The following is a 57,671-nucleotide window of genomic DNA, read 5'->3' as shown; positions in this document are numbered from 1 at the left end:
TCATAAAATAGAAGAGGCATCATGTTGCAAGACTTCTAACGTAGTAGAAAAAAATTCTTGTTGTTAATAGGAGATGGAAAATAAAATGAAACGTTTATCTTTTCTAGATCGATATTTAACACTATGGATTTTTCTAGCTATGGCTGTTGGGATTGGTTTAGGGTTTGTGTTTCCTAGTGTAGTAGACGGATTAAATACATTACAAGTTGGAACAACGTCTATCCCGCTTGCTGTTGGTTTAATTGTCATGATGTATCCACCATTAGCGAAAGTTCGTTACGAGGAAATGGGCCGAGTATTTAAAGACGTAAAAGTATTGGTTTTATCTTTAGTACAAAACTGGATTATTGGACCTGTACTTATGTTTGTTTTAGCAATTATTTTTCTTCCTGATAAGCCAGAGTACATGGTCGGGCTCATTATGATTGGTTTAGCACGTTGTATTGCAATGGTAATTGTTTGGAACGACCTTGCAGATGGGGATAAAGAGTATGCGGCAGGTTTAGTAGCTTTTAACTCTGTATTCCAAATGTTATTCTTCTCCGTTTATGCATACGTGTTTGTAACTGTCATTCCGGAATGGTTAGGAATTGAAGGGGCTATCGTCGATATTACAATGGGAGAAGTAGCGAAATCGGTATTTATCTACCTAGGGATTCCTTTTATAGCAGGTATGTTAACACGTTTTGTACTCGTTAAGTTAAAAGGAAGACAATGGTATGAAAAGGTGTTTATACCGAAGATTAGTCCACTTACATTAGTTGCATTATTATTTACAATCATCGTTATGTTCTCATTAAAAGGGGAAATGATTGTTAGCGTACCATTAGATGTAGTAAGAATAGCAATTCCATTACTCATTTATTTTATTGTCATGTTTTTTGTTTCTTTCTTTATGGGAAGAAAAATTGGTGCAAACTATCCGGTGACAACAACGTTAGCATTTACAGCAGGTAGTAATAACTTTGAATTAGCGATTGCTGTAGCAGTTGGTGTGTTTGGTATTCATTCGGGCGCAGCATTTGCAGCTGTTATTGGTCCGTTAGTGGAAGTACCTGTAATGATTGCACTTGTAAATGTCGCTTTTTGGTTTAAGCGTAAATATTTTAATGATCAACCAATATAATTAAAAACAAAGGCGGAAAACAACATGGAAAACAAAAAGACAATCTATTTCTTATGCACAGGAAATTCATGCCGAAGCCAAATGGCAGAAGCGTGGGGCAAACAATATGTAGGGGATAAGTGGAATGTATATTCTGCAGGTATTGAAGCACACGGAGTAAATCCAAATGCTATTAAAGCGATGAGAGAAGTAAATATCGACATAACAAACCAAACATCGGATATAATTGATGCAAACATTTTAAATAACGCTGACTTAGTCGTTACCCTTTGTAGTCATGCAGATTCTGTTTGTCCGTCGACACCTCCGCACGTAAATCGTGTTCACTGGGGATTCGATGATCCAGCAGGAAAAGAGTGGTCTGAATTTCAACGTGTTCGCGATGAAATTGGAGAACGTATAAAGCGATTTTCTGATACAGGGGAGTAAAATAAAGAGTCAATCTTCTATCGTATAGGAGATTGGCTCTTTTTTATTAGTCATGACTGCATTGGTTCGCATAAATTACCGAAAAATAGAGGATATTCTATTGGATTGATAAAGTTAGAAATGTATTTAATCATGTAGGTGTTCACAAATAATAAAGTCATTTAAAAGATCATAAAGTTGTTTAGAATTAGAGATGGTATGATGAATAATCACACTATCTTTTCTTTTTTATGTATAATTAAATAAAGGGATTTTTGGATATTGAAATAAAGGGTAGTATATTAACGCAAGGGGGAGAATGATGGATAAGTTGTTACAAGAAATCATAAATTGGTTAAAGATGAGAGATGAACAAATTGTTATCGGTATTTCAGGACATGGTGCAGCTGGAAAAACGACGTTTACTAATAGACTCGTAAAGCTACTAAATCAAAATGAAGTAAATTATATTAATACAGATCCTTACATTGTTAGTTCGGATATCCGCAAGCATGCAGTGATTCACTATACATATCAAAATGAAAATCATCGTTATAAAATGACAGCTTGTCATCCAGCGGCGCATCATTTGGCAGCTTTAGAAAGAGATATTCATATGGTTAGAGCTGGGCTAGATTTTTATACGATAGATACGCATTATATGAAAAGTAAGTTGATTTCTTCGGAAAATAAAGTAACGATTGTGGAAGGAATGAGCGCCGCATTTATTAATCCTGATTTATTTGATTTGAAAATTTATTTTTATACAGATGGCGAAACGGAACTAATAAGAAGATCAAGCCGGGATATAGCTGAAAGGGGAGCCGATATAAATTATTTAAGGCAGTCTCATGAAGAACGCCGGATTCAATATGAAGTATTTATGCATTCGTATAGTCAGCGTTTTGATATCATTATCAAAACCTCTGATGAAACAATATGTATAGAAAAAAATACATTTGAGTTTTATAAAGTTTAAATGAAAATCCTCAATTTGTTAATTGCATTATAACGGTTATTTTTTCTTATTTAGTACTTGTATTAAACAAATGTATTATTTAATCATAATACATTCACTATGAAATAACTAGATTTTTAAAAAGATTTAGTAGCCTTCTTTCATCTACATAGATAGAAGGCTATTGTAATTTTGGCGACAAAATTACATAACTTTATTATTACTCCACAGTAGGATAGAATTCTTTATTTGAATACATTAGGTGTATCTTAAAAATCCTCACTTTAAAAGGTTTTTATTCGGAAGTACAAGAATGAATTTTTGCATGAAAGGGGAATAGGGTGAAACGTATAATAAGAAATGTAGTAATAAATTATTTTAAAGAAATTCATTCACTAATAGTGGAAGAAGAATTACATAAGAACAGTTGGCATACCGATCTACACTATAAAATTATCGTAAATGGAAATCGGTATTCCGCACGGTTTATAAATAGCGATCGAACAATCAATTCAGCTTTTGGGATGTTATCAAATGAACAATTGAAAGAGCAAGTACGATTTACGTATTATTTACGAGAGCATGGAATCCCATTTATGCAGATTAAGGAGAATCAGGCGGGAGGGTCATTTACATTTGTTACTTGGAATGATGAACAGTACCGGTTTGTATTGTCTACTTGGATTGAAGGGGAGCATGTTACTCATTGTACAGAAACAATGGCAGAGATTTTTGGAAAGGAAGCAAGAAATATACATGATATTTCTAGTACATTTCAAAGCTCGACTTTTCAAAAGAAATCGCATTTAGATGGATATGGTGAGTTTATAAAGCTATTAGAAAATAAAGGTGGTACATGTAAGGAATTGCGGGGGTATATAGAGCTCGCTAAGTGTCATATAGAATGTGCACATACGAATAGTTTGGAGTTTATTGTACAAACTGATTTAAATCCTTTGAATGTTTTATGGGGATTAAGTCAAAAGGTAAAAGGAATTGTGGATTTTGAATCTATTAGTTATGTTGACCGCGTTGAAGGGTTAGCCTTTTTAGTAAAGTGGTATTCTCGAACAGAAGGAATACATTCGCATGAAGTATGTTCAAGTGTTGCTAGTTCATTTTTAGAAGGATATAAGGCTAATAATATTTTAACCTCAAACGATTATAAAAGACTGTCTTCATTATTATGGTTATCTGGTAGTTTGAATTGGAATTTTGTGAAGAAAACGCTAAATGTATTAGAAGATGCGGGGCAGCTAGAGGAACATTTTGAAGTTTATAGAGTGAGAGGAGAAAGACTATCTTCATTGTTAATTTGTAGATAACATTTATTGTCCTAATTTACGATTCAAAAAAGAAACAATATGGGGTGTCCGAAAATGAAAATACAAATTGTATTGTTTGATGGCTTCGGAGAACTTGTCTCTTTCGCGCCGTTTGAAGTACTGAAAAGAGCAATAGAAGAAGGGGCTCCGTTTACAGTTGAACTCGTATCAAGTGAACGAAAACAAGAAGTTACTACCTCGTTTGGAGTTACGGTTACACTACATGATTTTTTACGAATGGATAATCGCCCAGATTTGTTAATTGTACCTGGTGGTGGCTGGAATCATAAAGCTGAACATGGGGCACGAAAGCAAGCAGAGCTTGGAACACTGACAGAAACGATTAGAGAGATGCATAATGAAGGAACGATTGTTGCGGGAGTTTGTACAGGAGGTATGCTACTAGCAGCCTCAGGTATATTGAATGGTAAAAAGGCGACGATGCACCATTTGGCACAGGGTGAAATGAGTAAATATGGGGCAGAACTTCTTCATTACCGAATTGTAGATCAAGGCGATATTATTACTGCAAGAGGAGTTACTTCAGGAACTGATTTAGCTCTTTGGATTACGGAAAAGTTCGCAAGTTCTAAAATTGCAGCTGCTGTTGAATATAGAATGGAATATGAGAGGCGAGGTGTTGTTTGGAAGTAATTTAATTATATTTTTTGCTGCAGAGCGTATCAAATATTGTAAAAGAGAAAGAGCCAACTCATACGAGTAGGTTCTTTCATTTATATACTATATTGCTTATTTTTTCACAGTAATATCTTTTTCAAAAAATCATAAAATAGATAATATATTTTGTTCCACATTGATAATTATTTTCATTATATATTTATAAATTAGTAAAATTTAGTTTACAAATTTTCATATAGCTTATATAATTTGACTCATATAAAAAAGTTTCCTTAAGGAAACTTAAGCGCGGGTTTACATTCGCTTTATATTTTTTTGCTTAAAAGTTGCCTTTGCGCAAAATAATTATATACACGAAAAAAAGAAAGGGGAATGCATAAAAAATGGGTGAGGCTATAATTGTTAAAGATTTGTTTGTATCGTATCAAGGGAATCAAGTAGTTCAAAATGTCTCCTTCGATATTGAAAAAGGGAAGCTCGTTGGAATTATTGGTCCAAATGGAGCGGGGAAATCTACTTTAATGAAAGCTGTATTAGATTTAATCCCAAATGATAAGGGATATGTCCAAATTCTTGGAGAGGATATTCGAAGCGTTAGAAAGAGTGTTGCATATGTACCGCAAAGAAGTGATATAGATTGGGACTTTCCGATTACAGTTTTAGATGTCGTGCTAATTGGAACGTATCCATCTTTAGGTATGATGAAAAGACCGAAGAAAGAGCATCGGGATTGGGCGTTTGATTGCTTAAAAAAAGTCGGAATGGAAGAGTTTAAAAATCGCCAAATCGGTGAGTTGTCAGGTGGACAACAACAACGTGTCTTTTTGGCGAGAGCTTTAGCGCAAAAGGCGGAAATATTCTTCTTAGATGAGCCGTTTGTCGGAATTGATGTAACAAGTGAAGAGACAATCATTAAAATTCTTAGGGAACTACGTAAAGAAGGAAAAACGATTGTCGTTGTCCATCATGATTTAAGTAAAGCAGAATCGTATTTTGATAAATTACTATTAATGAATAAAAGCTTAATTCATTACGGAGAAGTACGCCAAGTATTAGAACCAACTGTTATGTCAAAAGCGTATGTGAATCAAGGAATATTGTTTAATAATGCAGCGGAGGTACATTCATCATGAAGATTGTAGAATTTATAGATGCATTAACGCAGTATAGTTTTCTGCAGAAGGCGTTATTAACTTCCGTTATGGTAGGAATTATCTGTGGTGTCATTGGATGTTTTATTATTTTACGAGGTATGGCATTAATGGGTGATGCCATTTCACATGCTGTTCTTCCAGGAGTAGCGCTTTCTTATATGATTGGAATGAACTATTTTATAGGAGCGGTTTTAACAGGTGTTATTACTGCAGTAGGAATCGGATTTGTAAGTCAAAATAGTCGTATTAAACATGATATGGCGATAGGAATTATGTTTACATCTGTTTTCGCTGTAGGGATTATTTTAATTACCTTTATGAAGAGTAGTTCTGATTTGTATCATATTTTATTCGGGAATGTCTTATCGGTTCGTTCTTCTGATATGTGGATGACACTGATTATTGGAGTGGTCATTATTGGTCTTGTAATGTTGTTTTACAAAGAATTACTCGTATCCACGTTTGATCCAACGATGGCGCAAAGCTATGGATTACCGAATAAATGGATTCATTATGGCTTAATGATTCTCCTTACAATGGTTACAGTAGCTTCACTTCAAACTGTTGGAATTATTCTAGTCGTTGCGATGCTTATTACACCAGCGGCTACAGCGTATTTATTAACAAACCGTTTATGGGTCATGATTTATTTAGCAGCAGGCATTGGTGCGCTTTCATCTGTAGTAGGGTTATATTTTAGTTTCTCTTATAATCTTGCTTCAGGTGCAACAATTGTTCTTGTCGCAACATTCTTGTTCGGATTGGCATTCTTTTTCTCACCGTCACAAGGTTTGTTTTGGAGAGCTATCAAAATTAGAAAAAATAGAGCAGAGTTGTCATAATTGATTGGAGGATAATGATGAAATTTAAAAATGTTGTATTATCGGTAATTTGTATTTTTGTATTTGCATTAACAGCGTGTTCGAGTAACATAAATGGAAAAGAAGAGGGTAATGGAAAATTAAAAGTTGTAACTACATACTCCATTATATATGATATGGTGAAGCAAATTGGTGGAGATAAAGTTGAGATTCATAGTCTTGTTCCAATCGGAGCTAACCCGCATGAATATGATCCACTACCAAAAGATGTTATGAAAATGACAGATGCAGATATGGTATTTTACAATGGGCTAAACCTAGAAGAAGGTGGAGCGTGGTTTAAAAAGCTATTAAAAACGGCAAATAAATCAGCGAAAGATGCACCGGTTTATAAAGTAAGTGAAGGTGTAGAAGCTATTTACTTAGAAACAAAAGGATTAGAAAAAGAACCAGACCCACATGCTTGGATGAATATTAAAAATGGTATTTTATACGCTGAAAATGTGAAGCAGGCATTAATTAAAGAAGATCCTAAAAATAAAGAGTTCTATACTAAAAATGCTGATGAGTATGTAGCAGAACTTCAAAAGTTACACGATGAGACAGTAAACAGAATTCATCAAATTCCTGAAGAAAAACGTTTCTTAATCTCTAGCGAAGGTGCTTTTAAATACTTTGGAAAAGCATATGACATTAAGACGGGATACATTTGGGAAATTAACTCAGAGAATCAAGGTACGCCAGATCAAATTAGAGATGTTGTAAGTTTAATTCAAACAAACAAAGTGCCAGCTTTATTTGTTGAAACAAGTGTAGATCGACGTAGTATGGAAACTGTTTCAAAAGAAACAAACGTGCCAATTGCAGGGACAATTTTTACAGACTCACTAGGTAAATCAGGTGAGGATGGAGATACTTACTTAAAAATGATGAAATGGAATATAGATACCATTATTAATGGGCTACAAAAGTAGGATTTATCTGTTTTTCAATGTAGCGTAACTATTGAATTTTTATAAAATAAGAGATGAAAGAGCTAGCTCATATGAGTTGGCTCTTTTATTTATCCCAATATTTGCGGGCGGATAAGATTTCCTCCTTAAAAATTCAGCGAATGGGAGGGAGGGCTGCCCGTAAAATCCCACTGAATATGTACTAATAATCAGTGGGGGTGACAAAACTTCTACTAATTAAAGTTTCATTTTATAATTTTTACTTTATTAAAAGTAGATTTGTTAGAAAGGATAATCATTTATTGATATAATGAATGGATGCGAAGCAGGAAATAGATAGAAAGATACTGCTAGTAATTTATACTTAAAATGTAGGGAGATTGAACAGAGTTATGGGGACAGAAAAAGAAATTAGTTCCGCTAAATTAATATGGAAGATGACGCGCCCACATACATTAACGGCGACGTTTTCTCCTGTAATTTTAGGGACAGTGGCATCACTTTATGTTGCCAAAATTGATTGGCTGTTATTTATTGCGATGATGGTTGCATGTTTAGCATTGCAAATAGCAACTAACTTATTTAATGAGTACTATGATTTTAAACGTGGATTAGATACCGCTGAATCCGTTGGCATCGGTGGCGGAATTGTCCGTCATGGATTGAAGCCAAAAAATGTGTTAACAGTTGCACTTTTATTATATGTCGTAGCAGCTTTTATTGGCATTTATATTTGTATGAATAGTAGTTGGTGGTTAGTGGTTATTGGTTTAATTGGAATGGCGGTTGGCTATTTATATACAGGTGGTCCATTACCAATTGCGTACACTCCGTTTGGAGAATTAGTTTCTGGATTGTTAATGGGGACATGTTTTGTACTTATTGCTTTCTTTATTCAAACAAATACGATAACGATTGAAAGTGTATTGATTTCCATTCCAATTGGGATTTTAGTCGGTGCAATCAATATGTCAAATAACATCCGAGATATAGAAGAAGATATTAAAGGTGGAAGAAAGACATTAGTAATCCTCCTTGGGAGAGAAAAAGCCATAGTAACACTAGCGGTAGCCTTTTTCATTGCGTATTTATGGATTGCCGTAATTGTATTAATGGGTTATATAAGCCCTTGGGCATTAGTTATGTTCCTAGGTTTGAGAAAGCCAATCTCTGCTATTCAAAGTTTCCAAAAAGGGGCAAAGGACCCTGGGTATATGCGCATCGCAATGAAATCAACAGCAATGACAAATACGATTTTTGGCTTCTTATTATCGGCAGGATTATTAATTAGTTATCTGTTTTAGATAAAAAATCTTGTTAAATAACTTAACCCCAATTTCTCAATTTTAATATGGAGAAATTGGGGTTTTTATTTTGACTTTGTTTAATGCTAAAAACAGTTTCATTTGAAATATAAATACCAATAAATTGCAACTTCATCATTTTCAATATCTAAACCTTTATAAACAAGAAAATCAAACCCACCAATTACAAATCCACATTTTTCATAAAATTTACATGCTGCGACATTATTATTTTGCGTTTCAAGCATGATCCCGGGCATGTTGCCTTCTTTTGCCCATCGCTTTGCCTGATCAACCAATCTTTTACCAACTCCGAGTGTACGATATTTTTTATCCACCGTTATATCTTCTATGTAAGCATAGTGATTCCAATTCTTTTTCAATACCATTAATCCAATGATTTGGTTATGTAACAGTGCTATGTAAATGACTTGATTAGGTTTATTTATATATTCATTGTAAGCCAGTTCTTCATTATCATCTTGATTTTGTAAATAACTTTTTTCATAACTTGGAACGTCTTCTACTGTATATTCTATGCGTCTATTTACTTTGGAAAGAGAAAGAATTAACCGAGCATTCACTATAAAACTGTCATCGATCTTCGGGAAATTGTCTAAATCATTTTTTTCTAACTCTCTAATTAAAAGATTCATCGGAGCACCTCCACATAATAATATTTCTTCTAGTTCTTTATTTGATTCAAATGAATTCCAATTACAAAATTATAATAGAATTTCAATAGTATGGCTAACTCAGTATTTTATCTTTATAACAGCATACTATTATCTTGATATAAAAATTTTGTTTAGAAAGAGTAGTATTTTTTATTTTGGATGTATATCCAGTTTTCAAATTTAACTGTATTAGAGAAAACAATATTTTTCTAAAGAGTGGATGCAGTACGCTATTCTTTAACTAATTTCGACATTATCTGCATTTTATCTTCACCTTCCTCTATTAATCTATTTATTGTAAATATCAACTGGAGTTAATGCTTAGCTGTATAAATAATGAATATGAAAATTAGTAGGGAAAGGATCGAAACATAATGAAAGAATCACAAAATAAGAAAAAAACAAATGTAGGAACTAAGGCAATACTATCTCTAGGGGTTGTTTTAGCAACGACCTTTTTCACATTCTTTTTAATTGGGAAATGGAACTCTATCCCAGCGAAGGGAGTAGCTAATGAAAGTAGTAATCAAGTTAATACGCAACAACAAGAAAAGAAAAAGGAGACACCACCAGCAAAACAGAAAAGACCTGATGGAAAACCGGTAGGAAAGGTTGTTTATTTAACATTCGATGACGGTCCTAGCGAATTAACTGGGAAATTTTTAGATGTACTAAAAGAGCAACATGTTGCTTCGACATTTTTTATGCAAGGTAGCAATTTACAGAATACCGCTTTTCAGGAAAACGTAAAGCGAGCAGTAAAAGAAGGACATTATATTGGTGCTCATAGTATGACACATAATAGTGATAAGTTATACAAAAAAGGACAATTTGTACCGGAGATGAAAGAAACGTTAGCTCTTATCCATAATATTACGGGTACAACTCCTAAACTAGTTCGTCCGCCATATGGATCTGCACCAGGATTAAAGGGCGAGGAAATTCGTAACCAAATTGTAGAAGCAGGAATAAAAGTTTGGGATTGGACGATAGATTCAAATGATTGGAAATTAAAAGGTAATCCACAGCAAATTATAGAGAATGTAAAGCGTACAACAACAGAAGATGTGGAAGTAGTTCTAATGCATGAAAAACCACAAACATTACAAGCGCTTCCTGAAATTATTAAATTTTATAAGGAAAAAGGATATGAATTCGGGGTATACAATGAAGCGGATCATTTTCAACTAAACTTCCAGAAAGATCAACGTCTATAGTATCAAATAAATAAATTAAGAGCATGTTCTGATTCATCTTTCTTCAGGACATGCTTTTTTTGCTTGTTTCTATAAGCTCATTAGTACCAATTTAACAAAGCATCAGTTACAAGTTACTTTATGGATACCTCATTTTAGAATAACTAACTTATAGAAAAATTGAATAATTTTCATGTGTAAGGAGATTTTAAGAAGGATATAGAGGGGATATTTTCCTTTTGTTTTCTAGATAAATGATTACTTACCCAAAACATTATAGTGGAACGGTTTCTAAAGCTTGTCTGTCAAGAAATCCTAACACTAAAGTTCAAGTATAAAAACATAAACCACTCGATAAATGGGGTAGTATGATGAAAAAACTTAGTAGAAAGCGTTTGAGAAAAGATATTCAGGAACTTGAGAGTGCAAGTATGCTGCTCCATAATAATCAAGAGTGTGAACTCAAGCAGAATGTATCTGCGAATGAAGAAGTTTTGAGACAAGTTTTTGAAAATTGTTCCGATATTGTTTTTCGTCCAATAATCATAGATAGTCAAAATAAAATTCTTATTATTTATATAGATGGATTAATCGACACTAAAGTTGTGGAACAAGTTGTTTTGAAACCAATGATGTTCGAAGGTCTGCCTAGTGGAGTAAAGAGTGCGGATTCGGTAGGAGAAATTATACAAAATCAGCTAATTGCGGTTTCTCAAGTAAAGACAATCTCTAAAGTTCGTGAGGTTATAGAAGCAGTATTGAAAGCGAATATCGTCATTTTAACAGAAGGAGAGAGTCAAGCTCTAGTCGCTGATTTAAAAGGTTTTGAAAAACGAGGTATTGAAGAGCCGGCTGCCGAGATCTCTGTTCGTGGCCCTCGGGACGGATTTACGGAAACAATAAGGGTCAATACGAGCCTGATTCGCCGAAGAATTCGAAGCCAAAAACTAAAAATGGAACCTTATTCGATTGGGGAATTGTCACAGACAGATGTGGTAATTGCCTATATTGAGGGAATTGCACCTGATTCGGTTTTGGATGAAGTTCGCCAAAGGGTAAAGCGAATTCAAATTGATGGAGTGTTGGAGTCAGCTTTCATTGAAGAGTTTATTGAGGACCAACCCTTTTCTCCCTTTCCACAAATTCAAAATACTGAGCGGCCAGATGCGGTTTGTGCAAGTTTATTAGAGGGGAAAGTCGCCATTTTAGTAGATAACACACCTTTCGTTTTGATCGTTCCTATGACATTTTGGACAGGTCTGCAAGCAGCGGAGGATTATTATGAACGCTCCATCTACACAACTTTTGTTCGATGGATTCGTTTAATATTAATTAATATTTCATTATTTCTTCCTTCTCTCTATGTTGCTATTACAACCTTTCATCCTAAATTAATTCCGACAAATTTGCTTATTAGTATTGCAGCTGCGCGAGAAGGCATTCCTTTCCCGGCTGTCATAGAAGCGCTAATGATGGAGTTTTTATTTGAAGGTTTGAGGGAAGCAGGGGTTCGGTTACCAAAACCTGTTGGATCCGCAGTTAGTATTGTCGGAGCACTTGTTATCGGGCAAGCTGCTGTGCAAGCAGGTATTATTTCGGCACCTTTGGTCATTGTTGTGGCGACGACCGGTATTGCGTCATTTGCATTCCCGCGCTACAACTTAGGAACAGCTTACCGGATGTTACGCTTTCCTATGCTGTTATTGGCAGGAATGCTCGGGCTATACGGTGTTGCAATAAGTACCCTTGCGATTTTGATTCATTTAACTAACATTCGTTCTTTTGGCATTCCGTATTTAAGTCCAGTTGCACCTCAGACTCCTCGTGATTTAAAGGATGTTTTTCTCCGAACACCTCGTTGGAATATGACCCACCGCCCAATAATGGTATCTGGTGAAGAGAAAGTCCGTTTTCCAGGTGGACAAAAGCCAGATGAGAAACGGGGAGGGGAAACAGAATGAGCCTGCACAAGGCACTCTGTATGATACTGGTCATTTCTTTATGCTTCTTGACGGGATGTTGGGATCGGACAGAATTAAATGATTTGGCAATAGAATTAGGATGGGGACTTGATCAAGCGAAGAATAATAAGATTGAAATTAGTGCTCAGTTTATTATTCCATCAAAAATGGGAATGGGACAGAGCGGAAGAAGTAATGCAGGAAAAGCGTTTTTTACAGAATCGGGAACGGGAAAGGATACACATGAAGCTATACAAATGATGCAAACAAAAATGTCGAGAGAAATTTTTCGAGGGCACCAGCGTGTAATATTGATTGGAGAAAAAATGGCTAAAAGTGGTCTTGCTCCAGTTTTAGATGCATATAGCCGCGATCCTGATATTCGATTACGAGCAGGTGTGTTTGTCATAAAAGGGAATACTGCAAAAGATTTTCTGAAAGCATCCATCCCTTTAGAGTCTATCCCGGCACTTGGGGCACTTAAAGAGCATATGCAAATAGAGGCAGCGGGAGATATGTCTTTATTAAATTTTCTTATTGCTGGTACGAGTGATGGAATCACCCCGATTTTGCCCGTTATTAAACTAAATGTGTCTCATGAAAAAGGTAAAACCGTGGTCAAAGGGTTTCAAATTGTAGGCGGTGCTATATTTAACAACGATTTCAAATTGGTAGGATACTTGAACATGCAGGAATGGTTAACTACTCTTTGGATAGTGAATCGTTTAAGTAAACAGACAGTTACAGCAACGGCCTCTAAAGGAAATGGTAGTGCAAGTTTATATATGACAAAGATCAATAGAAAAATCATACCTACTATACAAGGGGACACAATTAAGTGTGACATTGTTTTTTCTGGTGAAGGAACAATTCAGGAGAACAATACGAATTTAGATCTTTCGAAGCCAAAAAATCTTACTCTTTTAGAACATGTATTGGAAAAACAGTCCGAAAAGGAAGCTCTCCAAACTATTAAAAAGGTTCAAAAACAATACGGAACCGATATCTTTGGATTGGGAGAAGCCATTCATCAAAAATATCCATCCGAATGGAAAGGGTTAAAAAAGAATTGGAGTAAACAATTTCGAAAAGTGGAGGTTTCTGTTCATACAAAGCTTACTATTCGGCGAGTAGGGCTGACTGGACCACCGTTGCAGTTGAAGAAAAATGAAATGAAAAAATAAGGAGGAATATAGAGTGTGAGAAATTCGATGAAAATCTCTGGCAGGCAAATCTTTTGGATGATGTTCACATTTGAAGTGGGACAATCACTCCTTCTAGTTATTCCAGCGACGATTCGTACTGTCAAACAAGATGCGTGGATCTCAATTTTGATTGCAGGAGTGATAGGGGTTGCTCTTACTTTTTTGGCAACTACACTTGGTTCGCTTTATCCGAAACAAACTCTCATTGAATTTAGTCAAACTATTCTTGGTAAATGGCTAGGAAAGCTACTGATGATTCCTTACTTCTTTGGGTGGTACATGATAATTTGGATAACCGTCCGTGAATTTGGTGAATTCATTATTATCGCTTTGTTTCATAATACACCTTTGTGGGTCATTGTCTTTACTGCGATGTTATTGCTCATTTTTATCATTTACCAAGGAGGGGTGGAAGGTATTGGACGTTTAAGTGAAATCATAGGGCCAATTGTACTTTTAATGATAACGTTTATAATCATTTTGAATGTTGGCAATATGAATTGGGATTATATGCGGCCTATTTATCACGATTCTGGCTGGATTCCCATCCTTAAAGGTTCCTATACCCCTGTAGCCGCATTTTTTGGAGAGGCTGTTATGATGATGATGTTCGTTTTCTTTATGGATAAACCAGAGCAAGCGTCATCAAGGGCGATGTTGGGGGTAGGATTAGCCGTTTTCATGGTAACAATCGGAACATTAGCGGTCATTTTAACATTCGGTCCGAATTTATCTTCAAGTTTTTTGTATCCGGTTTACGATTTGAGCCGATACATATCTGTCATGGAGTTCATTCAAAATGTGGATATTTTGATAGTTATTATTTGGTTTTTTAGTATTTTTGTGAAATTGGCGTTATACATGTTTATCGCTTGTTATGGAACAGCACAAATATTTCATTTGAAGGATTGGCGAAAAGTAGCGTTAGTTCTTGCTCCTATTTCGTTCATCATAGCTGTGTCAGTTAAAAATATCCAAACATTTACCCATTATTACTACATATTTTTCGTAATTCCAATTGCATTTCCCGTTTATGAGCTAGGGATTCCTTTACTGTTATTGGTGGTTGGCAAAATTCGAAGGAAATATGCATAAGCCCAATCGGTAATATATTTGGAGGGCAGGTATACTTTTAGTTTTTTGACTAATATAAAAAGAGAAAAATCCTACTTATAAGTGTAGGATTTTTTGTTTGTATATTACGTTACAAGAGTTTCCTTATTTTCTCCGGAATGTCCTTTTTAGAAATGTATGCAACAGAGCCTTTATAGTAAGAGTATTTTGTTGGGGATAATCAAAAAACATATATTGCAATATAAAAATTCACTTTAATACTAAAGGATACATGACAACGATTCCTATAAATTCTTCTCAATAATTGAAAATAAAATCAATCCAGATTATTATATTGTTATTGTAATTACATTTTATTGAAGGAGGATACAAAGATGAAAAACTCAAAAGGCTCTATTGAATCAGAGATAAGCAAAGCAATTACTCACTGGGAAAAGGACTACCTAGGACGCGGGTCTATATCCGTTAAGACAGATATATTACGGGATATGATTATCGTAAATTTACAAGGTGTTTTAACGCCGGCTGAATATAGTGTTTGCGAAACAAAAGACGGTATGCTAACGATAAAGAAGAATCGTTCGGAGCTAGTTGAATCTGGAATTGATGATCTGAAAGAGATTATACTAGAATTAACTGGAGAGAAAGTGAAAAGCTTTCATACGGATATAAGCTCCCGTACAGGCGAACGAGTAATGATTTTTAAATTGCTTCATAATCTTGAGGAGAAATTTTAAAAATACCTTAAGGTTAGTGGAAGGATTAAGAAACCTACAAGTTTTGCACTTTATTAACAGGCTAATAATTAAAAACTTGAAGTTATTTAGGTATAATAAATCTTAATTCTAATAACTCTTAAAAAACGGATAAAGAAATTGACAAACTGCTTAATATGGTTTATCTTATAATTGTTTTAAAAAATTGATAGATGCTCATTTTAACAGTTTGCTATAATTAAGGCTTTAGCATTTTTTTAATATGTAATATTGACTAAATGAAAAAGTTTCTTAATGAAAAGATAGCGTATAACATAAATTGATATATTGATTGCATAATCTAGGAGATCAGAAATATACATTTCTTTTTAACAGGAGTAATACATACATTATTATCCTCTATAAAATGGGAGCTCTTCAAAAAACTTTATTGAAGTTAGTTGAAGGGAAACCGACAATCTCCATAATTCAATGATGATATAAAATCATTGAATTATGGAAGTTGTCGGTTTTTTTTATGGGAAAAAACGATGTACTAAAAAGAGTGAATGAAAATTGAAATTTAAAAAATCATCTTAATTAAAAGGAATTTTTATAGGTTATTTTCGCTTAGAAGGGAGTATTTAACATGTTAATTTCGCTGAGTTCATCAACACTGTTAACATTATTTTTTATGGCGCTTAGTGCTTCTTGGCTAAGTGGATTATTGTTTTTACATGCAAGGATACCTTTACGTTTTGTTCATATCCATATTGGTATCGCTGCATTGCCTTCATTGGTTTCTTTACTCGCACTTGTTAATCACAATGAAGATAGAGTTGTAGGGCCTTGGCATCTAGATACTTTAGCTTGGTTCATGGCTTTCTTTGTTCTTACAATTGGTTTAATCATTCAGCGTTTTTCTATACGTTACTTACTGGGAGATCGCTCATATCGAAAATACTTTGCACTTTTTACATTTACTACAGGTGTATCTTCAGTCGCATGGTTAAGTAATGATCTTCGTTTCATGATTATTTGTTGGGGAGCAACGCTTATAGGATTGGTTCTACTCATAGGGCTAAATAAATGTTGGAAAGTAGTTAGTGAAGCAACAAAAATTTCTAGTTATTTATTTACAATAAGCTGGATCGCCTTGCTATCAGCTATCATTTGGCTTTTTCAAGGCACTGGACAGTGGCAATTAACATCAGTTTTAACGAATGAAAATGTAGCTCAATTTGGAACGTTGGAGAAAACAGGAATTAACTTATTGATTATAGTAGCTGTGATGATTCCAGCAGCACAATGGCCTTTTCAAAGATGGTTAATTGAGTCAGCTGTAGCTCCAACTCCTGTGTCTGCTATTATGCATGCTGGTTTAGTAAATGCTGGCGGTATCATGTTAACTAGATTTTCACCTCTTTTTCATGATGATATTGCACAAATCATTTTACTAATTTTCTCAAGTATTTCTATCTTAATCGGAACAGGAATTAGCCTAGTTCAAGTTGATTATAAACGTCAGCTAGTGGGATCAACTATTGCACAAATGGGGTTTATGCTTATTCAATGCGCATTAGGAGCCTATTTAGCGGCTGTTATTCATTTGATTTTACATGGTTTGTTTAAAGCTACACTGTTTTTACAAGCTGGTTCTTCCGTGCAACGTTTTGGGGCAGTGAAGCAGTCTAATGAAAAGATATCTGATTTATGGATTATGGTCGGACGTGTTTTCGGATTATTTATAGCGATTGCTTTTTGGTTTACGACTTCTGGAGAAGGGTATGAATTAGTTAGTGCGTTCATCTTAGGGTGGTCATTATACTTTTCATGGAAACAGCTTGTTGTTTTTGGAGAGGGAAGAATGGGACGAATTGTTGGCGTATTTATTTTAGCTGGTTTTTCTCTCATTTATTTTACCGTTCATAATTCTCTTTACAAATGGTTGCATACTGACATGTATCAAAGTGTTCAACCTTCAGCTCCAGCTGTTATCTTTGTTATATGTATTTTACTATTTAGTAGTGCTATTAGTACTTTCGTTACTCGTAATCAATCTTCTACTTTATTCGCTGTACTTTATCTTTGGTTAGTTCGAGTAGGTGAGGCGAGAAGAAAGTCAGTAGAAAGTCACCCAGGCTATCTGAAACATTATGTATCAAAGGGAGGTAATTCGTGATGAGCATATTGTCAATATTAAAGAAAGATACAAATATTGATATGCAAGAAAATAATATAAATGATTTAGTTGCATCTGCTAGCCGAGTGATTGCACCACTTTGGCCTATCTCTACGTTTGCAGCTCATCACCCTTGGATGGGACTTGAAAAACAATCATTTGAACAAGTTGCAGATTGGTTAAAAGAAATTCGTAATGTGGATATATATCCGAGTGCTGCTATGATTCATTCGGCAAAGGCAAAAGGGGAGATTGAGGAATCATTTTTACAAAGTGGCTTGTCTCGTTGGCTTGATTCACAATCTTTTCATATCCCGCGAAAGAAAGTGGAGCAGTTTTGCCAAGTAGCTTTAAAATTAGAGGAATTACCTTCTAGTCTATTATCATTGCCAGAAGTAAATAAACTGGCAGAAGAAATGAGTTATATAAATACAGAGAGTATGAAAGACTCTTCTTTGCAACCTGTAAGTTCACTTATAGAGAACCAAAAGGGTGAAAACCTATCTGATATTCTTAATTATCATATCATTAAATGGTGTAAATTATATCTTGATGACTCCGGATCAAGTTGGACGATGCCAAATCGAGAGAAAGGTTTTTATCGTGCATGGCAACACCTTATTACATTTGATCCAGCGCTCAGTAAAAATGAGCGTAAAGTTTTAAAAGATTGGCCACAAGATGCCCAAGTAGCTTTAGCGAGAGCATTATCTGAACTAGGAATTTCTGAATCTAACATACAAGCTTACCTTGAAGGGCACTTACTTTCTTTGCCTGGGTGGGCAGGAATGATACGATGGCGCTCACAACAATCAATTCAGGAACAGGAACTCCTAATAGAATATTTAGCAGTTCGAATTTCTATGGAGCTGGCTATTACAAAGCTTTATTTACCTTTAAAAAATCAAAAGGTTGAGAAAAAAGTTGCAATCGTCCCGCTTATAGCTTCTTGGATCTATTGGGGGAATATTTCAACACGGGAATGGTTACAAATGCCTGCTGCTGAACAAAGTGAATTATTAGTATTCGCTTATCGTTTTGATGAAAATATTCGTAGGAAACTTTGGCTGGAAGCTTGGGAACAGACGCATGCAGAGCAATTAAGGAAGAAGATTGCTTCTAAACAACGTGCAACTAATGATAAAAAGCGTGTATTAGCTCAATTAGCATTCTGTATTGATGTACGTTCAGAACCGTTTCGTCGCCACCTTGAAAAATTAGGTCCGTTTGAAACATTTGGAATAGCTGGTTTCTTTGGATTACCAATTGCAACTAGTGAACTAGGTAGTAATAACAACCATCCTTCTTTGCCAGTTATACTCAAACCGAAACATCAAATAAAAGAGCTCACAAATGAAAATGAACTTAAATCTTATGAGCAACGTAAGAGGGTAGGCAGTTCGGTACGTTATACATTTAAAACGATGAAACAGAACGTACTGACGAGTATGGCGCTACCTGAGTTAAGTGGTCCTTTATTTGGTCTACAAATGGTGACAAGAAGCTTTGTCCCAAGAGGAGTTGGTGCTTTCATTCGTAACCTTCGTAAAACTATGTTACAAAAACCTGATACAACATTCTCACTTAATCATGTTCATGACACAAAGGGCGAGATACCTATCGGTTTTACGAAAGAAGAAAAAGTGAACTATGTGCGTCAAGCTTTAAAAATGGTGGGACTGACAGAAAAATTTGCTCCTTTAGTTGTAATGTGCGGACATAGTAGTCAAAGTACGAACAATCCTTATGCTGCAGCACTTGAGTGTGGTGCTTGTGGCGGAGCAGCAGGGGGATTCAATGCAAGAGTTTTTGCTACTTTATGTAATCTTCCAGAAGTAAGAGAGGCATTGGCTGCTGAAGGTATTAAAATTCCTGAGGACACCATTTTTGCAGCAGCTGAACATAAAACAACAGTGGACGAATTGGAATGGATTTACGTCCCGGAACTTTCGGAAGCTGCGCAAGAAGCATTTGATTGTATCGAGTCGATTATGCCAAATGTGAGCCAACATGCAAATAGAGAGCGTTTAACGCAATTACCAAATTTTAAAACGAAAATAAAAAATGCGAGTAAAGAGGCACATCGATTTGCAGAAGATTGGAGTGAAATACGTCCAGAATGGGGATTAGCTCGTAATGCATCTTTTATTATCGGGCAACGAGAATTAACTCAAGATTGTGACTTAGAAGGTAGGGCGTTCCTCCATAATTATGATTGGAAACAGGATGAAAGTGGCGATATATTAGCTAACATTATTGCAGGACCAGGAACAGTAGCTCAGTGGATAAATTTACAATATTACGCTTCAACTGTAGCACCTCATTATTATGGTAGTGGAAACAAAACAACCCAAACTGTAACGGCAGGTCTCGGTGTTATGCAAGGGAATGCAAGTGACCTGTTGCCAGGCTTACCTTGGCAATCGGTTATGCAGTCAGATAGTGAGACGTATCATTCACCACTTCGTTTACTAATTGTCATTCAAGCACCTATTGAATATATAGAACGTTTGTTAAATAATGATTTCACATTTCGAGAAAAAGTTCAAAATGGATGGGTTAGACTTGCAAGTGTTGATCCAGAGGGACGCTGGAAAAACTGGTAACAATTATTATTGTTACTAGCTTAAAAGTTTCATAAATACAATAATGAAGAAGGAGTGCTCCATATGAATTCAAAGAATAAAAAAGTTTTATTATTAACAGACATTGAACACGGAATAGAGCCTAGTATCCAACAAGTAACTAACATTCACCAAGAAAACATGTTGACTATACACAGCTATGATTCTGTAATTGTACATCCTTATGGAGATATAATGAGATCTATTATTATTGCTATTTATCAAGAAAATGTTAAAGAAATTTTTGTTGTCGGAATAGAGGATAAAGAAACGTCTTCAGTTAATCTACAAACTCAACGTGATTTCATAAAAGATAATATAGAATTAGACTATCTCTTTAAAAATTGCATGCCTGAATTTTCAAGTGGTAGCCTCGATGAATGGCTAAGTGGAAAAGAAAATGTTAGTGAAAATATTGAGAAGAGTATAGATATGATTTGTCATCATCCACTAGTACCGTCTGATGTTAAAGTTCATGGTTTCAAGATTGATAGAATAGGGGAAAAAGAAACGGTTGTTAAAATTCCTACTAATAAAATAGTTGAAAAAGTTAACTAATTTATTAAAGACAAATAAATTCTTATGTATAAATTGCTGTTGTATAATAAATTTTATTATGTTTTAAGAATCAGAAGAGGTAGCCATGCAAAACAAAATTATCGTTATGTTTCAAAAAGATTTTCGTTTATATGATAACCCAGCTCTATTTGAGGCTGTTCAGTCCGGGGAGGTTCTTCCGGTATATGTACAAGATGAAACTTTTTCAATAGGAAGTGCGGCAAAGTGGTGGTTACACCATGCTGTAATAGATGTAAAGAAGCAACTTGAGGCATTGGGCTCTACTTTAATAATTCGTAAAGGACGTACGGAGGAAGAAATACTTTCTCTCATAGAACAATTAGATATAACGGCTGTATATTGGAATATTTGCTATGATCCGGACAGATTACAATCTAATCAAAAAATGAAAATGATGTTAGAAGATAAAGGTATTATTTGTAAGGAATTTAATTCGCATTTATTATTAGAACCGTGGATTATAAAAAAGAAGGACAACACTGAATATAAGGTGTTTACGCCTTTTTACAATGCATTTCAAAAGCAGGTAATACCTAAACCTATTAGCAAAGTGCAGAGTATAAAATGGGGAAGCTCTTTACCAGCAAGCTTATCTGTTTCAGAATTACACTTGCTGCCAACTATACCGTGGACATCTCATATTGAATCAATATGGGAGCCTACAGAGGAAGGGGCATACAAAACATTCAAGAAATTTTTCTCTAGCAAATTAGCCTCTTATAGTGAAGGAAGAGATTTTCCAAATCAAAATGCTCATTCGATGTTGGCGCCATATCTTTCATTTGGCCAAATATCAGTGAAGTTAATGTATCATTACTTAATAAATAAAAGTACCGAAAGACAATGTAGTCTTTTTGAAAAACAAGTGAATAGTTTTATACGCCAATTAATTTGGCGAGAGTTTTCTTATTATTTGCTATATCACTATCCGTTTACAGTATATAAACCTCTTAATAAAAACTTTGAACATTTTCCGTGGAATAAGGAAGAGGAGTTATTAAGAGTATGGCAAAAAGGTGAAACTGGTTATCCGTTTATTGACGCGGGAATGCGGGAGCTTTGGAAAACAGGTTTTATGCATAATCGGACAAGAATGGCTGTAGCCTCTTTTCTTGTAAAGCATTTGTTAATTCCGTGGCAAGAAGGAGCAAAATGGTTTATGGATACACTACTAGATGCTGATATTGCAAATAATACAATGGGATGGCAATGGGTTGCTGGAAGTGGAGCAGATGCATCACCGTACTTTCGTATTTTTAATCCTATCACACAAGGAGAAAAGTTTGATAAAAATGGAGAGTATATAAGAAAATGGGTACCAGAATTAAGAGATATACCGAATAAGTATATACATAAACCTTGGGAAGCACCTGAGCATATTTTACAAAAGGCCAATATAAAGCTTGGTAATACATATCCTTTGCCAGTCGTTGATCATAAGGCAGCAAGAGAGAGAGCACTGTGTGCATATAAAAGTATGAAAGAGTTCGTATAAAATAGATTAAACGATATGTATTTGAAATTTAAATATTAGAAATTTATCCATTACAAGGGCATACTAATCATATAAAGTTTCTATAATCTTCTAGTAAAAAGGAGAATGTTTATGAAAAAATCTAGTATTATAGTATTTTTACTAACATATGGTTTGTTTTATGTTTCTAGTGTTTTATTCCCTATTGATCGTACTTGGTATGATGCGTTAGAAAAGCCGTCTTGGACACCTCCTGGTATGACAATCGGAATGATATGGGCTGTATTATTTGGACTTATTGCATTATCAGTTGCAATTATTTACAACAACTATGGATTCAAGCCAAAAACATTTTGGTTTGTATTCCTTTTAAATTATATGTGCAATCAAGCGTTCAGCTACTTTCAATTCAGTCAAAAAAATTTGTTTTTAGCAACAGTAGACTGTTTACTAGTCGCTATTACTACGTTACTTCTCATTATGTTTTCTTCCAATTTATCTAAAGTATCGACATGGTTGCTAATTCCATATTTTTTATGGTCTGCATTTGCTACATATTTATCTTGGACAATTTATAGTATAAATTAAAGACGTAAATGAAAACTTGAGCACAATAAAAATGCTCGAGTTTTTATGTTTATTAATGATAATCTAAAGTATAGAATATATACATCTTAGGGAGGTCATACATATGAAGAAATGGATGAAAATTGTTCTGTACTCTTTACTTGGTATTTTACTTATAGGGAGTATTACTTTTTTTACTTGGTCCCAGTTTACTTACAAACCAACGAAAGAGGCTTTGTCGTTAGTGAATGATAAAAAAGATGAAGATAATATAGTTTTTGGACAGAAAGATGCTAAAATAGGGGTTGTTTTTTATCAAGGTGCTAAAGTAGAAGCTGAAGCTTATAGTTACTTAGGAGAAGCTCTTGCAAAAGATGGGCATTTTGTAGTAATGCCTAAGTTACCATTAAACTTAGCGATACTTGGAATCAATGCGGTAGATAGTGTAATTGAACAGTACCCTGAAGTTCAAAAATGGTACGTTGCTGGACATTCAATGGGCGGAGCTATGATTTCTAAGTATGCCTTTCAGAATGAAGACAAGGTAGATGGGATCATTTTCTTAGGCTCTTATCCTGCAGATGATTTCTCTACAAAATCGATTCCAATGTTATCTATTTATGGAGAAGTAGATGCTTTAGCAACTGTAGAAAAAATAGAGAACAATAAAAAGTTAATGTCAAAGAATACAACTATGCACATGATAAAAGGCGGAAACCATGCTCATTTTGGCATGTATGGTGAGCAAAAAGGTGATAATGCAAGCTTAATTACGTCAAAAGCACAACGGGATGAAACAGTTAAAGTAATTGAAGAATGGTTGTTAAAACAATGATAACGAACTTAATAAATCGATCGAAAGAATTCTCCAAACGGTAGATGGGAGCGATAATAAAGAGCCAACTCGTACGAATTGGCTCTTTTATTTCTTTGCTATCTCCAATTGTCCCCTTATTTTCTCTGGAATGTCCTTTTCAGAAATAATATCGTAGGAATAGACATACTTACCTTTCACATGAATTTTTAAGTAAATTTTTCTTGTAAAATCATTAGGCGTGTTCGTTCCAACTTTATATTCTTTTTCATTGCTTAATTCATCAACACCTTTTAGTGAGTACATAGCTCTTCCTTTATGATGATAATCTGGAACACCATATCCTTTCGCAACGGCATATACATTCTTTTCTTCAGCAATCGGATTAAATCTGTCTAAATCTCCGCGTAATATGAAAGGTAGTAAGTATATAGGGAGGCCTATTCCTAGTATGCAAATTACAAATTTCTTCATGATCGTTTCTCCTCTTGTTCATTTACATGATTCAGTATAGAAAAAAATTCTTATAAATATAGAGGGAAATTCCTTAAGGTTTTCTTAATAAAGTTTAACCGTGTGAAAAAAGACTAACTTGAGCAGTAAGCTTACGGAATGAATAGCCAAATAACCTGTTTTCTTTATTTTTTGAGGATAGGTTATTAGGTTTTATATTGGTATGAGTGAATTAAGAAATAAGTGAGATTTAGGAAATAGAATAAATTTATTTTACAGTAATAAGAGAATTAACTAAATAAATGAGAGTGAGAACAATTAAAGAAAGCATCTAGTGGGGTGCTTTTTTCTTTTGAAACAGAGAATCTCATGGGTCATTTACATGTAAATTAGTGCTGTGCTTCTAAGTCCTTGGAAAATCCAACAATAAAAAAAGAGGGGGAGGGCATTTTTTATTGAAGTTTGTTAATGATAGATTTTTAATTAGTTAGGGGGGATCGTAAAATAGATTATTAATCTCTTTGATAATTTTTATTTTCCTTATAGTTGGCATACTGTATTAGAAATTTTAAATTTTGAAAGGAGAATCAATAAGTATGGGTAAGAAAAGAAGAACAAGTAATAAGTTATTACTTGTTAGTGCGATTTTTTCAATAACAATTCCCTCAGTCTCATATGCGGAGGAAGTAATTTTACCTGAAAATTTTACGAGTTCTTCAAGTTTGTATGAGGGACGGAATACGGAAGTATTGAAAACAAGCTTATATCCTGATACATATAATTATCCGTTTAACCATCAATTTATTTCGAAATTAAAGGAAGCAAACACAACTATAGAAAAAGTAGACAATAGTGATGATGAAAATCCTATTATATCTACTACTCTTTCATTTATTCGTCATATGAATAGTGAAGATTATAAATCTGCATTTGATTTAACCTCAAGGTCATTACAGAAAATAATATCCGAAGAATGGCTGAAGAGCTATTGGGAGGGACTCCCAGTACAATTACAAGCAGGTTCTTTTATAGAAATTGGAGAGGTTACACAAAAAGAGACAAATCCTGTTCATACAAATGTGGAGATTCAATTAGTTTTTGAAAAAATGACTGTACCTTTACTAATTAAACTAGATCCATCTGGAAAAATAGACGATTTTCAACTAAGCATGTCGTTTAGTCCTGTTGCAGAGCGTCCATCATATAGTAAGCCTGAATCATTTGTTGATAAAGAAGTAGTAGTTGGAAGTGGTGCATTTCCATTACCAGGAACATTGTCGGTTCCAAAAGGAAAGGGTCCTTTTCCAGCGGTTATTCTTGTTCAAGGATCAGGAGCAACCGATCAGGATGAAACAGCGTTTGCTTTAAAACCATTTCGCGATTTAGCTGAAGGTCTTGCATCGAAGGGAATTGCTGTTCTTCGCTATAATAAAAGAACTTATGAACATGGGTTGAAAACACAATTTAGTCCCTTTTATACAGTTGATAAAGAGACAACAGATGATGCTCTTTTTGTAACTCAATTTCTTAAAAATGAGCCTCTAATAAATAAGAATCAAATATATATTCTTGGTCATAGTCAAGGTGGAATGATGCTTCCGAAAATGATTGAAAAAGACCAAAATAATAATATTGCTGGGGCAATTGTAATGGGTGGGCCAGCTCGTACGATCCAAGACGTTGTTTTAGATCAATTTGAGTACCTTTTTTCTATTGGAGCAATGAATCTAGATGAATATAAATTCTACAAAGCACAATTTGAATTATTAAATGATCCAAATTTCTCTAGTCAGAATCCCCCAAAAGATTTTTACTTAGGATCAGCAATATTTTGGGATTCTATCCGAAAAATTAAAGCAGCCGAAATGTCAAAAGAACAAAAGACACCGCTTCTTATTATTCAAGGGGAAAGAGACTATCAAGTTCAATCAAAAATCGAAATTCCTCTTTGGAAAGAACAATTAAAAGAACGAGATAACGTCGATTATCGACTATATCCGAAGTTAAATCATTTCTTTACAGAAGGTGATGGAGAAATAAGTAAACCGGATGAATATTATAGTCCTGCTAATATCCCTGAGTATGTTATAAATGACATTGCTGCTTGGGTGCAAGGAAGATCGCAATTAAATTAGCAACTATATGTTTTAATAAAGACTTTCTTTCTGTAATCAAACTAGAAACATTATTAGGTTATATGTTTTTTAGCACTCTTTTAAAAAGAGTGCTTTTTTATTTTCCTAGGATTTAATTAACGAAAAAAATATCTTGTACTCCTTTTGTAACTTTTTCTAAATAGAAATTTTCTATAAAACAATTGGCTTGCCTTCCAAACAAATCGTTATTTGTAGCACTTTTATCAAAGCAAACTTCTCGTGACATCGCTGTGATATTCAAAAACATTTATAACTTATTTTATGAAATTTTTTGAAAATTTAGGTTTAACATCTTTAAAATAGGTGTATTACATATTACATAACAACTAAATAAAAAAATAAAAAATTTAAAGGAGGAAAAATACAATGCACAAGAATGAAAGAAAACCGGTGGTTCATGAATATGAAAATGAACAGGAAGTAGTTATGAAAGTAAAAGAGCTAGAATTGCAAGGGATTCACCAAGATGACATGTATGTCTTAACACATGAAAAACATCTAACAAAAAAGATTGCGGATGATACAAACACAAATACGATTGGAGTAAAAGAACAAGGATTGGGAACAAGTATTATCAACTTTTTCTCCAAAAAAGGGGACGAACTTCGAAATCAAATGGAAGAAATGGGATTGTCGAAGGAGGAAGCTAACTTATATGAAGAAAAGCTAGATCAAGGGAGGATTTTACTCCTAGTAACAGCTGAAACACCAATGGCGAGTGATAGGAAGTCGCAAACCTATCATTCTCTCTAATAGATTGCAATAGGTAAGGTAATTATTTTAAGTTGTAGCATTGAAGAAAATAAAAGTAGAGAAGGGTGAGAAAAATGAAACATACAATATTTAAATATGCTGTGATTGGGATTACGACCGGAGTCATCGTCTCCCTATTAAAAAAAGAAAATCGGAAAGCTATACAAACAAAAGGAAAAAGCGTAAAAGAAAAACTACAAGAAGGAAACATAAAGGAAACATTGGAGAAGGTAACTGAGACAAGTAAACAATTCTCTGCAACTGCAGCTAATGTTGCAAAACAAACATTACCACAATTGCTTACAGCCACACCAGTTGTCATTTCTACCATTAAAGACTTAACAGAAAACGAAAGTAACAAAAAGAAAAAAGATGAAAAGGATTACGAAATAAATGAAAATAGTAGGAACCTAGACGGAGAAAAAACGGAAAATGAAAAGAAATATGTGAAAGAAGGGAAAGAAGAGAAAGAAGAGAAAGAAGAGAGTGCCTAGATTTAATTCTTAAAAGAGAAAGTGAGGAAAAAAGTATGAAATCTCTGTATGCAATTGATGTAGGAATTGGCTTTACCAAGCGGGCATATCGACAGGATGTAGATTCTGAGATGACGATTAAGAGTGAAGCTTCCACACTAGCCCCTGTACCTAATCATACTGACAGTGAAGATTTAACAAAGGTGAGTTTTATAGACTTAGACTTTGCATACTACATGGGAAATGAAGCACATCAATCTGACGCTTCATTGCTTCCTCCATTTAATGAAGAAATAGAAAATTATTATGAAAGCGAACAGTTTAAACAACAAATATTTGGTTGCATTGCAAAGGATTATAAAGAAAATGTCGTGTTACCTTTAGTTGTTACCGGGCTTCCAGTCACTTGTTTTGGTAGTCAGCACGAGCAATTACAACATGCACTAAAAAAAGAAACTTCCGTGCAAATTGATGGGAAATTTATTAATATTACGGTGGAAAATGCTTTGATTCTTCAGCAACCAGTCGCTTTACATGCCTATTTCTTAAAAGAGGGAATCATTCAGGAACAAGATCGCATCTTAATTATTGATGGTGGATTTTGTACATTAGAAATGGCAGATATGAAACAGAATCTCATTTTAAATCATTATGAGACGGAACTAGGATGTAGCAAGCCTTTGAAAAATATTAAGAATATCCTGCAGAATCATGCGGGTGAAAGTAATCAATTGCATATTAACGACATGCCAAAAATATTAGAAAAAGGATATGGAGATCGAGACGAAAATTATGAGACAAGTCAGGTGGATATTTTAATTCAAAAAGAGTTGGATGCACACTTCCAAGACGTCATGCGTGTATTACAAGAACAATTTAAGTTAGACCAGTATGATACTATTATTTGGACCGGAGGAATAGTAGATATCCACAAAAAACGAATTGAAAAAATGCAAGGTGAAATTGCTTCTTTCCGTATGGTAGACGCTTCAAAAGAGGCCGCGCTTCATGGATACTATATTATTGGAAGTCAAGTATTTGAGGACATCACCAATCAATCTGCACAAAAATCCCAATTATAATAACGATCGAAATGAATTTTGTTGAATAGAACTGCTAAATTATAGGGCTTGATTTCCATATATAATAAATTATTTATAAGAAAAGATAAAAAGTGCTTGTATAGAGGAAATGTTTAAAATTGAGAATAAAAATAACTAATATATAGGGGGTCTTTCTTTTAAAAGAATAAGACCTCCTATGCCATTTATTTTGTAATTTAGATGATTTAAAAACTTTTCCTCCAAGATATGAATACCTACATACAAATTTCATATTACGGATATGATTCGATCAAACATAAAACTATTTAGAAAGGAAGAATAATATGGAATGCATAAAAATGACGAAATGGAGTTGGTATCATGTGAAAACTAGTGAGCTTGAAAAACTTTCTTCTATAATCCCTCGTGATGTAACATCTTATTTCTCTCAATTTGTAAAGAAAATAAGTTCTCCTTGTGAAAATGGATTATATGTTTATACGTTATCACCAAGTCAAACTTGTGTATATGGTTCGTTTTTATATGATCAAGATAAAAAGGATGCCAAAATTCAAAAATTTATTCATTATTTCGTAGCTCATGGAATACTGATAACAGTCCAGGAAAAAGAGGAAGAGGATTTCCAAAAATTAATACATAATTTCCCTATGGGTATAAAAAATTGTAATAGTTCCGCTGAAGGAGTATGTGCTATCTTATCAATATTTATATCTCACTATTTACGAAAGGTTGACTATTTTGAAAACAATTTCAGAAATGTATTATGGGATTTTTATCATCATAATAACATAGCAGTTTTAGAAAGAATTTATCATATTCGTCATGAATTATTTATGAACACACATGTGTTTCGCTTAATACAGGAAGTGTTACAAGGCTTGGAGGAAGCTTGGTTAGAAAACTTAACAAACACCCTTTGTTATAAACAAACACACGTAAAATTAGAGCGTGGATTACAACTTGTTAAAGAGTACCAAGAAGAATTAGACACGATGATTCATTTACAAGAAGTTGTTTCTTCTCATCGTGGGAATGAAATTATGAAAGCTCTTACTGTATTAACTGCTGTGAGTACGCCTTTGACAGCTTTAGGAGCATTATGGGGAATGAATTTTAAATACATGCCTGAACTAGAATGGAAATATAGCTATTTAATCGCTCTCTTATTTATTATTTTCACAACAGGGGGTATGTATTTATATATGCGAGTCAAAGGATGGACAGGTGATTTATTACGAGTAAAGAAAAAGAAATCTTTTTTTAAATCTAATTAATCCTGTTTATAAAAAATATGATAGATATATAGTTAATAATATTTATTAATTGGGGTAGTGCCATATCCCTATCAAGTTAAAGTTTTGATGTCCCCGCAATGATAAAAATTGTGAATATTTATATGAAAGATTAGAGCTCTCCTTCTTGTAGGAGGGCTCTAATCTTTGTTTAAAAACTATAGCATATACATGGGCAGACTCAATATGTGAACTTTGTCCGGATTCAATTTAGAATATAAAAAAGGAGAACTTGCGTTAGAATACAAGCTCTCTTTAAAAGAAATAACGTAATTGAGATACTTATATATTAACAATTTTTTCTTCTAATTCCATATTTCTTATGTTGAGAAATAAATGATAAGGGGCTTAATAAAACTAAAATGAATTATTGACATAATATTTAGACGATAATATAATAAATCTCGAATTCAAGATAACTTGTAAAGGATTGGTAATTATGAGTGTGATTAATGATGAGAGCTTATCTTTAAAGTTATTTGTTACATTATCAAGGGCAGCACAGGCAATTACTAAGCGTATTGAAGAGGATATAAAAAGTTATGGACTTAATCCAACTGAATTTGCAGTGCTTGAGCTACTATATAGTAAAGGCGATCAGCCTATACAAAAAATTGGAGGGAAAATATTACTTGCAAGTAGTAGTATCACGTATGTAGTGGATAAGTTGGAAAAGAAGAGGTTCTTAATACGAAAACCATGTCCAAAAGACCGCCGTGTCACGTATGCGTCAATTACTTCAGATGGTATTCAGTTAATGGATAGTATTTTTCCTCAGCATAAAGAGGCGATTCGGCATATATTTGGTGGTTTGGACTATATTGAGAAAAAAATGATAATCGAAAAGTTGAAAAAATTAGGGTATTATGCACTCGAACTATAAATTTTTAGAAATATATCTCGAATTAGTAATGTCCTAATTAAATCTAATTTAAATAAATAGGAGGAAAAATTAATAAATGGTAGTAAATTTATTATAATACAAAATGAATAAACCATGTAATTTCAATTGGTATAGCATGAAATAAAGTTGTTATGTTAACGTATACATATCGTCCTTTAAATTATAAATCTTTCATAAAGCGGAGAGTGGGTATCAAGAATGGAATTACGTCATTTAGAGTATTTTATTCAAGTTTGTAATAATAATAGTTTCACTAAAGCTGCGGAAGTTCTAGGTATTTCACAGCCGACTTTAAGTCAACAAATCCGTGTTTTAGAAGGGGAACTTGATACACCCTTGTTTCATCGAGTTGGAAGAGGTATCAAAATGACAGAAGCGGGTAAGCTGCTATTTGATAAAGGAAAATTTATCATGCAACAATTTGATGACGTGTATAATGAAATTTTTGAATTAAAGGGTGTAAAAAGAGGTGTGATTACTATAGGAGGTTTATTAGAGGATCTCACTTATTTAACACCTTATATTATGAAGTTTCAACAACATTATCCCAACATTGTAGTAAAGATTATAGAATCCGAAGTTGCTGTAAATCAAATCGTTGACAAAAATATTGATTTCGGGATTACACGTAGTGCTCAAATTCCAGACATATTAACAAGCACCCTTTTGTATAGTGAAGAGCTCGTCCTTGTAATTCCAAAAAATCATCCTTTGAATGAAAAATCATTTGTTTCTTTTCGAGAATTAGTAGGGCTGAGTAGAATAATGGTTTCATGTAGTTGTCGTGAATCTATTAAGATATATTGTGAGAGTTTAGGGTTATCTTTATCTGAAGCAAATATAGAAACAAAATCTTCTATTTCTCTATTGAGCCTTGTATACAATGGACATGGGGTTGCCATAATACCTCTTTCACTGGTTAACTTTGTTAATAATGATACTTTGAGCATAGTTCGTATTACTGATCCAACACCAAGCCAAGATATTAATCTTATTCACTTTGATGATAAATTTTTAAGTTTTGCAGCACGTATCTTTATGCAGAAGTTAAATGATTCGCAAAAAGTATCAGTGTAATAGAAATAATAATGATTCTAGTGTAACAATTGAAAAATTAAGATCTATATTAAAGTCAAAGGGCAGTGGATTTATATGTGTGGTGTAGTCGATCAAGAGGGGGATACCATTGACTTTTAATTAAGGAAAAAAGGACAGACTTTGCAAGGAGAGAAGGCTATCAAAAACAAGTTAAGTTAATCAATCAATTCTTCGGTCTTATCGCATAGTAACACATTCCATGTAGGGATATACAATGCTATTTCGAATCTACATACCCTTATTGCAGAAAGAAAACCACCGGCATTATACCGGTGGTTTTGACTTAGAAAGCAAAGCAAGTACAACCGATACCCCATGTAGTTCCATCTTTTCCTATTACGGTATGAGTGTGTTGATGGAGAGGGTTACTGCAACTATGTAACTTGTTATCATGGGAATCGTGGGAAAGTATAGTGTTGGCTAGGTTAGCACCACCATAACCATAAACGCCCGTCGGTGACCAATCAGGTGATGCTGGCGGCAATTCAGGTGATAAATTTTTAAATTCATCATTTCCATAAACAACCTGCCCCCCCATAATGGTGAGTAATGATTCAAGGTTTTTGATTTCTTCTTCTGGCACAGTAAAGTAGTCAGCAGACAATACAGCAAGATCAGCAAACTGACCTACTGCCAGGGTTCCCTTTTTACCTTCATCATCAGAGAACCACGCACTTCCTTTTGAATATAATTCCAGGGCTACTTTTCTATCAAGTTTATTTTTTTCATCGTATATGGAAAGCCCACCAATGGTTTTTCCGGCAACCATCCAGTAAAGGGCAACCCAAGGGTTATAGCTGGAAACCCTAGTTGCATCACTACCGGCGCCAACAGGTATACCAAGGTCTAACATACGATAAATCGGAGGAGTACGCTTTGCAGCTTCCTTTCCGTATAAATCAACAAAGTATTCACCTTGAAAAGCCATGCGGTCTTGGATGGCAATACCGCCATTTAAAGCCTTAACACGTTCCATACTACGATCTGAGATTGTTTCTGCATGGTCAAACCACCATCGTAGACCATTAAAAGGAATTTCACTGTTAACTTCCTCAAATACATTTAAGAAACGTGTGATTGACTCATCATAAGTTGCATGTAAACGGAAGGGCCAACGGTTTTCCACCAATAGAGAAATTACTTTCTTTAAGTCAGCTTCCATCATCGTAGCTAGTTCAGGCCGTGGCATTTGAAATTTTTCAAAATCGGCTGCTGAGAATACTAACATCTCTCCGGCACCATTCATTTTATACTTATCACTTCCTTGACCTGGAGAAACAATTTTTGCCCATGAAGCAAAGTCTTCATATTCATGATTTGGATTTTGCGTAAATAGATTATAAGCAATACGCAAAGTTAATTGTTCCTTCTCGGCTAAATGTTCAACAACTTTGTAATCATCCGGATAATTTTGGAATCCACCACCTGCGTCAATAGCACTTGTAATACCTAATCTATTTAATTCGCGCATAAAATGGCGAGTTGAGTTAATCTGGTCGTCAAAATTAAGTACTGGTGCTTTACCCAAACTTGAATAAAGAATAGAAGCGTTAGGATTCGCAATTAAAAGGCCTGTTGGATTACCTCGTTTATCCCGCTCAATTAAGCAGCCTGGAGGGTCTGGTGTATCTTTCGTATATCCCAGTGCATGCAGCCCTGCACGATTTACAAGTGCTCTATCGTAAAGATGTAGCACAAAGACAGGAGTGTGTTCAGAAACGGCATTAATTTCTTCCAAAGTTGGTAACCGTCTCTCTTTAAATTGAAATTCAGACCAACCTCCAACTACTCTTACCCACTGAGGAGCAGGTGTACGCCTTGCCTGTTCTTTGAGCATTTCTAGAGCAATAAAAAGTGATGGCACGCCTTCCCAACGTAATTCCATATTATAATGTAGACCACCACGAATAACGTGTATATGAGAGTCATTCAGGCCTGGAATAGCTCTCTTTCTTTTAAGGTCTATTTTCTTTGTTTTTTCCGTGGCACTATTAAGAAGCTCATCTCCACCTACTGCAGTGACTAAACCATCAGTTATGGCGATAGCAGATACCTCAGGTTGAGAAGGGTCAAGGGTAGTAATTTTTCCGTTATATAAGATCATATCCGGTAAAGTCATGTTCACACCTCGTCTACTTTCTATTATTTTGTAACCATGGATGAAATAATTTACCGAAAATCGGCATGACTACCCATGATAGCAAGGACACTATACATACAGAAACAAAAAAAGCTGACATAATAGGATTCATATGTTTTATAATAGGTCCTATCAATTTAGGAACTAACATGCTAAGAGGCCATACACCCAAAAGGGTAACGATAGACATTTTCCATTTTGGCGGTGGAACTGGCGTTTTCGGAGTAACAAACCAATAAGCCAAACTGCTTTCAGTTTTGTAAGTTGGATTAGTGGCTTGAAATTGCTCGGCCGTTTTTAACAAATCCCGGCGAACATCTGATTCTTTCCAAGCACGTAGATGCTCATACGTATCAAAGCGAAAAATAACAGTATACTCTCTGGATTCGTTACTTGGGACTATTAGATTTACACCTAAATGTCCTGGGAATTTAGTAGCCGCAGCCTCAATTTCATGTCTCCATGTTTCAAACTGTTTTTCTTTACCCTGTTGAATTTCCCATGTAACAATCGTTGTTACTGGATTAGCAGCATCCATTGTGTTCTCTGTATGAGTCTCTTCGACAGCTACTCCTTCTAGTTTCATATTTTTCTGCTTGGAAGCGCGCCGTGAACCATAGTATATGCGTATTCTACACCTTGACCATAAGCGCCAGTGTGTTCTTTTACAATCTCCATTACAGCATCATAAGTGTCTTTGTGTGCCCAATCACGTTGGTATTCAAGTAAAACTTGAATTGCTGTCACTGGAATTGCACCAGCTTGTTCTACACGACGCATAGCAGCGTTATGTGCTGTCAAACTAGTACCACCTGAAGCATCATCAACTGCATACACCTCATAGCCAGCTTTAATTGCTTCAAGCACAGGGAATGCAAGGCAAACTTCAGTCCAAAGTGCTGCAAATATTAATTTCTTTCTACCTGTTGCTTTAACTGCTTCAACAAATTTTGGATCTTCCCAAGAATTCATTGAACTGCGTTCTATAATTTCATGGTTTGGGAATATGTCAAGAATTTGCGGCCAAAAATAACCAGAAAAGCTGCGTGTTTCAACTGTAGTAAGAATAGTAGGTACGTTAAAAGTTTTTGCTGATTTAGCAAGCAGCATAACGTTATTAATCAATGTTTGTCTATCAATACTTGCAACTCCAAAAGTCATTTGAGGCTGAAAATCAATCAAAATTAAGGCACTGTTCTCCGGATTTAACAATTCTAAATTACTCATAATAAAACGCTCCTTTTTTAATTGTTTAAAATCAATATTATTGAAAATAATGTTTTTTCTGTTAATTAAAAAGAGAGTGCTGATTTAATCAGCACTAAATGTATACTATCCATTTTTTAAAAAGTGATTTAAAGCTATTTCCTTGAAATACATTTATGCATTTTGTTTACTAAGATCTCGCTGTGCGCCCATATAGCTTCCAATTATATTTTGATAGCCTGGAAGATTGCTAGCAAGCAAATTGCCAAAACCTTCGACATCGTTGCGCCAATCGCGTTGTAATTCGCAAGCTACGCTAAACCAGTTCATAAGTTGCACACCACTATGTGCCATACGAGTATTTGCAGCATCTGCAACTTGTTTATTGAAAGTACCTGAAGCATCAGTAACAGCAAATACTTCATATCCAGCTTTTATAGCGGAAAGTGCAGGGAAAGCAACACAAACGTCCGTAACTACGCCGGCGATGATAATTTGCTTTTTTCCAGTTTCTTCGATTGCTTTTACAAAATCATCATTATCCCATGCGTTAATTTGTCCAGGTCGAGCTATTTTTGGTGCATGAGGAAAGAGATCAACCAATTCTTGCATTAAAGGTCCGTTAGGTCCGTTTTCAAAACTTGTTGTTAAAATAACTGGTAAATCAAAAAACTTAGCAGTATGAGCAAGAGCTAAAACATTGTTCTTGAATTCATCAACACCATAGTCACGTACTAGTCCGGACATAAGACCAGTTTGATGATCTACTAAAAGCACGACAGCATCATCTTTGTTAATACGAGAATAGAGATCAGTCATTATGTATTCCTCCTAAAAATTAAGTAATCGAAGAAAGTTTAAATAGTCGAATACTATCATAAGTTTCTTCGTTTATAACTAAGCTGACCAATAATATTGGTTATAGCAGCATTCACAGAACATGAAGTGCTATACAAATTTATAGTATTTGAAAACTGATTCATTAATCAATTCTAAATTATCTATAATTTGTATAGGTCGTAACTATAGTTGTTTTCACTATAAAATAGATTGGTTTTACCTATACATCCTATAGATAGAACAATATTGATAGTCACCTATTTTTGTTATTACAATTGAATATGAGTAATGTTCAGTAATTATTTTATGATGAAAAAGGTATTAGAGGGGGGATTGTTCCAAAAGGAGAAAATGAATGCATTGGAACAATAGAGTTTCATACTTAGAGTTCACAACATAAACGTGCATGAATAGGTTATGACATTCATCCGGATTATTGAAAAAAAGGATACATATTAGAATATTTTTGGGAGGTAGAAGCATGGCTAAAATTACTGTAGGAACCGAAAATCAAGAACCAATTGAGATATATTATGAGGATCATGGCACAGGAAAACCAGTTGTACTCATTCATGGTTGGCCGTTAAGTGGTCGATCTTGGGAATACCAAGTTCCCGCTCTTGTTGAGGCTGGATACAGAGTTATAACATATGATCGTCGAGGATTTGGACAATCATCTCAGCCGTGGGAAGGGTATGAATATGATACCTTTACTTCTGATTTACATCAACTATTAGAACATTTAGAGCTTCAAAATGTCACACTTGTTGGTTTTTCTATGGGGGGAGGCGAAGTAGCCCGGTATATTAGTACGTATGGAACAGATCGTATTGAAAAGGCTGTTTTTGCTGGGGCAGTTCCTCCATATTTATACAAATCAGAGGATCATCCTGAAGGGGCATTAGATGATGCAACAATTGAAGCATTCAAAAGTGGTGTGATTAATGACCGACTTGCATTTCTTGATGAATTTACTAAGGGATTTTTCGCGGCTGGTAATCGAACAGATTTAGTTAGTGAGCCATTCCGTTTATATAATTGGGATATTGCAGCCAGTGCATCACCTAAAGGAACACTTGATTGTATTACCGCCTTTAGTAAGACAGATTTTAGAAAAGACTTGGAGAAGTTTAATATACCTACTCTTATTATTCACGGTGATTCTGATGCAACTGTACCATATGAATATAGTGGGAAATTAACACATGAAGCAATTCCTAATTCTAAAGTAGCCTTAATAAAGGGTGGTCCACATGGGCTAAATGCAACGCATGCTAAAGAATTTAATGAAGCACTCCTATTATTTTTAAAGGACTGATTACAACTATATAATTGTTAATTGATAAATTATAAACAAGTAAAAATAAATCTAAAAAAAGATGCTCTTGGATAAAGCCAGGAGCATCTTTTTTTAATGCGGAGTAGTGCACCACCGTAATCAATTCGAAGGATAGAAATCTTTCATAACGAAATTTCTATTCTTTTTTTAATGGTGGTAATGATATGTTAGGTTGATAAATATTCATTAGTTTCGAATTGAATATTCTTCTTAAAAGCAAAAATTTATTGATTAGAGTTTTTTTAGGTCTTTTAGATGTATTGCTATATTACGATCAAGATAATATTTTGAATAATCCTCCAAACAAAGAAACGCACATTTTCTTGTTTTGGGTAGTGAAGTTTCTTAAGTTGAGTGGGGCCCTTTACATCCTAATAAAAAAGTGTAGGCTTAAGCTTACAAATATTCATCCTCCACTTAAAATTGACGTTTTACACCTTCACATTTTTGAGGAAGGAGTTATTTGTCAGAAAACAATAAAATATTATTAATTTTTATAATTAGTAGAATTTTTGTAGAAATAATTCTCTTAATATATTAAAATAACATCGTATTATGTCAGATTTTAATTAGGGGAGAGAAATTTTATGTTGAAAAAAATCATTCCAGTTGCTTTAGCATTAAGTACAGTTACTTTTACTAGTGTATTTGCTGCGCCTTCAATCCAAGCAAGTACAGAACAAAACCGCTACATAGATGTACAAATGCTCGGTATTAACGATTTTCATGGGCAACTAGACACTGTAAAAAAAATTAACAATAAAGATGCAGGGGGAATTGAGTACTTAGGGGCTTATTTACGTGATCGTGAAAAACAAAATCAAAATACATTAAAGGTACATGCTGGAGATGTTGTTGGAGCAAGTACTCCTGTTTCAGCATTATTACAAGACGAACCTACAATTGAATTTCTAAATGATTTGAAATTCGATGTTGGAACGATAGGAAATCATGAATTTGATGAAGGTGTTGAAGAAATGAACCGCCTTATTTATGGTGGATACCATGAGAAAACAGGGAATTTTAAAGGAGCAAAATTCCCATATGTTGCTGCAAATTTCTATAATAAATCCACCGGTCGTTTATTTTTACCACCATTCACTATAAAAAAGGTACAAGGAGTTCCTGTTGGATTTATCGGAGTCGTAACAACGGATGTTCCTAATCTTGTTATGCCTACTATGCTAAAGAATGTAGAAATTACAGATGAAGTTGAAGCTATTAACAAATCCGTAAAGCAATTAAAAAAACTAGGCGTTAAATCTATCGTTGTTCTTGCACATAACGGAGGTATAACAGATGGGAACGGCGTAACAAATGGTGATATCGTCCAATTAGCAAATGAGACTGATCCAGAAGTCGATGTTATTTTTGGTGGGCATAGCCACACCTATGTAAATGGAACTGTTAATAATAAACTTGTCGTACAAGCAAATTCATATGGTATGGCTTTTGCTGATGTTGATGTAAAGATTGATCGTAAAACACAAGATATTGTTGAGAAAAAAGCAGAAATTGTTACAACTTACCATGAAGGCATAGAGCCTGATAAAAAAATCAAGAAGAAGATGGAGAAATATCAAGCAAAAATCGCACCTCTTGTTAATGAAGTTGTAGGTAAGTCTATTGCGCCACTAGATCGCAAACTCAATACGGCTGGTGAATCTACTCTTGGAAATTTAGTTGCTGATGCCCAGCGTACAACAATGCAATCTCAAATTGCACTTATGAATCCTGGTGGTATTCGTAATGACTTAGATGCTGGTGATATTACATGGGGAGAGATATATGGTATTCAACCATTCGGAAATCAATTAATAAAAGTAAATTTAACAGGTCAAGACATTCGTGATATTTTAAATCAACAATGGCAAAAAGACATAACAAGAATGCTTCAAATTTCAGGAATCCAATACACTTGGGATGCGAACAAGCCTAATGGAGAAAAAGTAACAAGTATTCGCTTAACAAATGGAGAAGAAATCATTCCTTCTAAAACTTACAGCGTCGTTGCGAACGCATTTCTAGCTTCAGGTGGAGATGGATTTGTATCCTTTAAAAACGGTAAAGATGCTGAAACAGGACCAACTGATTTTGAAGCATTAGTAGATTATATAAAAAAATCAAAAGAACCAATTCAGTCTATTATTGATGGAAGAATTCAAAAAATAAATTAGTTTTTTATTAATCTCAAAAACAACTAGATTACCTGTGCACTATACTTTTTAGTGTGCAGGTAATCTATTTTTTATGGGCTTGAAATAAAGTCTTACTGTGGCCAATGTGTATACCGTCTAGATGGAGAATGCCGAAAACAATGGAGTAGACAAAAAATAACCTCTAAATTAACTCTATGATGAAGAGATTAAAAATAATTAAAATTTGAAACTTCCTATTAGCCCAATATTAACTACACTACAATGGATTGAAGTTCATGTAGTTTTATATTCGTATGAGGGAATTAAGGATTTCTTAAGAACCTATTAAGAAATAAGTGAGTTTTAGGAATTAGAATAAATGTATCTTAATGATAATAAGAGAGGTAATGGTTTAAACGGTAGTCCTTATAGTATGTCAAAAATTAATAAATTAGTATTTCAGGAGGTTTTTATGAAAAAGAAAATAATTATTGCACTTAGTGCTTCTGCTATAATACTGACTAATTTTGTAGGAAGTACTTATGCAGAATCGAAAACAGAAGTTTCTGTTACAGCTCCCTACAATACAAATCAAATAGCAGGATGGTTAGAAGCACATGCAAAGCCTTTAAAAACAACTAATCCAAATGCATCTCTTAATGATTTAAAACCACTTAAGAATATGGTAGGTTCAGCTTCAATTGTAGGTTTAGGTGAAGCTACGCATGGGGCTCATGAAGTTTTTACGATGAAACACCGTATTGTTAATTACTTAGTAACTGAAAAGGGCTTTACCAACTTAGTTTTAGAAGAGGGATGGGACAGAGCTTTGGAACTTGATCGATATGTTCTTACTGGTAAGGGAAACCCAATCCAACATCTATCACCTACATTTAAAACGAAAGAAATGTTGGATTTACTTGATTGGATTCGGCAATATAATGCTAATCCAAAACATAAATCTAAAGTGCGTGTCATCGGGATGGATATTCAATCAGTAAATGAGAATGTTTATAATAATATAATAGAATATATAAAGAGGAACAATTCAGATCTTGTGCCTAGAATAGAAGCGAAGATAAAAGGTCTTATTCCTGTAACAAAGGATATGAATACTTTTGAGATTCTTTCGAAAGAAGAAAAAGAAAAGTATATTTCAGATGCTAAACAAATCAGTGCTTTATTAGAACAAAATAAAAGTTATCTAAATGGAAAATCCAAAGAGTTCGCATGGATAAAACAAAATGCCCGTATTATTGAACAGTTCACTACAATGTTAGCGTCACCTCCTGATAAACCATCGGATATTTTTTTGAAACATGATATCGCAATGTATGAGAATGCGAAGTGGACTGAAGAACATTTAGGAAAAACCATTGTATGGGGACATAATGGGCACGTTTCGAAAACAAATATGATTCCTTTTATATACCCTAAAGTAGCTGGGCAGCATTTAGCAGAATACTATGGGAAACGGTATGTATCTATTGGAACATCAGTTTATGAAGGGCAATATAATGTTTATAATAGTGACGGTGAATTTGGCCCTTATGGAACATTAAAATCAGATGATCCAAAAAGTTATAACTACACCTTCGGACAAGTTGAAAAAGATCAATTTTTTATTGATTTACGTAAGGCGAACGGAGTGACAAGAACTTGGTTAAACGAACAACATCCAATTTTCGCGGGGATAACTACCGAAGGGCCTACTATACCTAAAACTGTTGATATATCATTAGGGAAATCATTTGATATACTTGTTCAAATTCAAAAAGTGAGTCCATCTCAACTACATCAATAAAATTAGAATAATGTGCCTAAATGACAAATTTCATATAACACTATGAAATTTGTGTTAATAGAGCAAGAAAAATAATCATATTAGAAAAAATCAACAATGTAACTTGTTAAGAGTAAAAAGGATATTCAATATTTAAAGCGTGAAAAAACACTGAAGCGACATCGGTGTTTTTTTGCGCTTTCGGGCACAGATGCTACTTCAATCCTATTATTATAGAAACGATTTCGAATGTAAGAAATTCGTAAGGGATAGGTAAGGAAAAAGAGATTTTCATTGTGTAGGATAAAAATATGAGGAGGCGTGAAGGGGGGAAGTTACATATAAAAAAATCAGTAACAAGAGTGTTTTGTGAAAATAATGAGTACAATGATTGCAAATGCATTGTTGCCTTTTCACCATTGGAAGAATTGATAGTTGTGTGGTTCGTATAGGACACTGCTATCAACTATCTATACAATTTTAATAGAAGAGAGGAATGCTTTATGAAAACACACAGTAAAATTACATGTGCAAGTCTAGCACTATTAATAGCTGGAAGTTCCCTGTTATACATAACCCCAGCCTCAATTGTAAAAGCAGAACCCACGCAAAATGTATCTAGTTCGTTACATACAAATACTCAAAGTGATCGTGCTGCCGTTAAGAAAGCGATGCGAGATACACTGCAACTTGGATACCCGGGAATACTCGCTCAAATTTCTAAGGGTGGTAAAACTTGGAGTTATACTGCTGGGGTAGCGGATCTGAGAACTAAGAAACCAATGAAAGCAGATTTTCGCTTTCGTATTGGCAGTGTGACGAAAACGTTCATTGCAACAGTTCTACTTCAATTATCTGGAGAGAACCGTTTGAACCTAGATGACTCCATTGAAAAATGGTTGCCTGGTGTCATCCAAGGAAACGGATATGATGGTAACCAGATTACGATCCGGCAAATATTGAATCATACAAGTGGTATTGCTGACTATATAAATTCAAAAGACTTTGATATTACGGATATAAAAAAATCGTATACGGCTGAAGAATTTGTAAAGATGGGGGTTTCTCTTCCGCCAGACTTTGCTCCAGGGAAGGGTTGGTCTTATTCAAACACAGGATACGTAATACTGGGGATCCTTATTGAAAAAGTAACTGGAAATAGCTATGCGGAAGAGGTTGAAAAGCGGATTATTGAACCGCTTGATTTGTCAAATACATTCCTACCTGGCAATTCAAGCGTGATTCCAGGCACCAAGCATGCCCGTGGCTATTTCCAACTAGACGGAGCAAGTGAGCTAAAAGATGTTACTTATATTAACCCAGGTAGCTCGGATGGAGATATGATTTCTAATGCTGATGACTTAAACAAATTCTTCTCTTACTTACTCAGTGGCAAATTACTGAAGGAACAGCAACTAAAACAAATGCTTACTACAGTGCCTACAGAAAGAGAAGGAACCGGATATGGCCTTGGAATCTTTGAAACTAAGCTTCCGAACGGTGTCTCGGTATGGGGACACAGAGGTGGCGTTCTAGGGTTTTCCACTTTTGTTGGTGGAACACTTGGAGGCAAGCATACAGTGGCCGTCAATTTAAACAGCTTTAACTTTAGTAATCCTGATCCTTTTAAAAGTATTTTACTTGCTGAATTTAGCAAGTAGGCAAAAAGGAAAAGCGGATAAATTTTGTTATTTGTAATTTCAATCGGAATAGATTACTGATTGAAATTAGTATAGAGGGGATTAAGTATCTAGAAACAATTAAACTAATCATGAGAGATAGTTAAGTAAAAGGATTTGTTTATACATTTGCGGATTAAAAGAGAACAGATATAATGAGTGATTATTATGTATATACTATTGTATTTGTATGGGTATTATCACTAATTGTAAATTTGTATAAAGTGCGAAGTCTAATTTAAGACTTCGCACTTTTTTCGTTTACCAGCTTTTATTGTAAAGCTATTAACAATAGGGAAAAGGAGGAGGTAATTAGTTATGCGGATGAATCTTGGTACATGCGCTATATAGGAGGTTTTGCTGAAAAAATATATAAGAAAAAATCAAAATTAGAAGAATATATGTATGAGAGACAAGGAAGCTGAAGTAAATTAAAAATCTTTACTTTTTTGTTTTGGAAATGGTATTTTATCATTTTCACACATATAAGAAACAAAGGAATTTATATAAATTATGTTTTGATAATAAAGGTTTAATTGTTTTTTTTATTAGTTTTATACTTATGAGTTAACTGGAAATTATAGCGGTTTTGTATACGTAGTTTTTCTCGCTTTAATTGATAGCGCGCAGATATGACGGTTATTTTAACCAAAATTTTCATGAAAATACCTTCAAAAAGAACAAGGGTTCGTATATAATAAGAACAAACGTTCTTTTTGTTAGGAGTGATAACCTTGTATGATTATTCTCTTTTACCAAATCGTATTATTTTATGTGTCGATCTCCGCAGCTTTTATGCAAGCGTTTCATGTATTAAAAAAGGACTTGATCCACGATATACAAAATTAGCTGTTGTAGGGGATGTAAACCGGAGTGGATCAATTGTATTAGCAGCGACACCGCCATTAAAAGCGTTAGGAATAAAGAAGATGGCACGGTTGTACGAAATACCGAAGCGGTCAGATATTATTATTGTGAATCCGATTATGCATACGTATATGAAGTGTTCAACTTACATAACTGGTTTAGCTTTACAGTATGTTGCGCCGGAAGATTTCCATCAATATAGTATCGATGAGTTTTTTATGGACATGACCGCAAGTATTCATTTGTTTGCGAGTAATCCGTACGAGTTTGCATTAAAGTTCAAGCGAGAAATATATGAACGTACACGGATTGAAAGTACGATTGGTATTGGTCCGAATTTATTATTGAGTAAAGTAGCGATGGATGTGGAAGCGAAAAAGAATAGAAATGGAATAACGCAGTGGACGTATGACGATATACCCGAGAAGTTATGGAGTATTAGACCGCTCAGTAAATTTTGGGGTATATCGTATAAAACAGAAATGAAATTAAATCGAAAAGGTATACATACGATTGGGGATTTAGCGCAGTACCCGTTGAAGTATTTAAAGCAATCATTTGGTGTAATAGGAGAGGAATTACACTTGCATAGTAACGGGATTGATTTTAGCAGAATAGCAGAGAAATACGTTCCAGCGACAACATCTATAGCGAAAAGCCAAATATTATTTCGTGATTATTCAATAGAAGAGTTCATCGTTATTTTATTAGAGCATGTAGAAGAAGTTTGTTACAGATTAAGAAGAGAAAAGAAATATGCGCAAACGATTCATTTTTCAGTCGGATATAGTAAGGAATACGGAGGAGGAATAACAAAAGCACATACGTTAAACAGAGCAACAAATTTAACGATGGACATTTACAACGTTTGTACCTATTTTTTATACGAGCGGCATACAGGAGAGCCGATTCGATCGATAAGTCTTTCCTTAACAAATTTAATTCATGAAGGAGAAGAACAAATTTCGCTTTTCGATAACATTATACAAAGAGAAAAAGAAATGAGATTAACGAAGGTTATGGACGAAATTCGAACGCGATTTGGTAAGAATAGTATTTTACGTGGAATTTCCTACACAAGCGTCGCAACAACAAGATATAGAAACACATTATTAGGAGGACACAAATCGTGAAGAATGCTAATATGCCAAAAGGAAGAGGAATGGTAAAGTGGCAACCGTTTTCCAGTATGCCAGAGCAGTTCGCCTGTATTAAAGAAATGATACAGGAGCAAACAAAAATCTCGCGTCCAATCTTAACTCAAGATGCAAAAGAAAGAATTGAAAATAAGCTGTTAACTTCATATTTAGGTGAAGAAGAGGTTTTACTTACATATTATAAAAATGGCTATCTATATAAAAATTACATAACAGTAGCTGATATAAATCCATTAAATAAGACGATTACTTGTATCGATGCTTTTCATAATCAAAGAATGTTTAAGTTTGGAGATATAATTGAAGTGAATTCGAGGGGATAAATAAAAAAGATTATCTCTTCCTAACTTAATTATATCATGTAAATTAAGTTCGAAATAGACTGTTTCTTCTCATTTACTACTGTTACAATCAAGAACACATGAATAGTAAGGAGAGGTGCCAAATGAGTTCTTTCGTTCTCGATTTTCAGGAAATAGAAAAAACGCAGCTTTTTCTCGTTGGTGGAAAAGGATTGAATTTAGGGGAGTTATCAAATATTCAAGGGATACAAGTGCCAGAAGGATTTTGTGTTACAACGGTAGGGTATGAACAGGCCATCGAAAAAAATGAAGCGTTTCAAACTTTGTTGAATCAATTAGCAATGTTAAAAATTGAGGAACGAGATCAAATTGGTGAAATTAATAAGAAGATTAGAGAAGTCATTATGGCAGTGGAAATTCCAGTTGATGTAGTGAAATCAGTAGTTCATTATCTCTCTCGCTTTGGCGATGAACATGCGTATGCAGTGCGTTCGAGTGCTACTGCTGAAGATTTACCGTATGCCTCGTTTGCTGGTCAACAAGATACGTATTTAAATATTATTGGAAAAGAAAGCATTTTGCAGCATATTAAAAAATGCTGGGCTTCTTTATTTACAGATCGAGCGGTTATATACCGAATGCAAAACGTTTTTGATCATAATCAAGTTTCTATATGTGTTGTCGTTCAAAAAATGGTTTTCCCTGTGGCTTCAGGGATTTTATTTACTGCCGATCCGATTACTTCGAATAGGAAGGTGTTGTCAATCGATGCCAGCTTTGGACTTGGCGAGGCGCTAGTATCTGGATTGGTTTCTGCCGATAATTATAAGGTAAAAGAAGATGAAATCGTCGGAAAGGTCATCGCAACGAAAAAATTAGCCATCTATGGACGAAAAGAAGGCGGAACAGAGACAAAGAAAATTGCTCCTAATCAGCAAAAAGTTCAAACACTTACTGAACAACAAATTTTACAACTAGCACGCATCGGAAGACAAATCGAAGTTTATTTTGGTTGTCCGCAAGATATTGAATGGTGTTTAGTTGATGATACATTTTATATAGTCCAAAGCAGGCCGATTACGACTTTATATCCAATTCCAGGAGTAAATGATGGGGAAAATCATGTGTATATATCGGTTGGTCACCAACAAATGATGACCGATGCGATGAAACCACTTGGGTTATCTTTTTTCTTGTTAACGACTAGTGCCCCTATGCGTAAAGCGGGAGGCAGGTTATTTGTTGATGCTACGCAACAATTAGCTTTACCTGCTAGCAGAGATTACTTAATAAACACTTTAGGAAAATCGGATCCACTCGTAAGAGATGCATTAACGACTATAATCGAGCGAGATGATTTTATTCAATTGTTACCGGATGATGAAAAAGGAAAGAGTGCTAGTAAAAGTAAGCAACCTGCAAGTTCGCAAACAGAAATCGAAAATAATACGGCAATCGTTACGAATTTAATACAGAATAGTCAAGAATCGATCGAAGAGTTAAAACGAAACATGCAAACGAAATCAGGTGTGGATGTATTTGATTTTATTTTGCAAGACATCCAGCAATTAAAGAAAGTATTATTTAACCCGCAAAGTATAGCTGTTATTATGGCTGGTATGAATGCTTCAACATGGATGAATGAAAAGATGGAGCAATGGCTAGGTGAAAAAAATGCAGCAGATACACTTTCTCAATCCGTACAAAATAATATTACTTCAGAAATGGGTTTAGCATTATTAGATGTTGCAGATGTGATTCGGCCGTATCCAGAAGTCATTGCGTATTTACAGCATGTAGAAGATGACAGCTTTTTAGATGAATTAGTTCAGTTTAAAGGCGGGGAAAAAGTTCGGGATGCAATCGAGGCGTTTCTAAGCAAATATGGAATGAGATGCAGCGGAGAAATCGACATTACGAAAACGCGCTGGAGTGAAAAGCCAACAATCATTATCCCGATGATTTTAAATAATATAAGAGACTTTGAAGCTGGCGCTAGTAAGCGAAAGTTTGAAGAAGGACTACAGGAAGCTTTGAAAAAAGAAGAAGAGTTAGTAGATCGATTACAAGACTTGCCGGATGGAAAACAAAAAGTAGAAGAAACGAAGCGAATGATTCGCAACATCCGTAATTGTATCGGTTATCGTGAATATCCAAAATACGGCATGATTAATCGTTATTTTATATATAAGCAGGCGTTATTGAAAGAAGCTAAGCAACTTGTGCAGAGCGGGGTCATTCATGAAGTTGATGATATATACTACTTAACTTTTGAAGAACTTCACGAAGTCGTCCGCACAAATAAACTAGATTACGAGCTTATTCATAAGCAAAAAAATGAGTACAAATTATATGAAAAACTAACGCCGCCGCGAGTTATGACGTCTGATGGAGAAATCATTACAGGTAAATATAAACGAGAAAATCTCCCAGCTGAAGCAATAGTAGGTTTGCCTGTTTCTTCTGGAGTGATTGAGGGGAGAGCACGCGTTATTTTAAATATGGAAGACGCGAATTTGGAAGAGGGAGATATATTAGTTACGGCATTTACCGATCCTGGCTGGACACCTTTGTTTGTTTCTATAAAAGGGTTAGTAACAGAAGTCGGTGGGCTTATGACGCACGGAGCAGTAATTGCACGTGAGTATGGATTACCAGCAGTCGTCGGAGTAGAGAATGCTACGAAACGAATAAAAGACGGTCAACGAATTCGGATACATGGAACAGAAGGGTATATTGAAGTGTTGTAAGTAAAAGAGCATCCACTATTATAGTGGATGCTCTTTTATTATATAGCTGACTTATTTCTTTAAACCAGCCGCATAAAAAGGTCCATGAACTGCAATAGTTGATAAAAAGCGAGCAATCTCCTCAGGTGTTTCTTTTTGTCCATTATTTAACCATTGCTGTATGACACCTATATGTGCAGATGCCATATAAGAAGTTAAGTATTCGCTTGGAACAAGTAAATTTTCCTTATTAATGAGAGGACCATTCGTATCTTCAAATAATGTTTTCCACATAAAATCTTTCAGTTTTGTTTGGAAAGATAAATCTCCATTTGGGCTAAGCACAGCTCTCATAAAATCACTATTTTCATTTAGAAATTCAAGAATAGAAGTGATAAGTATAAATGACATTGTTGGAGAAGGATTTGTTCCAAGATCAGCAATAACTTCCGGGAATTTCTGTTTGGCAATTTTAGAAAACTCGTACATAATGTCTTCTTGGCATTTTGTCATTAAATCAAATTTATCTTGATAGTGCGCATAGAAAGTACCGCGATTAATGTTTGCTTTCGTTGTAATATCTTTCACTGTAATGGCGTCAAAACCTTTTTCTTCAATTAGCTCCACCAATGCATTTCGTATGGCGGTTTTCGTACGAACAACACGCAAATCTAAATTGCTATCGCGCAACGCATGTCCCTCCTTAATTTTACTCAACACATTTAGAAAATGTGTCTTATAACCGACACATTCCCGATTTTTGATTATTGTATATGGTTCAACTCGAACATATAATTCAAAATATAAATAAACAACACGTTGTTGATTATTATAAATCAAATTAAAGGAGGAAAAAAGAAAATGTTTAAAAATAAACTTTTATTTTTATCACCAGTTATTGCACTGCTTGTTGTTTTTATTTTTTCATTAACGTTATTTCCAACTGTTCAACCGCAGCCGAAAAACTTGCCAATTGCAATTGTAAATGAGGATCAAGGTGTAGAAATTCCAAATCAACCGAAAATGAATATGGGGCAAACAATTGTTGATACGGTGAAAAAATCATCGAAATCAGATGAAGAACCTGCGGTAAAGTGGGTAGAAGTGAAGAATAAGGAAGCAGTTCAAAAAGGGCTAAATAATAAAGAGTATTATGCAGCGTTAGTCATTCCGAAAGAATTTAGTGCAAAACAAGCATCGTTACGAACACCACAGCCATCTTCACCTGAGATAGAAATATATATTAATCAAGGAATGAATACGGCTGCATCAACTATGGTAGGGCAAATATTACAGGCGATCGTTGATAATATGAACAATAATGTCCGTACACAAATATTAGAAGGGTTGAAAACAAAAGGAGCTACTGTAACAACAGACCAAGCTGAGAAATTAGTAACACCTATTGTAAAGAACGTGAAAAATGTGAATGAGGTCGGCAAAAATAGTGCGAACGGTAACTCACCAATATCATTGTTCCAACCGTTATGGATTGCAAGTTTAGCTAGTGCAGCGATTATTTTTATTGCGATTAGTAAAATGCCAGTAAGCTCAAGAAAAGAAAACTTTCTGTTAAAAGTAAAACAAATCGTAACAGGAGCTATTGCGACACTTGTAATTGGGTTTGGTCTTACATGGATTGCAGATGGGATGGTAGGGTTAAATATTTCGAACTTCACGGATACAGCTCTATTCTTATCTATTACTTCTTTTAGTTTCTTCTTAATGATATCTGCGGTACTTTCATTAGTTGGACTAAAAGGAATCGGTTTATTCGCTTTATTACTATTCTTCGGAGCGCCGTTATTATCGTTAGCACCTGAGATGTTGTCTCCGTTTTATCAAGACTGGGTTTACTCATGGTTACCAATGAAATTTATGATTGAAGGCCTAAGAGAAATCTTCTTCTTCGGAAAAGGATTAAGCTGGAATACACCTGTTACTGTACTCGTTTGGATTGGTATAGTAAGTATGGTTACTATATTAGCAACTACATTCAAACGTAGTGTAGTAAAAGGGCATAAAACAGAATTGAACGCTTAAAAAAAGCCGTTTCACTAAATTAGTGAAACGGCTTTTTTGTGATGAAATCTAAAAGCTGAAGAATGAGTATCTGCTGTTGTCGCCTTAGAATTAAGTCGGAATCTCTAAAAATCGCGTACGTTCCAAACAATCTCACCACGTTCATCATCCCACGTACTGTGATGACGCTTAAATCCTATCTTTTCTAGTACCCGGAGTGAAGCGATATTCCAAGCGCCTACAGTCGACCAAAGTCTATGGCGCCCAGTAGCAATCGCAGCGTCCAGTACAACGGATGCCGCCTCAGTTGCATAACCTTTACCATGGGCGCTGCGGAACAACTCGTATGCAATCTCCGGCTCTTCAAGTGTGGAACGACCGATAATTAAGCCGCAGTATCCGATGAAATCGCCTTCATTGCGCCTTCGAATAGTGAGAAGGGAAATGCCATTTTCCTCTGCCTTCTTGCGCATCTCAATGAGCCGGTTACGAACGGAATCAACGGCTGGAATGTCCACACCACGTTCGCCAATTAATTTGCTCAGCCAAACGGAATCGGATTCCTCCCACATACTAAGCTCAAGTCTTTCGGTTTTCAGCTGGAAGGCCATAGGTTTAAATAAAGATGGCATAGTGGTACCTCCTAGTTATATGACTGGATTCATAATAGCTTCGCATCTCAACACCACATCTGGTTGGAAACCTGATTCATTCGCGAATTTATAGCAACAGCGTACAAAAAAATAGTGATATTTTATCCGCTATTTGCCGTGTAGTAAAATCCCCATTGATTATAGTTTCACTTTATGAATAAGCAATTCCTTTGCAAAATAGACCCTTTTCTCAAACTTTACTTTCAATCTAAAGTCGTCCCGTTATATACACAGGCTCCTACTATTTCTAAATGCATAAAATGTTAAGCGAAAGTATGGAGGGATACGATGTATAATTCGAATTATTATGATTGGTATAGACAAAATGATAAGTGGATTAGTGATATTGAAAAAGCTATAAACGGAGAGTATAGCGCTATAAGCTGCTATGCAAAATTAGCGAATATGGCTCCAAATCAAGTAGAACAAAAACAAATTCTTGAAATTCGTAATGATGAAATAAAGCATTTTCACAACTTTGTACAAATTTATACGAGTTTAACTGGTAGGCAGCCAAAACCACAAATTACTGAAGACTGCCCAAATACGTATTTACAAGGATTAGAGTTCGCTATACAAGATGAACAAAAAACAGTAGATTTTTATTTGGAAATTTCAGATGAGACATCGGATGCACATCTGAAAGAGTTGTTGCGGAGAATAGCTGCGGATGAACAAAATCATGCAGTATGGTTTTTATATTACTTCGTGAAGTCGAAGTGAGCATTAAGAATGAACGACTGATGTGGTGCATATATTAAAAAATATTTTAAAACGTAGTGCAACAATTGAATGAAATATTTAAATGTAAGCAGAAGGAAACCGTTTCGCTAGTAGTGGAGCGGTTTTTTTATGATGTACATATGTATCGACAAAATATAGTAATTACATTTGATATATAATGTATGAAATGAAAATGAATAAGTTAGGAGCAAGTATATGAAAAGAGGGATTACAGTAGATATTCTAGATGGATATGATAATTTACTTTGGAAAGTATTAAAGCCAATTGATATTACTGTATTTGATTGGCAAGTCATGGGAAGGGAGGAAGCTTATATAATAATAGGGAATGAATTAGGTTCAGAATTATTTTCAGAAGATAACGAGATCATGGTAGGTTCAGCTTTAAAAAAGCTAATAAAAGACAACATATATTATCTTTTATTTGTAGACTTAAAAGCATATCCAAAAGGGGAAGTACTAGGAGAAATTGAAACATATGAAGAATTTAAGGAGAGTAAGTGTGAAGTAGTCGTATTAGTAGCGGATGGTGATTACATACAAATTTATGCGAAAAACCAAGAAGAGATTGAAATGATGTATGAAAACGCAGTGAATCAAGGATTGTATGTAGAATATATTACAGATGAAAATGATGGAAGGACTCGTTTGTCAGTATGGTAGCAATTTGAAAGGGGAAAGGCAATATGGAGAGAAATATAAGTAAAGAATATGCAATTCGAATTGCTACCGAAAATGAGAGTGATAGTATTAAAACTCTATTAAAAGAAGTAGCACAATGGCTACAACATAAAGAAGTGGATCAGTGGCAGTATCTTTTAGGAGAGGAAGCTACGGCTGAAATACTAGAATGTATAAGAGAGAAATATACATATGTTGTTCTGAAAGAAGATGAAATAGTTGGTACGGTTACAGTTTCTCCTAAACAAAATGAATGGGATGAACATATTTTTGGTAAAGAGGAAGTTTCTAATTCATTATATATTCATAGATTTGCGGTGAAACGGAAGTATAAGGGGAACGGAATTGGAGAATGGATTTTACAGTGGATAGAAGAGAATGTACAACATGACAAAGAGTATTTGAAGTTAGATTGCGTGGCGCATAATCGTACGTTGAATGATTTTTATAAGAAAAATAGTTTTGAATATGTTGGAAGTACGGATGGGCTTAGTAAGTTTCAAAAGAAAAGGAGAATGTGAATGCATCCAATTAACGTAAGTTTAGTTGAAAAGTTAATACAGGAACAGTTTCCTGAATGGGCCCATTTAGAAGTGAAACCTGTAAAGTTTAGTGGGCATGATAATAGGACGTTTCACTTAGGGGATGAGATGAGTGTAAGATTGCCAAGTGATGTGGCATATGCACCGCAAGTAGAGAAAGAAAATAAGTGGTTACCACTATTAAGTAAGAGGCTTTCTTTACCGATTTCTACCCCACTTGCGAAAGGAAATCCGTCTGAAGCGTATCCATTGCCTTGGTCTATTAATAAGTGGATAGAGGGGGAAACAGTTACGAAACAAAACGTTCGTGATTTAAATGAATTTGCAGCGGATTTAGGATCTTTTTTAGTAGAATTGCAATCTATTGATGCGAGTAACGGACCTTTAGCTGGAACACATAATTTTTACCGGGGCGGACTTATATCGGTATATGATGAAGAGGCGAGAGTTGCTATTGAAAATAATAAGGATGTTTTTGACGAGGCATTATTAAAGCACCTTTGGAATGTAGCACTTAGTTCAACATGGGACCGTAAGCCAGTTTGGGTTCATGGAGATGTAGCGCCAGGGAATTTACTCGTTAAAGATGGAAAGCTTTGTGCTGTAATTGATTTTGGTATTTTAGGAGTAGGAGATCCTGCATGTGATGCGGCGATGGCTTGGACATTTTTTGATGAAAATAGTAGAAACGTATTTAAAGAAGTGTTACGTATGGACGAAGAAACATGGAATAGAGCGAGAGGATGGGCACTTTGGAAGGCGTTAATTACATATGACGCAAATAAGGATAGTAATGAGAGGGTGGCAGAAGAATCTTATCGTATCATTCAAGTGATTGTGGATGATTATAAAGGGGAATAGAAAAGCCTATTTCAAAATAGGTTTTTTCATATGATTAAATAGTAGAAACGGAAAGAAGGAATATAACATAATTATACAGAATATTTAGATAATAGGAGGTGTCGAATTTTGAGTGAAATTGAATTAAAGAGCAATATAATTAAGGCAGGGCGAGAGAAGGGGATTATTCTCCGGTTTATACTTGCTAGTCTCGTTGGAGTGTTTATGTTTTTCGTTCCTGTTACGATAAACGGTGCATCGTCTATTATGATTGATCATATCGTATCGTGGATTAGGGCTTCGGTTCCTGACGTAGTACCTTATTATGCATTATTTGTTATGGCGATTGGTGCGATTTATCCATTTTATACGAAGAAATGGAATGCATCTATCGTAGACATTTGTTTTTCTATTTTAAAAGTAGTTGGCGTTGTTTTTGGCATATTATATTGTTTAAAAGTAGGACCAGCTTGGTTCTTTGCGCCAGATGTTGGACCGTTTTTGTATGAGAAGCTAGTCATATCAGTAAGTTTGCTCGTTCCAATTGGCTCGGCGTTTTTAGCGTTATTAGTCGGATATGGATTGCTTGAATTTATCGGTACATTTTGTCGTCCGATTATGAGGCCATTATGGAATACGCCGGGGAGATCGGCAATCGATGCAGTTGCGTCCTTCGTTGGAAGTTATTCGCTTGCTCTCCTTATTACGAATCGCGTGTATAAAGAAGGAAAGTATACGACAAAAGAAGCGGCGATTATCGCTACAGGATTTTCTACAGTATCCGCTACATTTATGATCATCATCGCAAAAACATTAGATATTATGCATTTATGGAATGTTTATTTTTGGACTACGCTTGTTGTAACATTCATCGTGACTGCTATCACCGTAAGAATCCCGCCCCTCAGTAGAAAACCAGATACATATGTAACAGAAGAAGGGTTCCCAGAGCCTGTTTATAAAGAGAAAATGTTAGAATGTGCTTGGGAAGATGCGTTAGAAGTATCAAAGTCTGCACCGAGCATTATGAAAAATATTGCAGTGAATTTAAAAGACGGATTTATTATGACGATGGGAATTTTACCATCCATTATGTCAGTAGGATTAATTGGTATCGTCTTAGCGAAGTTTACGCCAATATTTGATTGGATCAGTTATATTTTCTATCCGTTTACATGGCTATTACAATTACCAGAAGCAGACTTAGCTGCTAAAGCCGCATCAGTTGGTATTGCAGAAATGTTTTTACCGTCATTATTAGTTGTAAGTGCGCCACTTGTGACAAAGTTTGTCATTGCAGTTGTTTCCGTATCATCTATACTGTTTTTCTCCGCTTCCATTCCTTGTATATTATCAACAGATATTCCGTTAAAAGTATCTGAACTTATTATTCTGTATGTGCAGAGAACGATTTTAACGTTGCTTATCATTACGCCGATTGCTTATTTGTTGCTTTGAACTAGAATGTAAGTTCTAAATATATGACGTTTACTAACTTGTGTAAATGAATATTTATTGTAAAATCGTAGGTAGTGCGAAATTATAAGTGCGATGCTTGAATAAAGGCATCGCATTTTTTATTTTTAGATGTACTACACGTTTACGAAAAAATATTTTTATATATTAATAAAACGATATTGATGGTATGTTATAGTAACAACAAAGGGGGCTTACAAATGGAAATTATTCACGAAAGAGCAAAGTTGCGGTTAATGGATAATACTGATGTCGAAACTTTGTTTTCGATTGTAGAAGGAAATCGGGATATTTGGGCGTATTTAATCTCTAAAATGGATAGTGTGCAAGATATGCAACAATACGTTCAAAAAGCGATAAAGGGTTACGGAAGAGGTACTCAAATACCTTTGGTAGTCGTAGATCAACAGACGAATAAGATTGTAGGAAGTACACGTTTATATAATATTTCAGTAGAAGATAAGACAGTTGAGTTAGGGCAAACGTGGTATCATCCGAGTGTGCAACGTACCAGTATAAATACAGAGTGTAAGTATATGCTTCTCCAGTATGCTTTTGAAAAACTGCATATGCTTAGGGTACAAATTAAGACGGATGCAAGAAATGAAAAAGCACAACGAGCAATTGAAAGGTTAGGCGCAGTAAAAGAGGGTGTGCTTAGAAATGAAAGAAAATTACCGAATGGTTATGTGAGAGATGCGGTGGTGTACAGTATTATCTCGAGTGAATGGCCAGGCGTAAAAGAACAATTGTTAGAAAAATTACAGTTATATAAAGAAAAGGTATAATTCGTGTTTTGAAAGGTATATTGTTCGTGAGATATGAAAAATATACCTTTTTTCTTACAAAATGCTACTTTATTTTAATTCCTTTTGTTTCATCGTTCCCTTCTGAGAAAAAATTCGTTACAATGTAGTTGTATGGTAATAAACTTATGAATTTAAAAAAATGTAATGAATACCGCAAATGAAAATGAATTGATAATCCTCAATTTTAAATGAAAACCCTTTTATATATAAATAACAAGTAAAGTTCCTTCTTTTAAATAAACTCAAACAAAACGATTTGATATAAATGTTTTTTATAGAAGTATGGATGATGTACGGAGGCAATTACAAATGAAAGAAAATAAGAAGAGTAAGAAAAGACGAATCTTTCAAGTATTTTTACTAATGATTTGTTCTGCTATTTTATATGTAAGTTATGCAGCTTACGATATTTGGAGTTATCGTTTTAAAGCAAATGATGACGTGAAAACGGATGCTGGTATCGTACTAGGCGCAGCTTCATGGAACGGAAAACCATCTCCTGTATTTAAAGAAAGAATTAATCATGCGATTTCTTTATATAGGAACGGAAATATTAAAAAGATTATTTTTACAGGTGGTACAAAGTTCGAGGCAGAACTTGAGGAAGCACGTACTGCAAGAGTATATGCAATGAAACAAGGTGTAAAAGAGGAAGATATTTTAATTGAAACAAAATCCCTTTTCACTGAAGAAAATTTAAAGAATGCGAAGCAAGTTGGAATAGAGAACGGAATACACACATACACGATTGTAAGTGATCCACTTCATATGAAACGCGCAATGAGAATCGCAAAACATATTAATATTGAAGCATATGCTTCACCAACGCCGACATCAGCATATAAAACGTTAGATACAGAAATACCATTCTTCTTTAAAGAATTATTCTCGTATATTGGATATGTAACCTCTTTGCCGTTAAAAGCATTGAAGGGGGACTAATATAAGAAAAGGATCTATCCTTAAATAGGAACTTTTCTTATTAGTCAAAAACATTGTATTTTTATCGGAATAGTGAAACAATAGAGAGGTAGCTTCATATAATCATAATGACAAAATGAACGGTTTATGAATCGAGCATAAAGTGAAACTTTAATCAGTGGGTGGGTTTCCCACTGATTATTAGTTGAACCAATCGGGCGTTTACGGGCAGTTGATCTCCCACCTAACTTCCTTTGCTTCACCTGAATTTTTAGGTGGGAGTTTTACTGCCCGCAAATAGCGGGATAAAGGAGATTATAGTATGGCACTCTCATTTGTTGAAACAGAAGAACAGTCTTTAATTATTGAGAAAATAAATAAATTGATTCCGAAGTTCATGGAAAGGGAGCATCAACTAAGTGAATTAGGATCATTTCCGTATGAAAATATAAATGATTTGAAAGATATCGGATATACGAAATTAACGTTACCGAAGGAATTTGGTGGTAGTGCGATTTCTTTATATGACTTCGTTTTATTTCAAGAAAAAATCGCGGAAGGCTGCGGAGCTACTGCATTATCGATTGGCTGGCATCTTGGCATTGTGAAAGAATTAGCGGAAAATCGCTCTTGGGATGATGATGTGTTCAAATGGTTTTGCGAAGAAGTAAGCAATGGTGCGCTCTTTAACAGGGCAGCAACAGAGCCAAAAACAGGGAGTCCGACGCGTGGTGGTAAGCCAGAAACAATAGCGATTCAACAAGGCGAGAAGTGGATTATAAATGGAAGAAAAACTTTTACAACAATGGCGCCAGTACTTGATTATTTTATTATTTCAGCAAGTATGGAAGGCCAAGAAGAAGTTGGTGAGTTT

Annotated in this window: 53 protein-coding genes (2 of these 53 cut by a window edge); 44 read left to right on the top strand and 9 right to left on the bottom strand. The window is 34.7% G+C overall.

All coding sequences use genetic code 11. The features are described 5' to 3' along the window. From DOS87_RS16645 to menA, 10 genes are all read left to right on the top strand, one after another. Positions 1-67: the 3' portion of an ArsI/CadI family heavy metal resistance metalloenzyme gene (locus DOS87_RS16645; RefSeq protein ID WP_017763359.1), read on the top strand. It extends 371 nt beyond the left edge of the window; only the last 67 of its 438 coding nucleotides appear in the window; the start codon falls outside the window, past its left edge; it ends in the stop codon at positions 65-67. An 18-nt stretch (positions 68-85) separates the two neighbouring features. Continuing rightward, positions 86-1,126, top strand: coding sequence for an ACR3 family arsenite efflux transporter (gene arsB / locus DOS87_RS16640; RefSeq protein WP_017763358.1), 1,041 nt, complete (start codon positions 86-88; stop codon positions 1,124-1,126). A gap of 24 nt (positions 1,127-1,150) precedes the next feature. Further along, positions 1,151-1,555 (top strand): arsenate reductase (thioredoxin), encoded by a 405-nt coding sequence (gene arsC / locus DOS87_RS16635; RefSeq protein ID WP_017763356.1) that lies wholly within the window; start codon positions 1,151-1,153, stop codon positions 1,553-1,555. Between the two features lie 301 nt (positions 1,556-1,856). Further along, positions 1,857-2,513, top strand: a complete 657-nt coding sequence (locus DOS87_RS16630) for a uridine kinase family protein (RefSeq protein WP_098578237.1) — start codon at positions 1,857-1,859, stop codon at positions 2,511-2,513. Between the two features lie 320 nt (positions 2,514-2,833). Continuing rightward, on the top strand, positions 2,834-3,817 hold the full coding sequence (locus DOS87_RS16625; RefSeq protein WP_017763353.1) for a phosphotransferase: 984 nt from the start codon (positions 2,834-2,836) through the stop codon (positions 3,815-3,817). Between the two features lie 54 nt (positions 3,818-3,871). Continuing rightward, entirely contained in the window at positions 3,872-4,471 is a 600-nt protein-coding gene (locus DOS87_RS16620) for a DJ-1/PfpI family protein (protein WP_000701570.1), read from the top strand. A 368-nt stretch (positions 4,472-4,839) separates the two neighbouring features. Further along, positions 4,840-5,589, top strand: a complete 750-nt coding sequence (locus DOS87_RS16615) for a metal ABC transporter ATP-binding protein (protein ID WP_000503231.1) — start codon at positions 4,840-4,842, stop codon at positions 5,587-5,589. Then, complete coding sequence (locus DOS87_RS16610; RefSeq protein ID WP_000706183.1) at positions 5,586-6,452, top strand: metal ABC transporter permease; 867 nt, start codon at positions 5,586-5,588, stop codon at positions 6,450-6,452. Before DOS87_RS16615 ends, DOS87_RS16610 begins: the two co-directional genes overlap by 4 nt. A 17-nt stretch (positions 6,453-6,469) precedes the next feature. Continuing rightward, on the top strand, positions 6,470-7,405 hold the full coding sequence (mntA, locus tag DOS87_RS16605) for a metal ABC transporter substrate-binding protein (protein WP_208730021.1): 936 nt from the start codon (positions 6,470-6,472) through the stop codon (positions 7,403-7,405). A 371-nt stretch (positions 7,406-7,776) separates the two neighbouring features. Next, the gene (gene menA, locus DOS87_RS16600) at positions 7,777-8,688 is read left to right on the top strand and encodes a 1,4-dihydroxy-2-naphthoate polyprenyltransferase (RefSeq protein ID WP_000536383.1); all 912 of its coding nucleotides are present in this window, start codon (positions 7,777-7,779) and stop codon (positions 8,686-8,688) included. 98 nt (positions 8,689-8,786) lie between these two features. Here menA and satA read toward each other — a convergent pair whose 3' ends face one another. Next, positions 8,787-9,344, bottom strand: a complete 558-nt coding sequence (satA, locus tag DOS87_RS16595; RefSeq protein WP_001050464.1) for a streptothricin N-acetyltransferase SatA — start codon at positions 9,342-9,344, stop codon at positions 8,787-8,789. A gap of 395 nt (positions 9,345-9,739) precedes the next feature. Between satA and DOS87_RS16590 the strand changes: the two genes are divergently transcribed. The 11 genes from DOS87_RS16590 (at position 9,740) to DOS87_RS16540 (ending at position 23,757) form a co-directional block, all read left to right on the top strand. After that, the gene (locus DOS87_RS16590; protein WP_000665156.1) at positions 9,740-10,582 is read left to right on the top strand and encodes a polysaccharide deacetylase family protein; all 843 of its coding nucleotides are present in this window, start codon (positions 9,740-9,742) and stop codon (positions 10,580-10,582) included. Between the two features lie 347 nt (positions 10,583-10,929). After that, positions 10,930-12,522, top strand: a complete 1,593-nt coding sequence (locus DOS87_RS16585) for a spore germination protein (protein WP_098578006.1) — start codon at positions 10,930-10,932, stop codon at positions 12,520-12,522. Then, positions 12,519-13,706 (top strand): Ger(x)C family spore germination protein, encoded by a 1,188-nt coding sequence (locus tag DOS87_RS16580; RefSeq protein WP_079245730.1) that lies wholly within the window; start codon positions 12,519-12,521, stop codon positions 13,704-13,706. Before DOS87_RS16585 ends, DOS87_RS16580 begins: the two co-directional genes overlap by 4 nt. Positions 13,707-13,733: 27 nt before the next feature. Continuing rightward, positions 13,734-14,822, top strand: a complete 1,089-nt coding sequence (locus tag DOS87_RS16575; RefSeq protein ID WP_074789827.1) for a GerAB/ArcD/ProY family transporter — start codon at positions 13,734-13,736, stop codon at positions 14,820-14,822. 353 nt (positions 14,823-15,175) lie between these two features. Next, positions 15,176-15,538 (top strand): Na-translocating system protein MpsC family protein, encoded by a 363-nt coding sequence (locus DOS87_RS16570; RefSeq protein ID WP_016098682.1) that lies wholly within the window; start codon positions 15,176-15,178, stop codon positions 15,536-15,538. 607 nt (positions 15,539-16,145) lie between these two features. Further along, on the top strand, positions 16,146-17,678 hold the full coding sequence (locus DOS87_RS16565) for an NADH dehydrogenase subunit 5 (protein WP_098578007.1): 1,533 nt from the start codon (positions 16,146-16,148) through the stop codon (positions 17,676-17,678). Then, positions 17,678-20,284 (top strand): DUF2309 domain-containing protein, encoded by a 2,607-nt coding sequence (locus DOS87_RS16560; RefSeq protein ID WP_098578008.1) that lies wholly within the window; start codon positions 17,678-17,680, stop codon positions 20,282-20,284. The genes DOS87_RS16565 and DOS87_RS16560 overlap by 1 nt, the downstream gene beginning before the upstream one ends. Positions 20,285-20,347: 63 nt before the next feature. After that, positions 20,348-20,860, top strand: a complete 513-nt coding sequence (locus DOS87_RS16555) for a carbonic anhydrase (RefSeq protein WP_086390639.1) — start codon at positions 20,348-20,350, stop codon at positions 20,858-20,860. A gap of 85 nt (positions 20,861-20,945) precedes the next feature. Then, positions 20,946-22,376 (top strand): cryptochrome/photolyase family protein, encoded by a 1,431-nt coding sequence (locus DOS87_RS16550; RefSeq protein ID WP_001179983.1) that lies wholly within the window; start codon positions 20,946-20,948, stop codon positions 22,374-22,376. A gap of 111 nt (positions 22,377-22,487) precedes the next feature. Further along, a complete protein-coding gene (locus tag DOS87_RS16545; protein WP_000749748.1) occupies positions 22,488-22,943 on the top strand; it encodes a TspO/MBR family protein in 456 nt (151 codons plus the stop codon). 103 nt (positions 22,944-23,046) lie between these two features. Next, positions 23,047-23,757, top strand: coding sequence for an alpha/beta hydrolase (locus DOS87_RS16540; RefSeq protein WP_000759149.1), 711 nt, complete (start codon positions 23,047-23,049; stop codon positions 23,755-23,757). 87 nt (positions 23,758-23,844) lie between these two features. Here the strand turns inward: DOS87_RS16540 and DOS87_RS16535 are convergent, their stop codons facing one another. Beyond that, on the bottom strand, positions 23,845-24,210 hold the full coding sequence (locus DOS87_RS16535; RefSeq protein ID WP_000714889.1) for a YxeA family protein: 366 nt from the start codon (positions 24,208-24,210) through the stop codon (positions 23,845-23,847). Positions 24,211-24,785: 575 nt separating this feature from the next. Here DOS87_RS16535 and DOS87_RS16530 point away from each other — a divergent pair. Beyond that, complete coding sequence (locus DOS87_RS16530) at positions 24,786-26,324, top strand: alpha/beta hydrolase (RefSeq protein WP_139788931.1); 1,539 nt, start codon at positions 24,786-24,788, stop codon at positions 26,322-26,324. 112 nt (positions 26,325-26,436) lie between these two features. Here DOS87_RS16530 and DOS87_RS30250 read toward each other — a convergent pair whose 3' ends face one another. Next, entirely contained in the window at positions 26,437-26,592 is a 156-nt protein-coding gene (locus DOS87_RS30250; protein WP_098578009.1) for an acyl dehydratase, read from the bottom strand. Between the two features lie 119 nt (positions 26,593-26,711). On the opposite strand from DOS87_RS30250, the gene DOS87_RS16525 reads away from it, so the two are divergent. The 6 genes from DOS87_RS16525 to DOS87_RS16500 all read left to right on the top strand — a co-directional run bounded on the left by DOS87_RS16525 (position 26,712) and on the right by DOS87_RS16500 (position 31,908). Next, positions 26,712-27,098 carry a YflT domain-containing protein gene (locus DOS87_RS16525; protein WP_000549431.1) on the top strand — a complete coding sequence of 129 codons (387 nt, stop codon included), beginning with the start codon at positions 26,712-26,714 and terminating at the stop codon, positions 27,096-27,098. Between the two features lie 74 nt (positions 27,099-27,172). Beyond that, positions 27,173-27,592, top strand: coding sequence for a peptidase U61 (locus DOS87_RS16520; protein WP_097891407.1), 420 nt, complete (start codon positions 27,173-27,175; stop codon positions 27,590-27,592). A 35-nt stretch (positions 27,593-27,627) separates the two neighbouring features. Continuing rightward, entirely contained in the window at positions 27,628-28,653 is a 1,026-nt protein-coding gene (locus tag DOS87_RS16515) for a ParM/StbA family protein (RefSeq protein ID WP_208730020.1), read from the top strand. 305 nt (positions 28,654-28,958) lie between these two features. Then, the gene (locus tag DOS87_RS16510) at positions 28,959-29,909 is read left to right on the top strand and encodes a magnesium transporter CorA family protein (protein ID WP_079245723.1); all 951 of its coding nucleotides are present in this window, start codon (positions 28,959-28,961) and stop codon (positions 29,907-29,909) included. 457 nt (positions 29,910-30,366) lie between these two features. Beyond that, a complete protein-coding gene (locus tag DOS87_RS16505) occupies positions 30,367-30,810 on the top strand; it encodes a MarR family winged helix-turn-helix transcriptional regulator (RefSeq protein WP_000111431.1) in 444 nt (147 codons plus the stop codon). A gap of 219 nt (positions 30,811-31,029) precedes the next feature. Next, positions 31,030-31,908, top strand: a complete 879-nt coding sequence (locus DOS87_RS16500; protein WP_000423185.1) for a LysR family transcriptional regulator — start codon at positions 31,030-31,032, stop codon at positions 31,906-31,908. A 304-nt stretch (positions 31,909-32,212) separates the two neighbouring features. Here the strand turns inward: DOS87_RS16500 and DOS87_RS16495 are convergent, their stop codons facing one another. From DOS87_RS16495 to ycaC, 4 genes are all read right to left on the bottom strand, one after another. Beyond that, complete coding sequence (locus tag DOS87_RS16495) at positions 32,213-34,048, bottom strand: amidohydrolase (RefSeq protein ID WP_000174494.1); 1,836 nt, start codon at positions 34,046-34,048, stop codon at positions 32,213-32,215. Positions 34,049-34,061: 13 nt separating this feature from the next. Then, positions 34,062-34,655 (bottom strand): antibiotic biosynthesis monooxygenase, encoded by a 594-nt coding sequence (locus DOS87_RS16490; RefSeq protein WP_098578011.1) that lies wholly within the window; start codon positions 34,653-34,655, stop codon positions 34,062-34,064. Then, a complete protein-coding gene (locus DOS87_RS16485; protein WP_000067162.1) occupies positions 34,652-35,296 on the bottom strand; it encodes a hydrolase in 645 nt (214 codons plus the stop codon). The genes DOS87_RS16490 and DOS87_RS16485 overlap by 4 nt, the downstream gene beginning before the upstream one ends. Before the next feature lie 153 nt (positions 35,297-35,449). Next, on the bottom strand, positions 35,450-36,094 hold the full coding sequence (ycaC, locus tag DOS87_RS16480) for an isochorismate family cysteine hydrolase YcaC (RefSeq protein WP_000131212.1): 645 nt from the start codon (positions 36,092-36,094) through the stop codon (positions 35,450-35,452). A gap of 502 nt (positions 36,095-36,596) precedes the next feature. Between ycaC and DOS87_RS16475 the strand changes: the two genes are divergently transcribed. The 7 genes from DOS87_RS16475 to ppsA all read left to right on the top strand — a co-directional run bounded on the left by DOS87_RS16475 (position 36,597) and on the right by ppsA (position 48,130). Further along, positions 36,597-37,433 carry a bromoperoxidase gene (locus DOS87_RS16475; protein WP_001074328.1) on the top strand — a complete coding sequence of 279 codons (837 nt, stop codon included), beginning with the start codon at positions 36,597-36,599 and terminating at the stop codon, positions 37,431-37,433. A 608-nt stretch (positions 37,434-38,041) separates the two neighbouring features. Beyond that, entirely contained in the window at positions 38,042-39,631 is a 1,590-nt protein-coding gene (locus DOS87_RS16470) for a bifunctional metallophosphatase/5'-nucleotidase (RefSeq protein WP_098578012.1), read from the top strand. Between the two features lie 433 nt (positions 39,632-40,064). Further along, positions 40,065-41,396, top strand: a complete 1,332-nt coding sequence (locus DOS87_RS16465) for an erythromycin esterase family protein (protein WP_098578013.1) — start codon at positions 40,065-40,067, stop codon at positions 41,394-41,396. Positions 41,397-41,878: 482 nt separating this feature from the next. Beyond that, a complete protein-coding gene (locus DOS87_RS16460) occupies positions 41,879-43,036 on the top strand; it encodes a serine hydrolase domain-containing protein (RefSeq protein WP_098831125.1) in 1,158 nt (385 codons plus the stop codon). A 752-nt stretch (positions 43,037-43,788) separates the two neighbouring features. Beyond that, on the top strand, positions 43,789-45,054 hold the full coding sequence (locus tag DOS87_RS16455; protein ID WP_098577883.1) for a Y-family DNA polymerase: 1,266 nt from the start codon (positions 43,789-43,791) through the stop codon (positions 45,052-45,054). After that, positions 45,051-45,401 (top strand): YolD-like family protein, encoded by a 351-nt coding sequence (locus tag DOS87_RS16450; protein WP_098577884.1) that lies wholly within the window; start codon positions 45,051-45,053, stop codon positions 45,399-45,401. The genes DOS87_RS16455 and DOS87_RS16450 overlap by 4 nt, the downstream gene beginning before the upstream one ends. Before the next feature lie 122 nt (positions 45,402-45,523). Next, positions 45,524-48,130, top strand: coding sequence for a phosphoenolpyruvate synthase (ppsA, locus tag DOS87_RS16445; RefSeq protein ID WP_098577885.1), 2,607 nt, complete (start codon positions 45,524-45,526; stop codon positions 48,128-48,130). Between the two features lie 51 nt (positions 48,131-48,181). Here ppsA and DOS87_RS16440 read toward each other — a convergent pair whose 3' ends face one another. Continuing rightward, entirely contained in the window at positions 48,182-48,799 is a 618-nt protein-coding gene (locus DOS87_RS16440) for a TetR/AcrR family transcriptional regulator (protein WP_098577886.1), read from the bottom strand. 171 nt (positions 48,800-48,970) lie between these two features. Here DOS87_RS16440 and DOS87_RS16435 point away from each other — a divergent pair, with 171 nt between their 5' ends. Continuing rightward, positions 48,971-50,152 (top strand): YhgE/Pip domain-containing protein, encoded by a 1,182-nt coding sequence (locus DOS87_RS16435; protein ID WP_000475847.1) that lies wholly within the window; start codon positions 48,971-48,973, stop codon positions 50,150-50,152. A 104-nt stretch (positions 50,153-50,256) separates the two neighbouring features. Here the strand turns inward: DOS87_RS16435 and DOS87_RS16430 are convergent, their stop codons facing one another. Then, positions 50,257-50,763 carry a GNAT family N-acetyltransferase gene (locus tag DOS87_RS16430; RefSeq protein WP_001139518.1) on the bottom strand — a complete coding sequence of 169 codons (507 nt, stop codon included), beginning with the start codon at positions 50,761-50,763 and terminating at the stop codon, positions 50,257-50,259. Between the two features lie 309 nt (positions 50,764-51,072). Between DOS87_RS16430 and DOS87_RS16425 the strand changes: the two genes are divergently transcribed. The 8 genes from DOS87_RS16425 to DOS87_RS16390 form a co-directional block, all read left to right on the top strand. Then, positions 51,073-51,507, top strand: a complete 435-nt coding sequence (locus tag DOS87_RS16425; protein ID WP_000282837.1) for a ferritin-like domain-containing protein — start codon at positions 51,073-51,075, stop codon at positions 51,505-51,507. A 216-nt stretch (positions 51,508-51,723) separates the two neighbouring features. Further along, positions 51,724-52,191, top strand: coding sequence for a DUF2691 family protein (locus tag DOS87_RS16420; RefSeq protein ID WP_098577887.1), 468 nt, complete (start codon positions 51,724-51,726; stop codon positions 52,189-52,191). A gap of 23 nt (positions 52,192-52,214) precedes the next feature. Further along, positions 52,215-52,730 carry a GNAT family N-acetyltransferase gene (locus tag DOS87_RS16415; protein WP_065229024.1) on the top strand — a complete coding sequence of 172 codons (516 nt, stop codon included), beginning with the start codon at positions 52,215-52,217 and terminating at the stop codon, positions 52,728-52,730. Continuing rightward, entirely contained in the window at positions 52,731-53,612 is an 882-nt protein-coding gene (locus DOS87_RS16410) for an aminoglycoside phosphotransferase family protein (protein WP_079245713.1), read from the top strand. 108 nt (positions 53,613-53,720) lie between these two features. After that, entirely contained in the window at positions 53,721-55,049 is a 1,329-nt protein-coding gene (locus DOS87_RS16405; protein WP_001289409.1) for a YjiH family protein, read from the top strand. Positions 55,050-55,267: 218 nt separating this feature from the next. Further along, a complete protein-coding gene (locus tag DOS87_RS16400; RefSeq protein WP_000402591.1) occupies positions 55,268-55,855 on the top strand; it encodes a GNAT family N-acetyltransferase in 588 nt (195 codons plus the stop codon). 330 nt (positions 55,856-56,185) lie between these two features. Next, entirely contained in the window at positions 56,186-56,818 is a 633-nt protein-coding gene (locus DOS87_RS16395; RefSeq protein ID WP_000662217.1) for a YdcF family protein, read from the top strand. A gap of 301 nt (positions 56,819-57,119) precedes the next feature. Next, positions 57,120-57,671: the beginning of an acyl-CoA dehydrogenase family protein gene (locus tag DOS87_RS16390; RefSeq protein WP_042598222.1), read on the top strand. The gene runs 597 nt beyond the window's last position; the window shows 552 of its 1,149 coding nt (coding positions 1-552); its start codon is at positions 57,120-57,122; the stop codon falls past the right edge of the window.

This window comes from Bacillus sp. CR71, from assembly GCF_003429245.1.
Lineage (GTDB): Bacteria > Bacillota > Bacilli > Bacillales > Bacillaceae_G > Bacillus_A > Bacillus_A thuringiensis_S.
The sequence above is the reverse complement of the archived record's forward strand: the minus strand, read 5'-3'. Positions and strand labels throughout refer to the sequence as shown.

Coding starts and splice junctions, on each gene's coding strand:
- DOS87_RS16485 (WP_000067162.1), bottom strand. CDS start 35,296: ATGAGTAATTTAGAATTGTTAAATCCGGAGAACAGTGCCTTAATTTTG.
- DOS87_RS16475 (WP_001074328.1), top strand. CDS start 36,597: ATGGCTAAAATTACTGTAGGAACCGAAAATCAAGAACCAATTGAGATA.
- DOS87_RS16545 (WP_000749748.1), top strand. CDS start 22,488: ATGAAAAAATCTAGTATTATAGTATTTTTACTAACATATGGTTTGTTT.
- menA (WP_000536383.1), top strand. CDS start 7,777: ATGGGGACAGAAAAAGAAATTAGTTCCGCTAAATTAATATGGAAGATG.
- DOS87_RS16570 (WP_016098682.1), top strand. CDS start 15,176: ATGAAAAACTCAAAAGGCTCTATTGAATCAGAGATAAGCAAAGCAATT.
- DOS87_RS16630 (WP_098578237.1), top strand. CDS start 1,857: ATGGATAAGTTGTTACAAGAAATCATAAATTGGTTAAAGATGAGAGAT.
- DOS87_RS16435 (WP_000475847.1), top strand. CDS start 48,971: ATGTTTAAAAATAAACTTTTATTTTTATCACCAGTTATTGCACTGCTT.
- DOS87_RS16575 (WP_074789827.1), top strand. CDS start 13,734: ATGAAAATCTCTGGCAGGCAAATCTTTTGGATGATGTTCACATTTGAA.
- DOS87_RS16515 (WP_208730020.1), top strand. CDS start 27,628: ATGAAATCTCTGTATGCAATTGATGTAGGAATTGGCTTTACCAAGCGG.
- DOS87_RS16500 (WP_000423185.1), top strand. CDS start 31,030: ATGGAATTACGTCATTTAGAGTATTTTATTCAAGTTTGTAATAATAAT.
- ycaC (WP_000131212.1), bottom strand. CDS start 36,094: ATGACTGATCTCTATTCTCGTATTAACAAAGATGATGCTGTCGTGCTT.
- DOS87_RS16495 (WP_000174494.1), bottom strand. CDS start 34,048: ATGACTTTACCGGATATGATCTTATATAACGGAAAAATTACTACCCTT.
- DOS87_RS16420 (WP_098577887.1), top strand. CDS start 51,724: ATGAAAAGAGGGATTACAGTAGATATTCTAGATGGATATGATAATTTA.
- DOS87_RS16490 (WP_098578011.1), bottom strand. CDS start 34,655: ATGAAACTAGAAGGAGTAGCTGTCGAAGAGACTCATACAGAGAACACA.
- DOS87_RS16465 (WP_098578013.1), top strand. CDS start 40,065: ATGAAAAAGAAAATAATTATTGCACTTAGTGCTTCTGCTATAATACTG.
- DOS87_RS16565 (WP_098578007.1), top strand. CDS start 16,146: ATGTTAATTTCGCTGAGTTCATCAACACTGTTAACATTATTTTTTATG.
- DOS87_RS16400 (WP_000402591.1), top strand. CDS start 55,268: ATGGAAATTATTCACGAAAGAGCAAAGTTGCGGTTAATGGATAATACT.
- DOS87_RS16525 (WP_000549431.1), top strand. CDS start 26,712: ATGCACAAGAATGAAAGAAAACCGGTGGTTCATGAATATGAAAATGAA.
- arsC (WP_017763356.1), top strand. CDS start 1,151: ATGGAAAACAAAAAGACAATCTATTTCTTATGCACAGGAAATTCATGC.
- ppsA (WP_098577885.1), top strand. CDS start 45,524: ATGAGTTCTTTCGTTCTCGATTTTCAGGAAATAGAAAAAACGCAGCTT.
- DOS87_RS16610 (WP_000706183.1), top strand. CDS start 5,586: ATGAAGATTGTAGAATTTATAGATGCATTAACGCAGTATAGTTTTCTG.
- DOS87_RS16510 (WP_079245723.1), top strand. CDS start 28,959: ATGGAATGCATAAAAATGACGAAATGGAGTTGGTATCATGTGAAAACT.
- DOS87_RS16530 (WP_139788931.1), top strand. CDS start 24,786: ATGGGTAAGAAAAGAAGAACAAGTAATAAGTTATTACTTGTTAGTGCG.
- DOS87_RS16550 (WP_001179983.1), top strand. CDS start 20,946: ATGCAAAACAAAATTATCGTTATGTTTCAAAAAGATTTTCGTTTATAT.
- DOS87_RS16540 (WP_000759149.1), top strand. CDS start 23,047: ATGAAGAAATGGATGAAAATTGTTCTGTACTCTTTACTTGGTATTTTA.
- DOS87_RS16620 (WP_000701570.1), top strand. CDS start 3,872: ATGAAAATACAAATTGTATTGTTTGATGGCTTCGGAGAACTTGTCTCT.
- DOS87_RS16395 (WP_000662217.1), top strand. CDS start 56,186: ATGAAAGAAAATAAGAAGAGTAAGAAAAGACGAATCTTTCAAGTATTT.
- DOS87_RS16590 (WP_000665156.1), top strand. CDS start 9,740: ATGAAAGAATCACAAAATAAGAAAAAAACAAATGTAGGAACTAAGGCA.
- DOS87_RS16425 (WP_000282837.1), top strand. CDS start 51,073: ATGTATAATTCGAATTATTATGATTGGTATAGACAAAATGATAAGTGG.
- DOS87_RS16555 (WP_086390639.1), top strand. CDS start 20,348: ATGAATTCAAAGAATAAAAAAGTTTTATTATTAACAGACATTGAACAC.
- arsB (WP_017763358.1), top strand. CDS start 86: ATGAAACGTTTATCTTTTCTAGATCGATATTTAACACTATGGATTTTT.
- satA (WP_001050464.1), bottom strand. CDS start 9,344: ATGAATCTTTTAATTAGAGAGTTAGAAAAAAATGATTTAGACAATTTC.
- DOS87_RS16460 (WP_098831125.1), top strand. CDS start 41,879: ATGAAAACACACAGTAAAATTACATGTGCAAGTCTAGCACTATTAATA.
- DOS87_RS16430 (WP_001139518.1), bottom strand. CDS start 50,763: ATGCCATCTTTATTTAAACCTATGGCCTTCCAGCTGAAAACCGAAAGA.
- DOS87_RS16535 (WP_000714889.1), bottom strand. CDS start 24,210: ATGAAGAAATTTGTAATTTGCATACTAGGAATAGGCCTCCCTATATAC.
- DOS87_RS16410 (WP_079245713.1), top strand. CDS start 52,731: ATGCATCCAATTAACGTAAGTTTAGTTGAAAAGTTAATACAGGAACAG.
- DOS87_RS16585 (WP_098578006.1), top strand. CDS start 10,930: ATGATGAAAAAACTTAGTAGAAAGCGTTTGAGAAAAGATATTCAGGAA.
- mntA (WP_208730021.1), top strand. CDS start 6,470: ATGAAATTTAAAAATGTTGTATTATCGGTAATTTGTATTTTTGTATTT.
- DOS87_RS30250 (WP_098578009.1), bottom strand. CDS start 26,592: ATGTTTTTGAATATCACAGCGATGTCACGAGAAGTTTGCTTTGATAAA.
- DOS87_RS16470 (WP_098578012.1), top strand. CDS start 38,042: ATGTTGAAAAAAATCATTCCAGTTGCTTTAGCATTAAGTACAGTTACT.
- DOS87_RS16520 (WP_097891407.1), top strand. CDS start 27,173: ATGAAACATACAATATTTAAATATGCTGTGATTGGGATTACGACCGGA.
- DOS87_RS16415 (WP_065229024.1), top strand. CDS start 52,215: ATGGAGAGAAATATAAGTAAAGAATATGCAATTCGAATTGCTACCGAA.
- DOS87_RS16560 (WP_098578008.1), top strand. CDS start 17,678: ATGAGCATATTGTCAATATTAAAGAAAGATACAAATATTGATATGCAA.
- DOS87_RS16615 (WP_000503231.1), top strand. CDS start 4,840: ATGGGTGAGGCTATAATTGTTAAAGATTTGTTTGTATCGTATCAAGGG.
- DOS87_RS16505 (WP_000111431.1), top strand. CDS start 30,367: ATGAGTGTGATTAATGATGAGAGCTTATCTTTAAAGTTATTTGTTACA.
- DOS87_RS16580 (WP_079245730.1), top strand. CDS start 12,519: ATGAGCCTGCACAAGGCACTCTGTATGATACTGGTCATTTCTTTATGC.